Source organism: Burkholderia diffusa (assembly GCF_902499115.1).
Lineage (GTDB): Bacteria > Pseudomonadota > Gammaproteobacteria > Burkholderiales > Burkholderiaceae > Burkholderia > Burkholderia diffusa.
This window is the reverse complement of the sequence record NZ_CABVPN010000005.1, coordinates 1-56,152: the sequence shown is the minus strand read 5'-3', so window position 1 is coordinate 56,152 and position 56,152 is coordinate 1. Positions and strand designations below refer to the sequence as shown.

At 67.8% G+C, this 56,152-nt stretch carries 49 protein-coding genes and 2 pseudogenes (1 of these 51 cut by a window edge); 20 read left to right on the top strand and 31 right to left on the bottom strand.

The window, feature by feature from the left end:
* The 3 genes from BTE28158_RS06570 to BTE28158_RS06560 all read right to left on the bottom strand — a co-directional run.
* Positions 1–696 carry the 5' portion of an ABC transporter permease gene (locus BTE28158_RS06570; RefSeq protein WP_059601450.1) on the bottom strand. 18 nt of this gene lie to the left of the window's left edge, so 696 of the gene's 714 nt are visible here — the first part of the coding sequence; the start codon lies at positions 694–696; its stop codon lies off the left edge, out of view.
* A complete protein-coding gene (locus BTE28158_RS06565; protein WP_059601448.1) occupies positions 693–1,382 on the bottom strand; it encodes an ABC transporter permease in 690 nt (229 codons plus the stop codon). The genes BTE28158_RS06570 and BTE28158_RS06565 overlap by 4 nt, the downstream gene beginning before the upstream one ends.
* 178 nt (positions 1,383–1,560) lie before the next feature.
* A complete protein-coding gene (locus tag BTE28158_RS06560) occupies positions 1,561–2,334 on the bottom strand; it encodes an ABC transporter substrate-binding protein (protein ID WP_151051645.1) in 774 nt (257 codons plus the stop codon).
* A 495-nt stretch (positions 2,335–2,829) separates the two neighbouring features.
* Here BTE28158_RS06560 and hutC point away from each other — a divergent pair, with 495 nt between their 5' ends.
* Complete coding sequence (gene hutC, locus BTE28158_RS06555) at positions 2,830–3,525, top strand: histidine utilization transcriptional repressor HutC (RefSeq protein WP_059466626.1); 696 nt, start codon at positions 2,830–2,832, stop codon at positions 3,523–3,525.
* Positions 3,526–3,541: 16 nt separating this feature from the next.
* On the opposite strand, the gene BTE28158_RS06550 is transcribed toward hutC, so the two are convergent.
* Positions 3,542–4,783, bottom strand: a complete 1,242-nt coding sequence (locus BTE28158_RS06550; RefSeq protein WP_151051643.1) for a glycosyltransferase — start codon at positions 4,781–4,783, stop codon at positions 3,542–3,544.
* Between the two features lie 94 nt (positions 4,784–4,877).
* Here BTE28158_RS06550 and BTE28158_RS06545 point away from each other — a divergent pair, with 94 nt between their 5' ends.
* A complete protein-coding gene (locus BTE28158_RS06545) occupies positions 4,878–5,498 on the top strand; it encodes a TetR/AcrR family transcriptional regulator (protein ID WP_151051641.1) in 621 nt (206 codons plus the stop codon).
* Positions 5,499–5,874: 376 nt separating this feature from the next.
* On the top strand, positions 5,875–6,228 hold the full coding sequence (locus tag BTE28158_RS06540; protein ID WP_059601439.1) for a hypothetical protein: 354 nt from the start codon (positions 5,875–5,877) through the stop codon (positions 6,226–6,228).
* Positions 6,229–6,279: 51 nt separating this feature from the next.
* On the opposite strand, the gene BTE28158_RS06535 is transcribed toward BTE28158_RS06540, so the two are convergent.
* The 4 genes from BTE28158_RS06535 to BTE28158_RS06520 form a co-directional block, all read right to left on the bottom strand.
* The gene (locus tag BTE28158_RS06535) at positions 6,280–7,122 is read right to left on the bottom strand and encodes an alpha/beta fold hydrolase (RefSeq protein ID WP_151051639.1); all 843 of its coding nucleotides are present in this window, start codon (positions 7,120–7,122) and stop codon (positions 6,280–6,282) included.
* 112 nt (positions 7,123–7,234) lie between these two features.
* Complete coding sequence (locus BTE28158_RS06530) at positions 7,235–8,152, bottom strand: LysR family transcriptional regulator (protein ID WP_059601436.1); 918 nt, start codon at positions 8,150–8,152, stop codon at positions 7,235–7,237.
* A 240-nt stretch (positions 8,153–8,392) separates the two neighbouring features.
* Positions 8,393–8,638, bottom strand: coding sequence for a DUF3717 domain-containing protein (locus BTE28158_RS06525; RefSeq protein ID WP_006761486.1), 246 nt, complete (start codon positions 8,636–8,638; stop codon positions 8,393–8,395).
* A gap of 264 nt (positions 8,639–8,902) precedes the next feature.
* Positions 8,903–10,438 carry an amino acid permease gene (locus BTE28158_RS06520; RefSeq protein ID WP_151052481.1) on the bottom strand — a complete coding sequence of 512 codons (1,536 nt, stop codon included), beginning with the start codon at positions 10,436–10,438 and terminating at the stop codon, positions 8,903–8,905.
* Positions 10,439–11,035: 597 nt separating this feature from the next.
* On the opposite strand from BTE28158_RS06520, the gene BTE28158_RS06515 reads away from it, so the two are divergent.
* The 3 genes from BTE28158_RS06515 (at position 11,036) to argG (ending at position 15,455) form a co-directional block, all read left to right on the top strand.
* A complete protein-coding gene (locus BTE28158_RS06515; RefSeq protein WP_151052483.1) occupies positions 11,036–12,568 on the top strand; it encodes a GGDEF domain-containing protein in 1,533 nt (510 codons plus the stop codon).
* Positions 12,569–12,719: 151 nt separating this feature from the next.
* Complete coding sequence (locus BTE28158_RS06510; RefSeq protein WP_151048427.1) at positions 12,720–13,790, top strand: FUSC family protein; 1,071 nt, start codon at positions 12,720–12,722, stop codon at positions 13,788–13,790.
* A 327-nt stretch (positions 13,791–14,117) separates the two neighbouring features.
* Positions 14,118–15,455 carry an argininosuccinate synthase gene (gene argG / locus BTE28158_RS06505; protein ID WP_059601426.1) on the top strand — a complete coding sequence of 446 codons (1,338 nt, stop codon included), beginning with the start codon at positions 14,118–14,120 and terminating at the stop codon, positions 15,453–15,455.
* A gap of 131 nt (positions 15,456–15,586) precedes the next feature.
* On the opposite strand, the gene BTE28158_RS06500 is transcribed toward argG, so the two are convergent.
* Positions 15,587–16,393 (bottom strand): hypothetical protein, encoded by an 807-nt coding sequence (locus BTE28158_RS06500; RefSeq protein WP_151048426.1) that lies wholly within the window; start codon positions 16,391–16,393, stop codon positions 15,587–15,589.
* Positions 16,394–16,718: 325 nt separating this feature from the next.
* Between BTE28158_RS06500 and BTE28158_RS06495 the strand changes: the two genes are divergently transcribed.
* Positions 16,719–17,231: a nucleoside/nucleotide kinase family protein gene (locus BTE28158_RS06495; RefSeq protein ID WP_151048425.1), complete on the top strand. Its 513-nt coding sequence runs from the start codon at positions 16,719–16,721 to the stop codon at positions 17,229–17,231.
* A 36-nt stretch (positions 17,232–17,267) separates the two neighbouring features.
* Here BTE28158_RS06495 and BTE28158_RS06490 read toward each other — a convergent pair whose 3' ends face one another.
* From BTE28158_RS06490 to BTE28158_RS06480, 3 genes are all read right to left on the bottom strand, one after another.
* Complete coding sequence (locus tag BTE28158_RS06490) at positions 17,268–17,633, bottom strand: nuclear transport factor 2 family protein (RefSeq protein ID WP_059601423.1); 366 nt, start codon at positions 17,631–17,633, stop codon at positions 17,268–17,270.
* Between the two features lie 109 nt (positions 17,634–17,742).
* Positions 17,743–19,053, bottom strand: a complete 1,311-nt coding sequence (locus BTE28158_RS06485; RefSeq protein ID WP_151048424.1) for an MFS transporter — start codon at positions 19,051–19,053, stop codon at positions 17,743–17,745.
* Positions 19,054–19,248: 195 nt separating this feature from the next.
* Positions 19,249–20,331 carry a tartrate dehydrogenase gene (locus BTE28158_RS06480; protein WP_151048423.1) on the bottom strand — a complete coding sequence of 361 codons (1,083 nt, stop codon included), beginning with the start codon at positions 20,329–20,331 and terminating at the stop codon, positions 19,249–19,251.
* Positions 20,332–20,438: 107 nt separating this feature from the next.
* Here BTE28158_RS06480 and BTE28158_RS06475 point away from each other — a divergent pair, with 107 nt between their 5' ends.
* Both BTE28158_RS06475 and BTE28158_RS06470 read left to right on the top strand, forming a co-directional pair.
* Positions 20,439–21,347, top strand: a complete 909-nt coding sequence (locus BTE28158_RS06475) for a LysR family transcriptional regulator (protein WP_124620967.1) — start codon at positions 20,439–20,441, stop codon at positions 21,345–21,347.
* 128 nt (positions 21,348–21,475) lie between these two features.
* The gene (locus BTE28158_RS06470; RefSeq protein ID WP_059531846.1) at positions 21,476–22,102 is read left to right on the top strand and encodes a LysE family translocator; all 627 of its coding nucleotides are present in this window, start codon (positions 21,476–21,478) and stop codon (positions 22,100–22,102) included.
* A gap of 84 nt (positions 22,103–22,186) precedes the next feature.
* Here the strand turns inward: BTE28158_RS06470 and rtcR are convergent, their stop codons facing one another.
* Entirely contained in the window at positions 22,187–23,803 is a 1,617-nt protein-coding gene (gene rtcR / locus BTE28158_RS06465; protein WP_151048422.1) for an RNA repair transcriptional activator RtcR, read from the bottom strand.
* Between the two features lie 668 nt (positions 23,804–24,471).
* Here rtcR and BTE28158_RS06460 point away from each other — a divergent pair.
* The 3 genes from BTE28158_RS06460 to BTE28158_RS06450 all read left to right on the top strand — a co-directional run bounded on the left by BTE28158_RS06460 (position 24,472) and on the right by BTE28158_RS06450 (position 27,769).
* Positions 24,472–25,611, top strand: a complete 1,140-nt coding sequence (locus BTE28158_RS06460; RefSeq protein ID WP_151048421.1) for a slipin family protein — start codon at positions 24,472–24,474, stop codon at positions 25,609–25,611.
* A gap of 62 nt (positions 25,612–25,673) precedes the next feature.
* Positions 25,674–26,897, top strand: coding sequence for an RtcB family protein (locus tag BTE28158_RS06455; RefSeq protein WP_124620961.1), 1,224 nt, complete (start codon positions 25,674–25,676; stop codon positions 26,895–26,897).
* A gap of 56 nt (positions 26,898–26,953) precedes the next feature.
* Positions 26,954–27,769: a nucleotidyltransferase domain-containing protein gene (locus BTE28158_RS06450; protein WP_151048420.1), complete on the top strand. Its 816-nt coding sequence runs from the start codon at positions 26,954–26,956 to the stop codon at positions 27,767–27,769.
* Between the two features lie 108 nt (positions 27,770–27,877).
* On the opposite strand, the gene BTE28158_RS06445 is transcribed toward BTE28158_RS06450, so the two are convergent.
* Complete coding sequence (locus tag BTE28158_RS06445; protein ID WP_151048419.1) at positions 27,878–28,546, bottom strand: O-methyltransferase; 669 nt, start codon at positions 28,544–28,546, stop codon at positions 27,878–27,880.
* Between the two features lie 133 nt (positions 28,547–28,679).
* Between BTE28158_RS06445 and BTE28158_RS06440 the strand changes: the two genes are divergently transcribed.
* The gene (locus BTE28158_RS06440; RefSeq protein ID WP_059450495.1) at positions 28,680–29,975 is read left to right on the top strand and encodes an O-acetylhomoserine aminocarboxypropyltransferase/cysteine synthase family protein; all 1,296 of its coding nucleotides are present in this window, start codon (positions 28,680–28,682) and stop codon (positions 29,973–29,975) included.
* Between the two features lie 154 nt (positions 29,976–30,129).
* Positions 30,130–30,855 (top strand): ZIP family metal transporter, encoded by a 726-nt coding sequence (locus BTE28158_RS06435; RefSeq protein ID WP_151048418.1) that lies wholly within the window; start codon positions 30,130–30,132, stop codon positions 30,853–30,855.
* A gap of 10 nt (positions 30,856–30,865) precedes the next feature.
* On the opposite strand, the gene BTE28158_RS06430 is transcribed toward BTE28158_RS06435, so the two are convergent.
* Entirely contained in the window at positions 30,866–31,363 is a 498-nt protein-coding gene (locus BTE28158_RS06430) for a hypothetical protein (protein ID WP_236872889.1), read from the bottom strand.
* A 33-nt stretch (positions 31,364–31,396) separates the two neighbouring features.
* A complete protein-coding gene (locus BTE28158_RS06425) occupies positions 31,397–31,672 on the bottom strand; it encodes a DUF4148 domain-containing protein (RefSeq protein ID WP_059601405.1) in 276 nt (91 codons plus the stop codon).
* Positions 31,673–31,842: 170 nt separating this feature from the next.
* Between BTE28158_RS06425 and BTE28158_RS32400 the strand changes: the two are divergent.
* Positions 31,843–32,140, top strand: a pseudogene (locus tag BTE28158_RS32400) (porin); the annotation flags it as partial.
* A 204-nt stretch (positions 32,141–32,344) separates the two neighbouring features.
* Here the strand turns inward: BTE28158_RS32400 and BTE28158_RS32395 are convergent.
* Positions 32,345–32,503, bottom strand: a complete 159-nt coding sequence (locus BTE28158_RS32395; protein ID WP_226114784.1) for a hypothetical protein — start codon at positions 32,501–32,503, stop codon at positions 32,345–32,347.
* Between the two features lie 383 nt (positions 32,504–32,886).
* Between BTE28158_RS32395 and BTE28158_RS06415 the strand changes: the two genes are divergently transcribed.
* On the top strand, positions 32,887–33,171 hold the full coding sequence (locus BTE28158_RS06415) for a DUF4148 domain-containing protein (RefSeq protein WP_124620952.1): 285 nt from the start codon (positions 32,887–32,889) through the stop codon (positions 33,169–33,171).
* Positions 33,172–33,265: 94 nt separating this feature from the next.
* On the opposite strand, the gene BTE28158_RS06410 is transcribed toward BTE28158_RS06415, so the two are convergent.
* From BTE28158_RS06410 to BTE28158_RS06360, 11 genes are all read right to left on the bottom strand, one after another.
* A complete protein-coding gene (locus BTE28158_RS06410; protein WP_151048416.1) occupies positions 33,266–34,693 on the bottom strand; it encodes a heavy metal sensor histidine kinase in 1,428 nt (475 codons plus the stop codon).
* Positions 34,690–35,373 (bottom strand): heavy metal response regulator transcription factor IrlR, encoded by a 684-nt coding sequence (gene irlR / locus BTE28158_RS06405; protein WP_151048415.1) that lies wholly within the window; start codon positions 35,371–35,373, stop codon positions 34,690–34,692. Before irlR ends, BTE28158_RS06410 begins: the two co-directional genes overlap by 4 nt.
* Positions 35,373–38,585 carry an efflux RND transporter permease subunit gene (locus BTE28158_RS06400; protein ID WP_151048414.1) on the bottom strand — a complete coding sequence of 1,071 codons (3,213 nt, stop codon included), beginning with the start codon at positions 38,583–38,585 and terminating at the stop codon, positions 35,373–35,375. Before BTE28158_RS06400 ends, irlR begins: the two co-directional genes overlap by 1 nt.
* A gap of 56 nt (positions 38,586–38,641) precedes the next feature.
* A complete protein-coding gene (locus tag BTE28158_RS06395) occupies positions 38,642–40,111 on the bottom strand; it encodes an efflux RND transporter periplasmic adaptor subunit (protein WP_151048413.1) in 1,470 nt (489 codons plus the stop codon).
* 26 nt (positions 40,112–40,137) lie between these two features.
* A complete protein-coding gene (locus tag BTE28158_RS06390) occupies positions 40,138–41,448 on the bottom strand; it encodes a TolC family protein (RefSeq protein ID WP_151048412.1) in 1,311 nt (436 codons plus the stop codon).
* 243 nt (positions 41,449–41,691) lie between these two features.
* A complete protein-coding gene (locus tag BTE28158_RS06385) occupies positions 41,692–42,900 on the bottom strand; it encodes a phosphotransferase enzyme family protein (protein ID WP_151048411.1) in 1,209 nt (402 codons plus the stop codon).
* Positions 42,901–42,936: 36 nt separating this feature from the next.
* The gene (gene pnuC, locus BTE28158_RS06380) at positions 42,937–43,548 is read right to left on the bottom strand and encodes a nicotinamide riboside transporter PnuC (RefSeq protein ID WP_059531890.1); all 612 of its coding nucleotides are present in this window, start codon (positions 43,546–43,548) and stop codon (positions 42,937–42,939) included.
* Positions 43,549–43,607: 59 nt separating this feature from the next.
* On the bottom strand, positions 43,608–45,839 hold the full coding sequence (locus BTE28158_RS06375; protein WP_151048410.1) for a TonB-dependent siderophore receptor: 2,232 nt from the start codon (positions 45,837–45,839) through the stop codon (positions 43,608–43,610).
* Positions 45,840–46,458: 619 nt separating this feature from the next.
* Positions 46,459–46,662 carry a DUF2970 domain-containing protein gene (locus tag BTE28158_RS06370; protein ID WP_021164122.1) on the bottom strand — a complete coding sequence of 68 codons (204 nt, stop codon included), beginning with the start codon at positions 46,660–46,662 and terminating at the stop codon, positions 46,459–46,461.
* 124 nt (positions 46,663–46,786) lie between these two features.
* A complete protein-coding gene (locus BTE28158_RS06365) occupies positions 46,787–48,850 on the bottom strand; it encodes a pyridoxamine 5'-phosphate oxidase family protein (RefSeq protein ID WP_151048409.1) in 2,064 nt (687 codons plus the stop codon).
* 31 nt (positions 48,851–48,881) lie between these two features.
* Positions 48,882–49,526, bottom strand: coding sequence for a glutathione S-transferase family protein (locus BTE28158_RS06360; protein WP_151048408.1), 645 nt, complete (start codon positions 49,524–49,526; stop codon positions 48,882–48,884).
* A gap of 126 nt (positions 49,527–49,652) precedes the next feature.
* On the opposite strand from BTE28158_RS06360, the gene BTE28158_RS06355 reads away from it, so the two are divergent.
* Complete coding sequence (locus tag BTE28158_RS06355) at positions 49,653–50,597, top strand: LysR family transcriptional regulator (RefSeq protein ID WP_151048407.1); 945 nt, start codon at positions 49,653–49,655, stop codon at positions 50,595–50,597.
* A gap of 63 nt (positions 50,598–50,660) precedes the next feature.
* On the opposite strand, the gene BTE28158_RS06350 is transcribed toward BTE28158_RS06355, so the two are convergent.
* On the bottom strand, positions 50,661–51,317 hold the full coding sequence (locus BTE28158_RS06350) for a TetR/AcrR family transcriptional regulator (RefSeq protein ID WP_059601379.1): 657 nt from the start codon (positions 51,315–51,317) through the stop codon (positions 50,661–50,663).
* A gap of 88 nt (positions 51,318–51,405) precedes the next feature.
* On the opposite strand from BTE28158_RS06350, the gene BTE28158_RS06345 reads away from it, so the two are divergent.
* Genes BTE28158_RS06345 through BTE28158_RS06335 form a run of 3 tightly spaced genes read left to right on the top strand, consistent with a single transcriptional unit; the run spans position 51,406 to position 54,861 of the window.
* The gene (locus tag BTE28158_RS06345) at positions 51,406–52,308 is read left to right on the top strand and encodes an SDR family NAD(P)-dependent oxidoreductase (protein WP_124901400.1); all 903 of its coding nucleotides are present in this window, start codon (positions 51,406–51,408) and stop codon (positions 52,306–52,308) included.
* Complete coding sequence (locus tag BTE28158_RS06340) at positions 52,305–53,867, top strand: flavin-containing monooxygenase (RefSeq protein WP_151048406.1); 1,563 nt, start codon at positions 52,305–52,307, stop codon at positions 53,865–53,867. Before BTE28158_RS06345 ends, BTE28158_RS06340 begins: the two co-directional genes overlap by 4 nt.
* A 7-nt stretch (positions 53,868–53,874) precedes the next feature.
* The gene (locus BTE28158_RS06335; RefSeq protein WP_124901402.1) at positions 53,875–54,861 is read left to right on the top strand and encodes an alpha/beta fold hydrolase; all 987 of its coding nucleotides are present in this window, start codon (positions 53,875–53,877) and stop codon (positions 54,859–54,861) included.
* Between the two features lie 40 nt (positions 54,862–54,901).
* Here BTE28158_RS06335 and BTE28158_RS06330 read toward each other — a convergent pair whose 3' ends face one another.
* Positions 54,902–55,300 carry a carboxymuconolactone decarboxylase family protein gene (locus BTE28158_RS06330; RefSeq protein WP_151048405.1) on the bottom strand — a complete coding sequence of 133 codons (399 nt, stop codon included), beginning with the start codon at positions 55,298–55,300 and terminating at the stop codon, positions 54,902–54,904.
* 378 nt (positions 55,301–55,678) lie between these two features.
* A pseudogene (locus BTE28158_RS33070) lies at positions 55,679–56,152 on the bottom strand (highly repetitive protein); the annotation flags it as partial.

The window sequence follows — 56,152 nt, the reverse complement described above, 5'->3', positions numbered from 1 at the left end:
CAGGTACGCGAGCCAGCGCGTCTCGAGCTTGCGGAACGCCCAGATGAGCGCGAACACGACGATGGCGTACAGCACGGCCGCGATGCCATAGGCCTGGAACGACATGTACGTCGCGGAGTTGACATCGCGCGTGACCTTCAGGATGTCGGGCACGGTCGCGGTGAACGCGAGCGTCGTCGCGTGCAGCATCAGGATCACTTCGTTGCTGTAGCTCGGCAGCGAACGGCGCAGCGCGGACGGCAGGATGATGCGCGTATAGAGCTTGAAGCGCGACATCCCGTAGGCCATCCCGGCCTCGATCTCGCCGGCCGACGTCGCCTTGATCGCGCCCGCGAAGATCTCGGTCGCATACGCGCATTCGTTCAACACGAACGCGAGCAGCGTGCAGTTCATCGCGTTGCGGAAGAACGTGTCGAGCAGCACGTGGTTGTGCACGACCTGCAGGCTGTAGATGCCGGTGTAGCACATCAGCAGCTGCACGTAGAGCGGCGTGCCGCGAAACACGTACGTATAGAGCCACACCGGGCCGGAAATCCAGCGGTTCGACGACGCGCGCGCGATCGCGAGCGGCACGGCCAGCGCGAAGCCGAGCGCGATCGACACGACCAGCAGCCACAGCGTGATCGCCAGGCCGCTGAAGCGGTAGCCGTCGGTGTAGAGATAGCTTTGCCAGTACTGGCTGATGAGTTCGATCACAGTGCAAGCCTCCGGACGCCCACGGAATAACGCTTCTCGAGGTGGTGCAGCACGACGTTCGACACCGTCGTGATCGCGAGGTAGATCGCACCTGCCGCGAGCGTGAAGAAGAAGAAGTCGAGCGTGCTCTTGCCGGCGTCCTGCGACGCCTTCACGACATCGGCGAGGCCGATGATCGACACGAGCGCGGTGGCCTTCACGAGCACCTGCCAGTTGTTGCCGATGCCCGGCAGCGCGAAGCGCATCATTTGCGGGAACATGATCCGGTGGAACACGCGCCAGCCGCTCATCCCGTATGCGAAGCCGGCTTCGAGCTGGCCGCGCGGCACCGCGAGGAACGCGCCGCGGAACGTTTCGGTGAAGTACGCGCCGTAGATGAAGCCGAGCGTCACGACGCCGGCCACGAACGGATCGATGTCGATCTGGTCCCAGCCGAGCAGGTCGGTCGCGTCGTTCAGCAGGATCTGGATCCCGTAGAACAGCAGCAGCATCAGCACGAGATCGGGCACCGCACGGATCAGCGTCGTATAGAACGTGCCGACCGACCTGAGCACGCGGTTGGTCGACAGTTTCGCGCCCGCGCCCGCGAGGCCCAGTATGAGCGACGCGGCGAGCGACAGCACCGCGAGCTTCACGGTCTCGACCGTGCCGGCCCACAACAGCGGGCCAAATCCTTGGAAGATCATGTTTGGGATCCAGAACGATGTGGCTGGATTGTCAATAGCCATTACCCGCGCATCAAACGATATCTGCGCATTACCTGATGTCGTCCGCTCATCAAGCCGGACGCGTCATGCGAAGCAAGCGGCACCCGGGAACCGACACGACACGGCGCGCCGCAGCGGATGCGCGCCGCATCGACGGTCAGCCGCCGTAGACGTCGAATGCGAAGTACTTCTTCTCGAGCTTCTTGTACGTGCCGTCCTTGATCATGTCGGCGATCGCGTGGTCGATTTTCGCCTTCAGGTCGGCGTCGTCCTTGCGCAGCCCGATGCCGGCGCCGTTGCCGAGCGTCTTCGGATCGTCGATGTCCTTGCCGGCGAATTCGAAGTTCGCGCCGCGCGGCGTCTTCAGGAAGCCGAGGTCGGCCTGCACCGCGTCCTGCAGCGCGGCGTCGAGGCGGCCGGACATCAGGTCCTGGTACACGCCGTCCTGGTTCTGGTAAGGCACGACCTGCACGCCCTTCGGCGCCCAGTAGGCCTTCGCGTAGGTTTCCTGGATCGTGCCCTGCTCGACGCCGACCGTCTTGCCCTTCAGCGATTCGGCCGTCGGCTGCAGGTTCGCGCCTTTCTTCGCGACCAGGCGCGTCGGTGTGTTGAACAGCTTGTCGGAGAACGCGATCTGCTCGGCGCGCGCCGGCGTCATCGACATCGACGACAGCACGCCGTCGAACTTCTTCGCCTTCAGCGCCGGGATCATCCCGTCGAAGTCGTTCTCGATCCACACGCATTTCGCCTTCAGCCGTGCGCAGATCTCGTTGCCGAGATCGACGTCGAAGCCGACGACCTTGCCGCTTGCGTCCTTCGATTCGAACGGCGGATAGCTGGCGTCGACGCCAAACCGGATCGTCGACCAATCCTTGGCGTGGGCACCGACCGCGAGGCAGGCAAGGGCAATACTGAGCGCGAGTTTCTTCATGGCGTTCCTGTCATAGGCGAACTGGGCACGGGTCCGGTCGGGCGTCGCCGCCGCGAACCGTTCCAACCCGGAAGCCACCCGTCCGGTGACTTCCGAAGTTGTACATACAACTTTGCCTTTTTCAGGTCACCGCCAGCAATCCGTGTTTATCTCTAATTGTCGGCGGATTGTTTCCATGAGCGAATTTCCCTTATATTTCAATTCGCTACAGATTACATGCAGATGAAATCCAGCTTTCTGTGCGGCTTCGGCACGTCGTCGTCGCGTCTGCATTTGTCTATACTTTTCCGCCTGTCGCGCTCGCCGACGCGGTGGCCGCGGTCCGTGCGGCCCCGGCGGGCCCCCGATGGGCGCTCCGGATGCAGGCCGGAATAACCCGAATCCCGGGCCCACAGTCGGGCCCGCACCGCGTCGAACCCGGTACACTCCGCCCGAACACCGCACGAAGGCCGGCCCGCGACGGCACGCGGCCGCCGTCTCTTGAACAGCAATGCAATGACCACACCGATCTATCAGGAAATCAAGGACTTCATCCTCGCGCGCATTCATGCGGGCGAGTGGGCGGAAGGCGACCAGGTGCCGTCGGAGAACGAGCTCGCGCGCGAATTCAACGTCGCGCGGATGACGGTCAACCGCGCGCTGCGCGAGCTGACGGCCGAACAGGTGCTCACGCGCACGCGCGGCTCGGGCACGTATGTCGCGTCGCCGAAATACGAATCGACACTGGTCGCGATCCGCAGCATCTCGGATGAAGTCGCCGCGCGCGGCCATGCGTATCGTGCGCAGGTGCTGGAGGTCGGCGCGGCCGTCGCCGACGCGAAGCTCGCCGACGAGTTGCAGCTCGACACCGGCAGCCCGATCTTCCATTCGCGCGTGCTGCACTTCGAGAACGACACGCCCGTGCAGCTCGAGGAGCGCTGGGTCAACCCGGCCTGCGCACCCGAATACGCGCTGCAGGACTTCACGACGACGACGCCGAACCAGTACCTGACGCGCGTCGCGCCGCTGCAGCGGGTCGAATACCGGATCGAGGCTGCGATGCCCGATGCGGCAACGCGCCGGCACCTGACGACGGACGAACGCGAGCCGTGCCTGCTGCTGCATCGGCGCACGTGGTCGCAAGGGATGGTCGCGTCGGTGGCCAATCTGTGGCATCCGGGCAGTCGCTACCGGTTCACCGGGCATTTCTGACGCGGGGCGGACGCGTTCAGCGCACGCCGGGGCGCCCCCAGCGCTCGATCGCGCCAACCGCCAGCCCCACCCCGTCCTCCCGCGCGATCCGCGCACCGAGTTCGGCGGCACGCGCTTGCGTGTCGGCTCGTGCAGCGAACGCGATCGCGCGTGCAAGCGCCGCGGCGTCCACACGCCGCCCCGCCACCGGCGCATCGGCCACACCGGCGCGTTGCAGCCGGCTCGCCCAGAAGAACTGATCGCCCGCGAACGGCACGACGACCGACGGAATGCCCGCCCGCGCGGCCGAATGCGTGGTACCCGATCCGCCGTGATGGATCGCCATCGATACATGCGGAAACAACCGGTCGTGCGGCGTCTCGCCGATCACGCACACATGCGCCGGCAGCATCGACACATCGATGCCGCTCCAGCCCGGATAAAACAACGCGCGCCGGCCGTCGAGCGCCTGCAACAGCGCGTCGACCATCGCGGCCCGGTCGAACCCGGCCATGCTGCCGAAGCCGATATACACGGGCGGATCGCCCGCGTCGAGAAAGCTCGACAGCGCGGGCGGCGGCGTCCACGCCGGCGCGTCGACGCGCCACTGACCGCATGCCAGCACATGCGACGGCCAGTCGGCCGGATCGGCGAGCAGCGCGGGCGACAAGCCGTACAGCATCGGATGATCGGTCCATACGGCCCGGCGCGGCGGCAGTCCGCACACGCTGGCGCGCGCCGCATTGGTCGCCCGCCTGAACGCGTGCCACAGCAGCGCGTTCACGAACCGGTGGCTCGCGCGATTCAACCAGCGCGGCACCTTGCCGGGTGGCAGAAACGGCGACGCGAACGTCGCGGTCGGCGTGATCGGGATCATCCCCGTACCGATCGCCGGCACGCCGCGATACTCGGCAACCGATAGCCCGACGAACGACGCCAGCCCCGACACCAGGATCGCATCGCAACCGGCCGATGCGGCCGCGACTTCGCGCATCCATGCCGCCGTGTTCGCATTCGCGATCGCCGCGAGCGCCTTCGACGTGTCGTTGAAACCGCCGCGCCCGCGCACCGCTTCGGACAACGCACCATCCGGCGCGATCGCCGAGCGGATGTCGCCGGACAGCGGCTCGCAAGGCACGCCGAGCGCGGCGGCCGAACCGAGCGTCGCGACGTCGGCCAGCAACCGGACCTCATGGCCGGCATCCAGCAGCGCGCGGCCGAGCGCCGCGAGCGGGCGCGTGTCGCCTTCGGTGCCGTAAGTGGCGATGACGAGCTTCATGCGTGGCTCCTCCTGCATGATGCAGGCGAGTGGATTCATAAAAATGCACGTCGTATACTAATGCAATTCGTGCACTTTCAGTCGATACCGAACCATGCCAACGACGACCGACGATCCGGGGCGCCGCGCACGCAAGCGCATCCAGATGCTCGCGCATCTCGCCGACACCGGCGCACGCCTGTTCGATGCGCACGGCTACGACGCAGTGACGATGGAACAGATCGCCGCGCAGGCCGATGTCGCGAAACGTACGCTGTACAACCACTTTCCGACGAAGGAGGCCGTGCTCGCGCACTGGCTCGAAGGCGAACTCGCGCGCGACCTCGCGCACCTGCAGCGCGACGTCGCGCGACGGAAGACCTTCGCGTCGCGGATCGCCTGCGTGCTCGACGCGTCGGCCGCATGGTGCGAACAGCATCCGGTGTATCTGCTCGCATACCTGCGGCATCGGTTCCTGAGCATCGGCGTGGCGCAAGCGGAAAGCGGGGAGAATGGCGGCGGCGACATCGCGCTCGTGTGGCAGCAGCTGATCGCGGCCGGACAGCAGGCGGGCGAACTGAACCCGGCGCTAGCCGCCGACCAGCTCGCCACGTGGTTCCATCACCTGTATCTCGCGGCGATGCTGCGCTGGCTGACCGTGCCGGGGTTGTCGCTGAAGCGGGAATTCCGGTCGGTCGCGAAGCTGTTCGTCGAAGGCGCGCACGCGAAAGCGTGAGCGCCCGCGCAGGCGACGCACGGCCGGGAAGGTGCGTCCGCATCGGACGTGCACCGCGCTCACGCCATTCGCGCGCACGTCGAGCGCACCGCGCGCCGGCCGGCGATCCGGAACGCCATCGGGAACGGCAGGTGCCCGGCACTGCCGGCGACACGCAGCCGGCGGACACACCGCGCACCGCGAGCGGCGACCGTTGAAGGCATCGCGTGATGCGGAGGGATTTTTACAACGATCGCACGGACGGGATGCCAAATTTCCCGCGCAGCAGTATGCTGGTGCCGTACGACCGCGCACGATGCCTCGGGCAATCCCTTAGTCCGCACGTCGTCGCGCCGCCGTCGCGACCGCAATCATGCGTTGCAAGGAGGGCTTCCTGATGGCTACCACGCATCCGCACTTCCACCTCGAACTACGGCACGCCACCGCGCCGACGTATTTCATCAGCTACCTGTTTCCCGCCTTGCTGTTCGTCTACGAACTGCTGCGCGTCGGCCAATGGATCCGCGATCACGGGATGCAATTCGCCGTGTTCAAGCAGATGGGTTACGAGTATCTGCTGATGCTGCTGTTCGTCGGGCTGCAGATCGTCGTCGAGGCGGTCTTCCTGCTCGGTGCCGCGATGCGCCGTGACAATCGCGACTTCGAACACCGGCTGCCGAACGTGGTTCTCGGCATCGGCTGCTCGATCGCGATTCTCGCCGTCGACCTCGCAATCCAGCTGTCGTTCTGAGCACCGGCGGGCCGGGCCCGCCGGTTGCATCGCACGCCCGCGCCCGGGCGTTCAGGCGAGCGCGTCGCGCAGGAACGTCGCCACGGCCGCGAGTACGTCGTCGGTCCGCTCGCGATGCGGCATGTGTCCGCATCCGTCGAGCAGCAGGAACGACGACGGCCCCGCGACGCGCGCGGCGATCCGTTTCGGATGCACGTCCGACCCGTATTCGTCCTGCTCGCCGTGAATCGCGAGCGTCGCGCAATGCACGCGCGGCAGTTCGTCGTCGAGACTCCAGTCGCGAAACGCCGGCGACAACCACGTGTCGACCCACGCACGCAGCACCCATTCGGCCTTGTCGCCGTGATAACGCGCGAGCCGGTCGAGCTGGCCGGGCGCGTCGAACTGCTGCCCCGCCTCGCGAATGCCGTCGCGCGTGCGATCCTCGACGAACGCCTGCGCTGAGACCGTCACCAGTGCGCGGCAACGCGCCGGATACGCCGCCGCGCATCCGACCGCCATGCCGCCGCCGACGCTGTGCCCGAACGCCACGAACGCATCGATACCGAACCGCTCGAGCAGCGCATGGAATCCGTGATCGGCCTCGTCGCGCACGAACGTCATGCCGAGTTGCCCCGGATGACGATCGGACCGCCCGAAGCCCAGCCGGTCGTATGCGATCACGTCGCGCCGGGTGGCGCGCGCGAGTTGCGCGGGGAAGTCGCGCCATAGTTCGACGCAGCCGAGCGAATCGTGCAGCAGCACGATCGGTGCGACCGGCGCAGGTGCGGCCGGCTCAGGTGCGACGGGCGTAGGTGCGGCCGGTGCCCGCGCGGGCACGCCGCGCCAGCGCTTCGCGAAGAGACGCCCTTGCGGCGTCTCGACCCAGGTCTCCTCGGTCACGATTTCAGTCATGTGTGTCGTCGTCTGCATGAAGGCGGCCGCACGCGGGCGGGCCGCATCGAATGCCGACGATGGTGGCCCGGCGACCCGCGCGGCGTCAAGCAAGGCCCCACCGCCTGCACGCTCATTCGGGCTGCGGCGGCAGATACTCCATCTGCGCTTCGTCGTACAGCCGGTAGATCAGCGCCTGCATCGCGCGGATGTCCTCCGATTCGTCGAGCATCCGCATGCTCATGATGATCGGCGACACGAGGTTCGGGTCGTCGAGCGGCTTGTAGCTGATATCGTCGCGCTTCAGGCCGTACACGCTGTGCGGCACGACCGACACGCCCTCGCCCATCGCGACGAGTCCGAGCGCGATCTGCAGTTCGCGCGTCTCGTAGATCTTGCGCGGCTGCAACGCGCGATCGTGAAAGGCGGCGAGCACCTGGTCCGCATAGCTGGGCCGCGGCGCCTTCGGGAAGATGATCAGCGTGTCGTTCACGAGATCGTGCAGCGACAGCACGGGCTTCGCGCCGTCGAGCACGTGACCGACCGGCAGCGCGACGATCATCCGCTCCTCGCGCAGCACGACGCGCCGCACGCTCGGATCCTCGTGACGGATGCGCCCGAACCCGACGTCGATGCGCCCTTCCTTCAGCGCCTTGATCTGGTCCATCGTCGACATCTCGTGCAGGCTCAGCTCGACGGCCGGATACTCGCTGCGAAAGCGCCGGATGATCTTCGGCAGCATCCCGTACAGCGTCGAACCGACGAACCCGACCGACATGCTGCGCTCGATCTTGCCGACCCGCTTCGTCATCGATTCGAGCTCGGTCGTCTGCGCGAGCAGCTGCACCGCGTGCGAATAGAAGAACCGCCCCGCGTCGGTCAGCTTCAGCGGCCGCGCGTTGCGCTCGAACAGCGGCACGCCGAGCGCCTCCTCGAGCTGCTGGATCTGCCGGCTGAGCGGCGGCTGCGCGATGTGCAGGCGCTCGGCCGCACGCGTGAAATTCCGCTCCTCGGCAACCGCGACGAAGTAGCGGAGATGTCTCAACTCCATTTTTCGATCCCTCCCGGACCGGCAACGGACGTTCATTCGGCCGCGCGCAGACGCGTGCCGAGCCGGTCGTCCCGTGATCGCCCGATCCCGATGCCATGACGATACCTCAGCCCGCGCCGAAACCGGCGCGAGCAGCGTCGTGCCGCCCTCGCGTCCGGCACCGCGCAAAGCAAAACGGGAAGCCGCCAGGCTTCCCGTTTCTTCATCGACGCCGCGTCGCGGCAGCGTCTCGACCGCGCATCACGCCTCGGTCGCGTACAGCGCATCGCGCTGCGCGTCGCTCAACGAGTCGAGCGGCACGTCCGGCAGCCGATAGCAGATCATCGCGCCGTACAGCTCGGCCAGGCAGTTGCTGCCGGCGTCGAGCGCGTAGCCGTCCTCGCCGTCCGGCGCCGGCGGATACACTTCGCGCCACGCGTTGATCGCGGCTTCGATTCGCACGATGGAAACGGGTCCGGCCTTCCGCTCGGCGGGTGATGCACTCATGGATTCCTCTGGGTTGCGCGCTCCGCGGGCCGTGCCGGCGCGGCGGAACGATGGAAACGCCGGGCGCCGCCGGCCGCCGCGAGAGGCACGCGCCGGATGCCCGATCCGCGCCGCGCTCGTCGCGCCGGCCGGGCCGTGTGGCCCGGTAGGGTCGGGCAATATAACCGGCTTTGACCCCGTGCAGGGGAAAGCGGACAAAAAAAACGGGAAGCGTGCGGCTTCCCGTTTCGTTGCGCCATCGCGCGGCCGCGTGCCGCGCCGGCATCAGCCCGCGGTTTCGCGGTTCTCCACGCGCTGCAGCTGCGCGCCGCGGCTCGCGGCGACCCACGGTGCGATCTCCATGTCCTCGTAACGCACGAAGCGGCTCTTGTTCAGGAGCCGGTAGCCGAGCCACACGACGAGGAACAGCGGAATGCCGACGTAGGTCGCGGCCACACCCGCCCAGTCGATCCGGTTCGCGAGAAACGCCTGATAGTCCTGGCCGAGCGCGATCACGAGACACAGCACGAACGCGAACAGCGGGCCGAACGGGAACCACTTCGACTGGTACGGCAGCTGGTCGACCGCGTAGCCTTGCGTCACGTAGCCCTTGCGGAACCGGTAGTGGCTGATCGCGATGCCGAGCCACGCGATGAAACCCGTCATCCCCGACGTGTTCAGCAGCCACAGGTACACCGTCTTGTCGCCGTACAGCGACGTAAAGAAACACAGCGCGCCGACGGCGGTCGTCGCGTACAGCGCGTTGCGCGGCACGCCGCCCGGCGACAGCTTCGCGAACAGCTTCGGCGCGCGGCCTTCCGTCGCGAGGTTGTAGAGCATCCGCGTCGACGCGTACATGCCCGAGTTGCCGGCCGACAGCACGGCCGTCAGGATCACCGCGTTCATCACGCCGGCCGCGAACGCGAGGCCCGCGTGGCGGAACACGAGCGTAAACGGACTCACGCCGATGTCGGTCACGTCGCTCTTCAGCAGGTTCGGATCGGTATAGGGAATCAGCACGCCGATCACGAAGATCGCCAGCACGTAGAACAGCAGGATGCGCCAGAACACCTGACGCACGGCGCGCGGGATCGTCGTGCGCGGGTTCTCCGATTCGCCGGCCGCGACGCCGATCAGCTCGGTGCCCTGGAACGAGAAGCCCGCGATCATCGCGACGCCCATCAGCGCCGGCAGGCCGCCCGCGAACGGCGCGTCGCCGATCATCAGGTTGCCCCAGCCGTTGCCCGGCGCACCTTTCAGAATGCCGAAGATCATCAGCAGGCCGACGCCGATGAACGCAACCACGGTGACGACCTTGATCAGCGCGAACCAGTATTCGGCTTCTCCGAAGCCGCGCACGGTCAGCGCATTGAGCAGGAACATCACGCCGAGGAACGCGGCACTCCACCAGACGCCCGGCACGTCCGGGAACCAGTAGTGCATCACGAGCTGCGCGGCGACGAGTTCGACCGCGATCGTCACGGCCCAGTTGTACCAGTAGTTCCAGCCGAGCGCGAAGCCGAAGCCTTCGTCGACGTATTTCGCGCCGTAGGTCGCGAACGAGCCCGACACCGGCATGAACGCAGCCATTTCGCCGAGGCTCGTCATCAGGAAGTAGACCATCAGGCCGATCAGCATGTAAGCGACCATCGCGCCGCCAGGGCCGGCCTGCGAGATCGACGCGCCGGACGCGACGAACAGGCCCGTGCCGATCGAGCCGCCGATGGCGATCATCGTCAGATGGCGCGCCTTCAGCGCGCGATGAAGCTTGGGTGGGTTCGCGGACGAACCGGGTTGGTCGGAATTCGGAATTGCGGACATAAACGAGACGAACGTTGAGCGGGCCGGCATCCGGAGCCGGCGCATGCGGGATCGGGGCGCGGCGCGCCGCCTGCTGCGATGCATTCGATGCGGCCCCGATACGCGTTGCGCGCCGGGCGCCTGCGGCGAAGCGCGGATTCTACCTGATTCGCCGCGGGGGCAGCTGAGCGCCGAACGCCCCGCCGCCGCATGCAGACGCAGCAGAATCAACAAGTTGGACACGGCGGGGCGACGAGACGGCGGCACGGCTGCGGGTTGCGCGGTACAGGTCATGCCATTCGAGTGGTCATCCGCGATGGCGAACCGTGCAAGGCGTAATCGTTCCGGCGCAATCGCCCGATCCTGTATTAAAACGACAAATCGATCCGCAAGCGCCGCCAATAATCAGACAAAATACCGGCCACTCGCAATTGATTCAAATCAAACTGACACCCGGCTCACAGTAATGGTGTGTAATCGTTCCGAATCGCGATCGGCGCATGCATGTTTTGCATCACGCGGCGAAATTCCGGGATTCGCGAGATAATGCCGATTAATGCGAATTAATCACTGCGCGGAATCGTCTACGACGCAAATTCCCGCCGCCCACCCCCGAGGATGAAGCCACACACGCCGCTCGCCACGGCGCGCCGTCATACCGCGTCGGCCGTGGCACGCATTCTGTCGCCCCGCGGCGTACTCGTCGCGGGCATCATGCTGCTCCTGTTCAGCTGGGGACTCTCGACGTCGCTTTTAATCGAGGCACGCCACGACGCATACGATCATGCGGTCGAAAATGCGCGCAACCTGATGCTGCTGATCGAGCGCGATATTTCCCGCAATATCGAACTGTATGATCTGTCGCTGCAAAACGTCGTCGACGGCCTCGCCGATCCGGAACTGATGGCTTTGCCGCCGCACCAGCGTCACCGGCTGCTGTTCGACCGCGCCGCGAGCGGCGCGTATCTCGGCGCCATTTTCGTGATGGATCCGCACGGCAATATCGTGATCGATTCGGCCGAATCGCCGCCGCGACAGGGCAATTTCGCCGACCGCGAATATTTCGCCGTGCATCGCGACCGGCTCGCGCAGGGCCTCTTCATCAGCCGGCCCTATGCGTCCCGCCTGCGCGGCGGCGCATTGACGATCGCGCTGAGCCGACGGATCACGCTGGCCGATGGCCGCTTCGGAGGGATCGTCGTCGGCACGCTCAGCATCGACTACTTCCGCGCGCTGCTCGACGGTCTCGCGGTCGGCAAGCACGGCAGCGCGGCGATCGTCGAGGACAACGGCGCGCTCGTGTCCCGCCTGCCGTTCGATGCGCGCGTGGTCGGCCTCGACCTTCACAACGCCCCGCTCTTCATCGAGGCGCAGCGCAGCAGCGAAGGCGCGTTGACGGGCGTCGGCGCGATCGACGGCGTGCGGCGCATCTATGTTTACAAGCATCTCGCGAATCTGCCGCTGGTCGTCGACGTCGCGCCCGCCGAGATCGACATCTACGCGTCGTGGCGCCATCGCACGATCTGGACCGCCGTGCTGATGGCCCTGTTTACCGTGTTCATCGCGTGGGGCTCGCTCGCGCTGTCGCGCGAACTCAAGCGCCGGCAGATCGCCGAGTCGAAGCTGTACCGGCTCGCGCACACCGATTCACTGACCGGGCTCGACAACCGCGGCACGTTCGACACGGTGCTCGCGAAGGAAGCGCTGCGCGCGTCGCGCAGCGGCCGCCCGCTGTCGGTGCTGTTCGTCGACGTCGATCATTTCAAGGCGTTCAACGACTACTACGGCCACCTCGCCGGCGACGATGTGCTGCGCCGCGTCGCGCAATCGGCGTCGCGCTGCCTGCGCCGCAACAGCGACCACGTCGCGCGCTACGGCGGCGAGGAATTCGTCGTCACGCTGCCGGACACCGATGCGCGAGGCGCGGCGACCGTCGCCGAAGGGATCCGCCGCGCGATCGCCGGGCTCGACATCGCGCACGGCCGCAGCCCGTACGGGCACGTGACAGCGAGCATCGGCGCCGCGACCGCCGCCGGCGGGCGCATCGACGCCGCGACGCTGCTGCGGCAGGCCGACGAGGCGCTGTACCGCGCGAAGTCCGGCGGACGCAATCGCGTATCGAACGCCGAGGCGAACACCGCCGACGCGTGATGCGACGGCCGGCGGCGCCCGCACCGCGTCGCCGTGGACAGCCCGCGCGCGTTCGGCTAGCGTTACGTCAGCTGCGCGTGCGGCGCGGCGCCGGCCCGCGCGGGCCGCCCGCGCGTATTCCGGCCACCCCGCCGGCCATCTCCGCTCCGTCATGAACGCCCAGCTTCCTGCCCGACTGCCGCCGCTCCTGCGCCACGCCCTCCGTCCCCTGCTGGACCCTTACCGCCGCTACCGGCACGCGAAGCTGATCCATGCGGCGCGCGTCGCGCTTGCGATCCTCGTGTCGATCGCCTTGTCCACCGGGCTGCGCGTGCCGCACGGCGAATGGTCGACGATCACCGTGCTGATCGTCGTCGGCGGGCTGCAGCACCACGGGAACATCCGCAAGAAGGCGGCCGAGCGCGCGCTCGGCACGTCGATCGGCGCGCTCGCGGGGCTCGGCCTGATCCTGCTCTACTCCGTGCTGCACGCGCCGTTCGCGATCTACTTGCTGATGGCGATCGCGTGCGGATTCTGCGCGTATCACGCGATCGGCAAGGCCGGCTACATCGCGCTGCTGTCGGCGATCACGATGGTGATCGTCGCCGGACATGGCGACAACGAGATCGTCGACGGCCTGTGGCGCGCGGTAAACGTCCTGGCCGGCATCGCGATCGCGCTGGCGTTCTCGTTCGCGCTGCCGCTCTACGCGACCTACTCGTGGCGCTACAAGCTCGCCGATGCGCTGCGCGCGTGCGCGGCCGTGCATACGCGGCTCGCGGGCGACCGCCGCGTGAGCGATGACGCGCACCTGAAGGAAATGGCCGCGCTGAGCGCGCTGCTGGTGCAGTTGCGTTCGCTAATGCCGTCGGTGTCGAAGGAATGCGAGATCTCGGTCACGCACCTCGAAGCGATCCAGCGCAGCCTGCGCCTGTGCATCGGCTACCTGGAGATCCTGTCGAGCACGGTGCCGGCCCGCGACGACGTGACTGCCCGCGAATACATGCGCTACGAAATGAAGGCCGTGAACCGGCGCATCCGCGACACGCTCGTCGGCGCGAGCCGCGCGCTCAAGGTCGGCACGCCGAGCCGGCTCGCGGCGCGCCGCCGGCCGGCCGAGCCGCCGCACGACGTGCCTCCGCCGCAGTTGTCGGGCTACGTGTCGATCACGGCCAAGCTGGCCGGCGAAGTGGATCAGTTGCGTGAGAAACTGCTCGATACCGCGCAGGCGTGGAATATCTGAAGGTCGCGGGCTCCGGGCCTTGCGCGTCAATCTTTCATAATCCTTTCGTCGCAACGGGCTCGCATCCGACGGCGGCTGCCCCGCCCTTCAGCCGATCCGGCCCCGGAAGCACGGCCCGCGACGGCGCTCGGCCGCGACCGTTTCGGCCGCCGCTCGGCGCCGGTTTGCGCGGCGTTCTCCGCCTGATTCGCCGCCCGCCGGGCCCGCCGCGACAGGCTCGACGAGGTATTGGCGCGAAAATCAGGTCTTGCCCCAACTTCCCGGACAGCCGATACTCGCATATTCCGCGAAATACGATCCCACCGGCTTCAATCCACGGTAATTCCTATGAGCACGATTCTCGAAAGCCTCCCGACCGGCCAGAAGGTCGGTATCGCCTTCTCCGGCGGCCTGGACACCAGCGCCGCGCTGCACTGGATGAAACTGAAGGGCGCCGTCCCGTACGCATATACGGCGAACCTCGGCCAGCCCGACGAAGACGATTACGACGCGATCCCGAAACGCGCGATCGAATACGGCGCAGCCGGCGCCCGCCTGATCGACTGCCGTGCGCAGCTCGTCGCCGAAGGCATCGCCGCGCTGCAAAGCGGCGCGTTCCACATCACGACGGCCGGCGTCACGTACTTCAACACGACGCCGATCGGCCGCGCCGTGACGGGCACGATGCTCGTCGCCGCGATGAAGGAAGACGGCGTCAACATCTGGGGTGACGGCAGCACGTACAAGGGCAACGACATCGAGCGTTTCTACCGCTACGGCCTGCTCGTGAACCCGGATCTGAAGATCTACAAGCCGTGGCTCGACCAGACGTTCATCGACGAACTCGGCGGCCGCGCCGAAATGTCCGAATTCATGAACCAGGCCGGCTTCGCGTACAAGATGTCGGCCGAGAAGGCGTATTCGACCGACTCGAACCTGCTCGGCGCGACGCACGAGGCGAAGGATCTGGAAAGCCTCGAGAGCGGCATCAAGATCGTGAACCCGATCATGGGTGTCGCGTTCTGGCGCGACGACGTGAAGATCGCCGCCGAGGAAGTGACGGTGCGCTTCGAAGCAGGCCAGCCGGTCGCGCTGAACGGCGTCGAGTTCAAGGACCCGGTCGAACTGCTGCTGGAAGCGAACCGCATCGGCGGCCGCCACGGCCTCGGCATGAGCGACCAGATCGAGAACCGCATCATCGAGGCGAAGAGCCGCGGCATCTATGAAGCCCCGGGCCTCGCGCTGCTGTACATCGCGTACGAGCGTCTCGTCACCGGCATCCACAACGAAGACACGATCGAGCAGTATCGCGAGAACGGCCGCCGTCTCGGCCGCCTGCTGTACCAGGGCCGCTGGTTCGACCCGCAGGCGATCATGCTGCGCGAAACGGCGCAGCGCTGGGTCGCGCGCGCGATCACCGGCGAAGTGAAGATCGAACTGCGCCGCGGCAACGACTACTCGATCCTGAGCACGAAGTCGCCGAACCTCACGTATCAGCCGGAACGCCTGTCGATGGAGAAGGTGGCGTCGACGTTCTCGCCGCGCGACCGGATCGGCCAGCTGACGATGCGCAACCTCGACATCACCGATACGCGCGACAAGCTGCGCGTTTATACGCAGGTCGGTTTGCTCACGCCGGGTGAATCGTCGGCGTTGCCGCAGATCAAGGGCGATAGCGGCGAGTAAGCAAGCCGTTTTCGCGAGCGGCCGGGCGGCGTAAGAACCGCCCGGCCGCATGCAGCACTCCCCTCCCGCCTTTCTTCAAGCACTGCCGGATTCGGAACGCGCGTCACGACGATCCTGCAGTCGCATCAGGATCATTTCGATGCCGTGGCCGTCCCGGTCGCAGTCGCAGTCGTCGCAACCGCAGTCGTCGTCGCAGCCGCAGCCGCAGCCGCCGGCGTGCGTGCCAGATCCTGACCGATCGTATCCGCGACCGACTTCTCGCACGACTTGATCCCTTCCACCGACTTGTCGAAATTCTTCTCGAGATCGCTGAAGCTGCCGTACGTATAGGCGAAATCGCTGTCGATGTGGACGCTGTTCGACTTGATGTCGTAGCCGCACGCGAACGTCTTGAAATAGATGTCCTGCTTCGTCTTCGCGTCGAGAATGCGCGCGCGGACGACCACCCACGGAATGTAATCGGGCTGGTTGGGCGGCGAGATATAGCCGAACGACGTGAACCATACGTTCATGATGGCATCCGCGTCGGTCTGGATCGCGGAGTAGTCGTCCGACTTGCCGTCGTCGGCGAGCTTCGCTTTCTGACCGTCCAGCTTCACGACCTGATAGCCGTTGCTGGTAAGGCGGCCCGTGACGCCGTCCACGATGTCCGGCGCGAACACGATCTTGCCGGCCGCCACGTGATCCGTATAGGTGCTCGTATGGCTCGCGTTGACGGCGCTTTGCGCGAGCGCGCCGATCAGGCCGAACCCGCCCGCCGCGCCGCCGATATTGACGACCGCGACACGCTTCGGCTCGTTGACTTCGAGGATCGCGATCGAATGCAGCTTCTGACGTGCTTCGGGCTTCATGTCGGTGTTCGGCAACGTGACGCAGCCGGACAGCAGCGTCACGAGCAGGCCGCAACCGAACAGGGTGGCTTTGGATGAGTTCTTCATGCAGTGAGTGGCTTTTTGTTGTTGACGGAACGTTTTCGCCGAGCCGTCGCACGTGGCGCGTGAAGGTGCTGCGCGCGAGTCGGCCGTATGCTTGTTGTTTGATGACCTGACCGTAGGCGTCGAAGCTGTAATCGGACGCGCGCAGCGCCGCCCGGCAATTGTCGTGCGGCTCGAGTGATACTTTGGTGAGCTACCGAGAAAGGGTAACGGCGGGGGTCAAGGTTTCTTTAGGGCGCTTCGTCGAATAATTTTTCTAATCGCTTCGGCATTACAAACAGATTGCATGTCGAGGCACAATGCAGGCGTTCCGATCCAGCACGCCTTCATGATTCCTCCAGCAAACCCGCCTCTCACCGTCATTCACCTGAACGGCCCGATCAACAGCGGGAAGACGACGATCGGTCGCGCGCTCGCCCGCGTGCTGCCGGATGCGCGCTTCATCGACGGCGACGATCACGCTGCCCCCGAAGACGCACCGTTCGACGTGCAGTGGGCGATCGCGCTGGAGCGCCTCGTCACGCAGATCGCGCAGGCCGGAGAACGTCATCTGGTGATCGCCTATCCGATCGGCGAAGCCGAATTCGCACGGCTGCGCGCGGCCTGCGATGCGCGTGATGCACGGTTGATCGTCGTCACGCTCGCGCCGCCCGAGGCGATCGCGGCGTCGGATCGCGGCACGCGGGTGCTGACGGAATGGGAGCGGCAACGTATCGCCGAGATGTATCGGGAAGGGTATGCGGCGCGCGCATTCAGCGATTGCGTGATCGATACGTCGAAGGCATCGGTAGATGCATGCGCGCGAGAAATTGCGCAACGCGTCCGCGCGTCGCACGCATAGCGGCAACGCCCCGGCGAACGATTCGCGACCACCGCCTCACGCCGCGTAGTGGGCGAATGCCTCGTTCACGCGATTGCCGGCTCCGAAGCGGAACACCTCGACCGCGCCGCGTCCGTTTGCGCCGCGATAGTGAATGGCGACGCTGTCTACGCCCGCCAGCACCGCAATGAACTCGAAACGCAGGTCCGGAATGAGTTGCAGCGCCTTCGCCCAGTACGCGCGCACCGCCGCCTTGCCATGCAGGCATCCGCTCGGCTCGCCCGCGATCCGCACGATCATCGGCGAATGCATGACGAAGGCGTCATCGTAGTGCGACAGGATGCGGTCGAGATCGTGCGCGTTCCATGCGTCGATCCATTCCTGCGCGAAGTGCCGCGCGAATGCGTCGGTGATGGGTTCCATGCGGCTCGTCGTCTCCATATCGGGCGCGGCGTGAATGCCGGCCCGTGTGCCCGAGTGTATCAGCGGCCGCACGGCTTTCGCGCACTCGCCGCGGCTCGCATGCGCGCGCTCAATGATGCTGCCGCACCCCCGACACAACCTGCTCGCGCGCCCCCTTGCGACTCAGCAGCAGCGTGACGACCGCCGACACCGCGAGCGTGCCCGCCACCAGGTACAGCCCGGCCGCATACCCGCCCGTCAACTGCTTGAGCCAGCCGATCGCGAATGGCCCGACGAACCCGCCGAGGTTGCCGATCGAGTTGATCATCGCGATCCCCGCGGCCGCGCCGGCGCCTGACAGGAACGCGCTCGGCATCGCCCACAGCGGCGCCTTCGCGGCGCTGATCCCGATGTTGACGACGACCAGCGCGAGCACGGTCAGGAGCGCGGTGTTCGCCTGACCCGCGAACACGAAGCCGATACAGGCAAGCACGCACGGAATCACGACGTGCCAGGTGCGCTCGCCGGTGCGATCCGAATGTCGTGCCCATCCGATCATCGCGACCACCGCGGCAATGCTCGGGATGCCGGTCAGCAAGCCCGTCTGCAACGCGGTGAAGCCGAACTGCTTGACCATCAGCGGCGCCCACAGGCCGAGCGTATAGAGGCCCGCCGACGTGCCGAAGTAGATCAGCGCGAGCGCCAGCACGCGCGGGTCGCGCAGCGCCTGCAACGCGCCGGCCGTGTGTCCGGCATGCGTGTGCCGCGCGTCGGCCTCGGACTTCAGCTTCGCGATCAGCCAGTCGCGCTCGTCCGGCTGCAGCCACGCGGCCTTCGACGGCGCATCGGTCAGGCACTTCAGCACGACGAAGCCGAGCGCGACCGCGGGCAGCGCCTCGACGATGTAGAGCATCTGCCAGTCGGCGAGGCCGAACATCGGTGGCATCTGCATGATCGCGCCCGACAGCGGCGAGCCGATCGCGGTCGAGATCGGCGCGGCCGCCATGAACCACGCGGCGGCCACTGCGCGCTGCTTCGCGGGAAACCACAGGCTCAGGTACAGGATGATGCCGGGAAAGAAACCGGCTTCCGCAACGCCGAGCAGGAAGCGCAGCACGTAGAAGCTCGTCGGCCCGGCCGCGAACGCGGACACCGCCGACACGATGCCCCACGTGATCATCACGCGCGCGATCCAGATGCGGGCGCCGACACGATGGAGAATCAGGTTGCTCGGCACTTCGAAGAGAAAGTAGCCGATGAAGAACAGGCCGCCGCCGAGTCCGAACGCGGTGGGCGACAGGCCGATCGCCTTGTTCATCGTCATCGCCGCGAAGCCGACGTTGACGCGATCGAGAAAGCTGACGAAGTAAAGCAGCATCACGAACGGAATGATGCGCCACATCAGTTTCCGCGCGACGCGGGTTTCCAGATCCGCTTGCATGTGTCTCCTCCTTCGAGGTCGGGCCGCGCGCTGTCCGCACGAGCCCCGTGGGTGCTTGCCGGCGTCACGACGAATCGTGTGCGCCGGCGCCCGGCTCACGTCGAATGCGCGAGTCGCGGGCAGGAAAATCCGGTGAGCGGTGAACGGAAGGCGGCCGGCTGCGCACGCGCGCTGCCGGCGCAGTCCGTGCTGCCGTCAGGCTGCGACCGCCGCGTGCGCGACGCGCTCGCAGACGGCCGCCGTCACCTGCGCGGTCGTCGCGCTGCCGCCGAGATCGCGCGTATGCAGCGACGGATCGGCCGTCACCGCCTCGATCGCCTGCATCACGCGCGCCGCGGCTTCCGTTTCACCGAGATGCTCGAGCAGCATCACGACCGACCAGAACGTGCCGACCGGATTCGCGAGGCCCTTGCCCATGATGTCGAACGCGGAGCCGTGGATCGGCTCGAACATCGACGGATAGCGACGCTCGGGATCGATGTTGCCGGTCGGCGCGATGCCGAGGCTCCCGGCCAGCGCGGCGGCGAGATCGCTGAGGATGTCCGCGTGCAGGTTGGTCGCGACGATCGTGTCGAGCGACGCCGGGCGGTTCACCATGCGCGCGGTCGCGGCATCGACGAGTTCCTTGTCCCACGTGACGTCGGGGAATTCCTGCGCGACCTGCTTCGCGATCTCGTCCCACATCACCATCGCATGACGCTGCGCGTTGCTCTTCGTGATGACGGTCAGCAGCTTGCGCGGACGCGACTGCGCAAGCCGGAATGCGAAGCGCATGATGCGTTCGACGCCGGCACGCGTGAGGATCGACACGTCGGTCGCGGCCTCGATCGGATGCCCCTGATGCACGCGGCCGCCAACGCCCGCGTATTCGCCCTCCGAGTTCTCGCGCACGATCACCCAGTTCAGGTCGTCCGGCCCGCAGCGCTTCAGCGGCGCATCGATGCCGGGCAGGATGCGCGTCGGGCGCACGTTCGCGTACTGGTCGAAGCCCTGGCAGATCTTCAGGCGCAGGCCCCACAGCGTCACGTGATCGGGCACGTCGGGATCGCCCGCCGAGCCGAACAGGATCGCGTCCTTGCCGCGCAGCGCATCGAGGCCGTCGGCCGGCATCATCACGCCGTGCCGGCGGTAGTAATCGGCGCCCCAGTCGAAATCCTCGAACTCGAACGCAAAGCGGTCGCTGCCGCGAGCCAGCGCTTCCAGCACCTGCTTGCCGGCCGGCACCACTTCCTTGCCGATGCCGTCGCCGGGAATGGTCGCGATACGGTAGGTCTTCATGCCACATCCTCGATTGATCGTGAGCTTGAACGCACTTTACCCAACTGGAAGTGCGGGAACCGGTGCTAGACTCAAAGCATCTTTAACTTCAATTCACGAATCCCGTCATGACGGATACCGTCCAGCCGGCCGATCTCGCCTTCTTCTCGACGCTGGCCGCGTCGGGCAGCCTGAGCGCGGCCGCGCGCGAACTCGGATTGACGGCGGCCGCCGTCAGCAAGCGGCTCACGCAGATGGAACGGCGCGCGGGCGTGACGCTCGTCAACCGCACGACGCGGCGCATGATGCTGACCCCCGAGGGCGACGTGTATCTCGACTACGCGCGCCGGATCCTCGATCAGATGGACGAGCTGGGCGAACTGCTCGGCAGCGCGAAGCAGCGGCCGAAGGGGCTGCTGCGCGTGAACGCGACGCTCGGCTTCGGACGCAGCCACGTCGGCCCGGCGATCTCGCGCTTCGTCGCGCGCTATCCGGAGGTGTCGGTGCAGCTGCAGTTGTCGGTGATGCCGCCGCCGCTCACCGACGACGCGTTCGACGTGTGCATCCGGTTCGGCGAGCCGCCCGATACGCGCGTCGTCGCGCGGCGGCTCGCGCCGAACCGGCGGCTGCTGTGCGCGGCGCCCGCGTACATCGCGCGACACGGGACACCGGGCACGCCGCACGAGCTGACGCGGCACAACTGCATCGGCATCCGGCAGGGCGACGAAGGCTACGGGGTCTGGCGGCTGACGAGCGGACGCGGCGCGGCGCGCAACACGGAAGCCGTGCGGATCAACGGCAACCTGACGACGAACGACGGCGAGATCGCGGTGAAGTGGGCGCTCGACGGGCACGGGATCCTGATGCGCGCCGAGTGGGATATCCGCGACTATCTGGCCGACGGGCGTCTCGTCGTCGTGCTGCCGGACTACGAGACCCCGAGCGCGGATATCTATGCGGTGTATGCGCAGCGGCATCAGATGTCCGCGCGGATACGGGCCTTTGTGGATTTTCTGGCGGAGGAGCTTGGCGGGTGACGGGCGGCGGGCGGAGCGGGCATGGGTGCCGGAAACGCTGATATTCTGGCGAATCGACCACTGAATGATCGGGAAATTTGCGCCGCCGCATCATCCCTCGCCGCTGCGCCAACCTTGCAGGAGCCGCCATGTTCGACCTGACCACGCTGACCACCTTCACCGCCGTCGTACTGGGTCTGTTCCTGATTCCCGGCCCCGCCGTGCTGCTCGTGCTGAGCCGCACCGTGCAGGGCGGCCGCAAGACCGGCATCCTGACCGGGCTCGGCGTCGCGAGCGGCGACTTCGTGCATACGCTGTTCGCGGCCGTCGGGCTGTCGGCGCTGCTGATGACGTCGGCGCTCGCGTTCAACGTCGTGAAGCTGGTCGGCGCCGCGTACCTGATCTACCTCGGCGTGCGCGCGCTGCTCGACAGGCCGTCCGATCCGTCGCTGCCGAAGGTGTCGCCCGTCACGCCGCTGAAGGCGTACCTGCAGGCGATTCCCGCCGAAGTCCTGAACCCGAAGACTGCGCTGTTCTTCCTCGCGTTCATGCCGCAGTTCGTGCATCCGGAACGCGGCTCGACGTTCGTGCAGTTCGCGGTGCTCGGGCTGATCTTCGTCGTGCTCAGCTCGCTCTACACGACGCTGATCGCGTGTTCGATCCGCCCGCTCGGTCGCCTCGTGAAGCGGCTTGCGTGGCTCACGCGCTGGCAGGGGAAGATCATCGGCTCGATCTTCATCGCGCTCGGGCTGCGCGTCGCGGTCCAGCAGCGCTGACGCGCGCGCCGGCGCGGCCGGCTGGCTCGCGTGCGATCTCGACGGCCTGCCGCGGATGAGCGGTTGAATGCGCCGCCCGCCTGACTACCTCGCGCCCAGCGCGTCCCGCACGCCGTCCCAATCGAGCCCGAACCGCGCCAGATACTTGCGCAACCGGTCCGCGTCGTTCGGCTGCTTCTTGTTCTGCCGCGACACCGCGAACAGCGCGCGGCCGGCCTCCGACAAGCTCGCCGATGCACGGCACACGTCGAGCACGCGTTCGAGCTGCGCGCGGTCGAACAGGTCGAGTTCCGCCGCACGCGCGCCGAATACCGCGTCGACGCATCCGTCCGACGCACTTGCGCCGCCCGGCTGCGACCACGTGCGCGTCAGTCGCTCGACCTCCTGCTCGGCAATCGTCTCGGTAATCCGCCCCGCATCGGCGAGCGTCGCCATCCGCGTGACCGATGCGGACAACTCGCGGAAGTTGCCGGCCCATGCCGCGCGCGGCGATGCCGCGAACGCGAGATAGCGCCGCTTCGCTTCCACGTTGAACCGCACCTGCTCGCCCTGCTCGCGGCCGAAGCGATCGAGCTCGAATTCGAGGTTCGGCTCGATGTCCTCGCGCCGTTGCGCCAACCCCGGCAAGTCGTACGTCCACAGATTGATCCGCGCATACAGATCCTCGCGGAACGTGCCGGCCGCCACCATCTGCCGCAAATCGCGGTGCGTGCCGGCGATCAGCTCGAAATCGCTGGCCACCTCGACGTCCGCGCCGACCGGCAGGAAGCGCTTCTCCTCGATCGCCTTCAGCAGCATCGCCTGCTCGTCGAGCCCGAGTTCGCCGATTTCGTCGAGAAACAGCAGGCCGCCGTCCGCCGCGCGCAGCAAGCCCGCACGTGCGGACTGCGCGCCGGTGAACGCGCCCTTCACGTGACCGAACAGCGTCGACATCGCCGCGTCGCCGCGCAGCGTCGCGCAGTTGATCTCGATGAACGGCCCCGCGAGCCGATGGCGGCCGCGCTTCAGTTCGTACACGCGTTTCGCGAGAAACGACTTGCCGGCACCCGTCGGACCGACGAGCAGCATCGGCGCGCGTGAGCGCACGGCCACGCGCTCCAGTTGCTCGATCAACTCGTTGAAGCGCGCGTTGCGCGTCGCGATGCCCGCTTTCAGGAACGACACCGTCTCGTCGCGCTCGCGCGTGAAGCGCTGTGCGATGCGGTTGTAGCGCGACAGGTCGAGATCGATCACCGACACCGTGCCCGGCCCGCTCGGCCCCTCGTCGGTCTGCTTCGGCGGCCCCGTCTGCACGAGGCGCGCGGGCAGGTAGCGCGCCTCCGCCAGCAGGAACCAGCAGATCTGCGCGACGTGCGTGCCGGTCGTGATGTGGACCAGGTAGTCCTCGCGGTCGAGGTCGAACGGATAGGCGCGCGCAAAGTCGTGCAGCGTCGCGTAGACCTCCTCGAAATCCCACGGGTCGTGGATCGTGACCGGCGTGAGCCGCACCTCGGTATGCGGCGACAGGTTCGCAAGATCGTCGCGCACCTGATTGGCGAGGCGCGCGTAGCCAGGCGGATGCAGCAACTCGAGCCGGTCGATCGCGAAGTCCGGCTGCATGCAGAGCGACACCGTCGGCCGCCACTTGCGGTAGCGGCGCGGCGCACGGCCGCCCTGGTCGAGCACGGTGCCGAGAAAGCCGATGGCGACGGTCTTGCGCATGTTTATCTCATGGGATAAAAAACGATCCGATTGTATCGGAACTCAGCGACGACGCGATACGGCGGCCTTCCCTCCGCAATCATCGGAAATCATGAATTGTCCTTTCTCTTCAAAGGCTTGATCGCCTTCCCCGCAGCCTGCCCCGCCCGCTGGCACGCTCCTCGCTAAATAGAAGACGCCGGATGTCCCGCTGGCCCGCGAGCCAGGGTTCACAAAGCCCTGCTGGTGCGCCGCCGCCGAACCTGGTTCGTCGCGGCAGCGCATGCCGCCATGGACAGACGAAGGCAAAGGGGCGCGCGAGGCAGCCTTGTCCGGGTTCGAATCCCGGAGCGCCCACTGTTCGGAAGCTCATTCAGGTGGAGCAGCCGGCGCGAGCCGGTGTGTGGCGGGTTCGAATCCCGTCCGAACCCCGTCCGCAAGGACGGTCTGTCGATAGAAGCAGTACCCGCCGGTGCGGGCCGACAGGCCCGCCGCGCGTCGGACCGGTTGCGGTTCCGCGCGATCGGCCGGGCGGCCGGACGGCCCGCGCGAATGCGCTCGACGACGCGATGCAGGATGCGTCGCCGCGTGCAGCCGCGCCGGACCCACGCGCCGCCCGCCCGATCGCGTCGCACCCCGATCCGTGCGATGCGTGTCGCCCGGCGGCCATTGAAGAAAAGGACAAGAATATGTGGAAGCGTCATGTGGTGAAAAAGAACGAACGCGCGCTGCTGATGAATGAGGGCGATTTCGTGAAGGTGCTGGAACCGGGCGTGTTCAAGGCCTTCGATCCGTTCAAGCGTCTGTCGGTGCAGACCGCGCGTCTCGACGCGCCGCTCGCCGACGCGGCATTGGCCGATTACCTGCGTCACGACGCACAGGACGTGCTCGCGCAACACTTCGTCGCGATGGATCTGGCCGACGACGAAGCGGGCCTGCGTTACGAAGACGACGTGCTCGTCGAGATCCTGCCGCCCGGCACGCGCCGGCTGTACTGGCGCGGCCTCATCGCCCATCGGCTGGAGCGCGTCGACCTCGCGCAGGACAGCATGCTGCCGGCCGCGCTCGCGAAGCGCATCGCGCAACCGGCGCTGCGTGCTCGCGGCGTGGCGGGCCTGACGGGCGTGCTGCTCGCGCAGGTGCCGGCGTATCACGTCGGTGTGCTGAAGATCGACGGCAAGATCGAACGGCTGCTGGATGCGGGTGTCGCAGCGTTCTGGCGCTTCAATCGCGATGTCGCGGTCGAGCTCGTCGACCTGCGCCTGCAGGCGCTCGAAGTCGCCGGCCAGGAAATCCTGACGCGCGACAAGGTCGCGCTGCGGCTGAACCTGTCGGCAACGTGGCGCTATGCGGACGTGCTGCATGCGTTCGGCCAGTTGCAGAAGCCGGTCGAACATCTGTATCGCGAACTGCAGTTCGCGCTGCGCGCGGCGGTCGGCACGCGCTCGCTCGACGAGCTGCTGGAGGACAAGCAGGTGATCGACGACATCGTGATTGCCCAGGTGCGCCCGCGACTCGAGCAATCGGGCGTGGACGTGCGCAGCGTCGGCGTGAAGGATATCGTGCTGCCGGGCGACATGAAGACGATCCTCGCGCAGGTGGTCGAGGCCGAAAAGGCCGCGCAGGCGAACGTGATCCGACGCCGTGAGGAAACGGCGGCGACGCGTTCGCTGCTGAACACCGCGAAGGTGATGGAAGAGAACCCGACCGCGCTGCGGCTCAAGGAGCTGGAAACGCTCGAGCGCGTCGCGGAACGGATCGACCGCATCTCGGTGTTCGGCGGCCTCGACCAGGTGCTGAACGGACTCGTCAGCATCAAGGGCGCGTGATGCTCGAAGCAAACGGCGCGGCGCATGGGTGCCGCGCCGCACGAATGAATCAGGTGAAGCAAATGACTGACATGGATTATCAGGTGATGGAACTGGCGAACGGCAAGCCGGTGAAGATGTGGACGCAAGGCGTCGCGGTCGAGGACGACGCGCGCGCGCAATTGCGCAACACCGCGCAGATGCCGTTCATCTTCAGGCACGTCGCGGTGATGCCGGACGTCCACCTCGGCAAGGGCTCGACGATCGGCAGCGTGATCCCGACGAAAGGCGCGATCATTCCGGCCGCGGTCGGCGTCGACATCGGCTGCGGGATGATGGCCGCGCGCACGACGCTCACGGCGTCCGACCTGCCGGACTCGCTCGGCGGGCTGCGCAGCGCGATCGAACGCGCGGTGCCGCACGGCCGCGTGCCGGGGCGCCGCGATCCGGGTGCATGGGGCGATCGCACGCCGGCCGCCGTGACCGAGTCGTGGAAGTCGCTGCTGCCGGGCTTTCAGCGGATCGTCGACAAGTATCCGAAGCTGGAGAAGACGAACCACTATGCGCATCTGGGCACGCTCGGCACGGGCAATCACTTCATCGAGGTGTGCATCGACGAAGCCGATCGCGTGTGGTTCATGCTGCACAGCGGCTCGCGCGGCGTCGGCAACGCGATCGGCAGCCTGTTCATCGAGCTCGCGCAGGCCGACATGCGGCAGCACATCGCGAACCTGCCGGATCGCAACCTCGCGTATTTCACCGAGGGCAGCCGCCACTTCGACGATTACGTCGAAGCGGTCGGCTGGGCGCAGGACTACGCGCGCCGCAACCGGCAGGCGATGATGGACGCGGTGATCGGTGCGGCGCGCGGCGTGATCGCGAAACCGTTCGCGGTCGACGCGCACGCGGTGAACTGCCACCACAACTACGTGCAGCGCGAACGCCACTTCGGCGAGGACGTGCTCGTGACCCGCAAGGGCGCGGTGTCCGCGCAGAAGGGGCAGCTCGGGATCATTCCGGGCTCGATGGGCGCGAAGAGCTTCATCGTGCGCGGGCTCGGCAATCCGGAGAGCTTCTGTTCGTGCAGCCACGGCGCCGGACGCTCGATGAGCCGGACCGAGGCGAAGCGCCGCTTCACGGTCGACGACCAGGTGAGAGCGACGCGCGGCGTCGAATGCCGGAAGGACGCGGGTGTCGTCGACGAGATTCCGATGGCCTACAAGGACATCGATGCGGTGATGGCGGCACAGCGCAGCCTCGTCGAAGTGGTGCACACGCTGCGCCAGGTAGTGTGCGTGAAAGGATAGCGCGGCGCGCGGCCGAAGGCCGGGCGGCCGCGCGCAATGAAAGGGAAACGACAAGAATGAAAACGGAAAAGGCAATGACAACCGTGCGCAGCGCACATCCGGTCGACCCGGCCGTGCGTGCGCGCGTGATGGCGGAACTCGCGGAAGTCGAGCGCCGCCACGACGTGAGCGTGCTGTTCGCATGCGAATCGGGCAGCCGCGGCTGGGGCTTCGCATCGCCGGACAGCGATTACGACGTGCGCTTCGTGTACGTGCACCGGCGCGACTGGTACCTGAGTGTCGAACCGCAACGCGACGTGATCGAGCGGCCACTCGACGACGAGCTCGACGTAAGCGGCTGGGAGTTGCGCAAGGCGCTGCAACTGCTGCGCCGGTCGAACCCGACGCTGCTCGAATGGCTCGACTCGCCTGTCGTGTATCGCGAAGACGCGCGCTGGGCGCCGCGGCTCAGGTCGCTGGCGTCGGCGTTCTTCTCGCCGGTGCGCGGGCGCCATCACTACCTCGCGATGGCGAAGAAGAACTTTCGCGGCTACCTGCAAGGCGACACGGTGCGTTACAAGAAGTACCTGTACGTGCTTCGGCCGCTGCTCGCGGTGCGCTGGATCGACATGGGGCTCGGCATGCCGCCGATGCGCTTCGCGGCGCTCGTCGAAGGCACCGTGCACGAACCAGCGGTGCGCGCGGAACTCGATGCGTTGCTCGCGTTGAAGATGAGCGCGAACGAAAGTGAATACGGGCCATGCCGACCCGCGATCCACGCGCTCGTCGAGACGATGCTCGCGGATGCCGAACACGATCGCGAATACAAGCGACCGTGGGGCGACGTCGCGATGCTCGACAGCTTCCTGCGCGACGTGGTCGACGGTCGGTGAAAAACGAACGGCGCGATGCCTGAGGGCATCGCGCCGTTTCCGCATCGGGACGCGCCCGGCCGTGGCCGGTGAGCAGTGTGCGCGCCGCACACGCGCGCCGCCGTCACCTCACTCGCCGACGATCGAAATCGAGAACCCGTCCCAGCCCTTCTGCCCGACCGTCTGCACGGCCGTCGTCGTGAGCTTCGGCTCGGCCACGAGACGTGCGAACCCTTCCCTCACGCCGACCGCATCGGGCTCGCGATTGTCCGGATCGGCCACGCGCCCGCCACGCACCACATTGTCGACGACGATCACCGTGCCCGGCCGCGACAGCTTCAACGCCGCGTCGAGATACACGGCGTTGTTGTCCTTGTCCGCATCGATGAAGATGAAATCGAACGGCGCCTCGCCCGCATCGACGAGCCGCGCGAGGCTGTCTTTCGCGCTGCCGACGATCACCGACACCACGTCCGCGAACCCGGCGCGCGCGATGTTCCGCGTCGCGACCTTCGCGTGCTCGGGGTTCAGTTCGAGCGTCACGAGCGTGCCGCCCGGCGGCAACGCTCGCGCGAGCCAGATCGTGCTGTAGCCGCCGAGCGTGCCGACTTCGAGGATGCGCCGCGCGCCCCGAATCGTCGCGAGCAGTTGCAGCAGCTTGCCCTGGTTCGGCGCGACGTTGATCGCGGGCAGCCCGGCCGCGTCGCTGGCCGCAAGCGCGGCGTCGAGCACGTCGTCGGACGGCACGAGCGTCGCGGAGAAATACGCATCCACCCTGTTCCACTGATCCTGATCCATCGCGCACCCTTCGTCCGCGGAAAAATGCATTCTATGCGCGACGGCCCCATAAGCAACCAACCATTCGTTCTAAGGGCAGCCGCGCACCTGCTCCTATAATCGCTCGACCACGACAACAACAGACGGAGCACCCATGACCGATCAGGCCTCTTCGAACTGGCGCCTCGAAACCATCGCCGTGCACGGCGGCTATCGCCCCGACCCGACCACGCGCGCGGTCGCGGTGCCGATCTACCAGACCGTTGCGTACGCATTCGACGACACGCAGCACGGCGCGGACCTGTTCGACCTGAAGGTCCAGGGCAACATCTACACGCGAATCATGAACCCGACGACGGACGTACTCGAGCAGCGGATCGCCGCGCTCGAGGGCGGCATCGGCGCGCTCGCGCTGGCGTCGGGCCAGGCTGCCGTCACGTACGCGATCCAGACGATCGCCGAAGCCGGCGACAACATCGTGTCCGCCAGTTCGCTGTACGGCGGCACCTACAACCTGTTCGCGCATACGCTGCCGCAATACGGCATCACGACGCGCTTCGCCGATCCGCGCGACCCGGCGTCGTTCGAGCCGCTGATCGACGCGCGCACGAAGGCGATCTTCGCGGAATCGGTCGGCAACCCGCTCGGCAACGTGACCGATATCGCCGCGCTCGCGGAAGTCGCGCATCGCCACGGGATCCCGCTGATCGTCGACAACACGGTGCCGTCGCCGTACCTGCTGCGCCCGTTCGAACACGGTGCGGACATCGTCGTGCACTCGTTGACGAAGTATCTCGGCGGCCACGGCACGAGCCTCGGCGGCGCGATCGTCGATTCGGGCAAGTTCCCGTGGGCGCAGCACGCGGACCGCTTCAAGCGGCTCAACGAGCCCGACGTCAGCTATCACGGCGTCGTGTACACGGAAGCGTTCGGGCCTGCCGCCTATATCGGGCGCGCGCGGGTCGTGCCGCTGCGCAACATGGGCGCGGCGATCTCGCCGTTCAACGCGTTCCAGATCCTGCAGGGCATCGAGACGCTCGCGCTGCGCGTCGAGCGCATCAGCGACAACGCGCTGAAGATCGCGCAGCATCTCGCGCGCCACGAACACGTCGAGTGGGTGAACTACGCGGGGCTGCCCGATCACCCGGATCATCCGCTCGTCGCGCGCTACCTGTCGGGCCGCGCGCCCGGCATCCTGACGTTCGGCGTGAAGGGCGGCCGCGACGGCGGCGCGAAGTTCCAGGACGCGCTGAAGCTGTTCACGCGGCTCGTCAACATCGGCGACACGAAATCGCTCGCCACGCATCCGGCCTCGACGACGCACCGCCAGCTGTCGCCGGCCGAACTCGCGAAGGCCGGCGTGAAGGAGGAAACGGTGCGGCTGTCGATCGGCATCGAGCACATCGACGACCTGCTCGCCGATCTCGACCAGGCGCTCGCGCAGCTGTGACCCGACGCGGGCGTGCCGACACGCCCGCTTCAAATGCCTTGACCTTGAAGCGGCTTCAAGGTGTTCAATACCCGGTTGATGCCGGGGCGACGCCCGGCACGAAACCGCCGTGCGCTGCAGCGCCCGCTGCGGCGCGCTCCACTGCCGAGGCCCCATGACACCGACCGCGAAGCTCGCGCTGCTCACGTTACCGCCGCTGCTGGCGGCCTGCTTCGGCGCCCTCGCCGCCGCATGGCGCGCACCGGGCCCGAAAACGTCGAGCGTCATCCAGCATTTCACCGGCGGCATCGTGTTCGCGGCGGCGGCGCTCGAGTTGCTGCCGCAGGATCGCGCGCACGCGCTGTTTCCGGTCGTCGTCGGCTTCGTGTTCGGCCTCGCGCTGATGCTCGCGATCCGTGCGCTGTCCGGCGCGGTCGAAACGCGCTTCGAGGACGCGCGGCTACCGGTCAGCCTGATCATCGTCACCGCGATCGATCTCGTCGTCGACGGCCTCGTGCTCGGCATCGCGTTCTCCGCGAGCGACGAAAGCGGCATCATCCTGACCATCGCGCTGACGCTCGAAGTGCTGTTCCTCGCGCTGTCGGTCAGTGCGGCGCTGGCGTCGGCAGGCGTCGGCCGCTTGCTCGCGATCGTCGTGCCCGTTGCGCTGGCCGCGCTGCTGAGTGTCGCGGCCGTCGCCGGCAATGCGGTGTTCGCGGGGCTGCCGGCGAATCTCTACGCGGCGCTGCTCGGGCTCGGCACGGTCGCGCTGCTCTACCTCGTCACCGAGGAACTGCTGGTCGAAGCGCACGAAGTGCCGGAGACGCCATTTGCAACCGCCGCATTCTTCATCGGCTTCATCGTGTTCTTCCTGATCGAAGGTTCGGTGAAGGCCGGCTGAAGCGCGAGCGTCACCACGTCGTCGCGGCCGTCGGATACGTATCGACGATGCGCGTGCCGTTGACGGGCGTCACGCCCTCGTTGCGCAATGCGGCCCACAGGTCGATCGCATGTTCGCGCGACTTGCGGCTGCCGTCGTCGGTCAGCACATTCAGCGCGATCACTTCGTCACGCGTGGTCAGTTGCAGTTGCTCCTTCAGTTTGCGCGACTGATGCGACGCGGTACGGACCTCGCGAAGCACGATCCGCTGCTCGGTGAGCGGAGCCGGCGCAGCGCCCGCAGCGGCGGGCAGCAAAGTCAGCTGCCCGTTCCCGACTTCGCATTGCCCGCGCGTGAACGTCGCGCTCCACTCGCCCGCCGGCACGGTCGCGAACTCGCAGCGCATCCGTTCGCTGGCGCGGCGGCCGATGTCGTGCTCCGGCGCATGCGACAGCGCGCGTTCCGGCCAGCCGGCCGCCATCGCGCCCGTCGTCGTCAGGCACGCGGCCAGTAGGATCGCTTTCATCATGTTGCGCATCGTCCACTCCTCCTCGCAAAAATATCAACGCACCGCGAAGCTGTCGTCATGCGCATCGACGACCGGCGCCGATTCGCCGCGATGCACCGTCGAGCGATGGATTTCCTGATTGCGGGCGATGGTGGCCGGGCTCGGCGGATAGTCGTGCTTCGGACTCGGGATCACGCCGTCGTGGCGGGCGCGCAGCATTTCCTGGCGCACTTCCTGCCGGGTCCTGGACTGCGCGGTGACCGACTGCGAGAAAGCGGCGATCGACAGCGTGGCAATGGCGATCGAAATCAGGGGTCGTCGCATGTTCATGAAATTGGCTCCTTGTCCGGAATGGGTAACGTGAGTTCCAAGATTGATCCGGCGTCGGTGCGCGATTATGAACACGGGATGACGATTTCGTCATCGCACGCCTCTCCGTTGATCGTAGTGCGAAGCAAATCAACGGAATGCTTCGGCACACATGACGCGCGGACGACAGCGGCTCCTTCAACTATCCGGCGAGCGCGAGCCTGCTCATCGGCGTCGGCTACCGCTACACGAAAGCCCGTGGCGATACGAGCGCTACCTATCATCAGGTGTCGGCTGGCGCGGACTACGTGCTGTCGACACGCGCCACTCTCTATGCGGTCGGCGCGTGGCAACGCGCGAACGTCGAGCAACGCACGTTCGACGACGGCACGCAGACGGCGCAGGCGTCGATCGGCTCCTACGGCTACGACGGCACGCGCACGGCGCACGCAAGGGATCGTCAATCTCGGGCTGCGCCATCGCTTCTGATCGAGGCAGCGGCAACGCGCGGGCACGCGCATGACGAAAATTTCATCTTCGGATCAGGTTCGCGATGGATCGTGTCGCTACGATCGGATGCGCGACGGGCGATGCCCGTTGCAATCCACGCAAGCGGATCGCTGTCACACGGCACGATTACGCGTTCGGCCCGGACACAGCGTGTGCCGGGCCATTTTTCGTACGTGTGACGGATCAACGCGTGACGTTGCGTTTCGGGAACAGGCACGGATGGGTCTTCACGTAGAAGTTCGGATTGCCGCAGCGATGCCCCGCATAGTCGATCTGCTCGCCAGGCATCAGGCCGGTCGGCACTGAATTGCGCGCGGCCTTCGGTGCGGACGATCCGGCCATTCCGGTATCGGGACGGGATGAGGCGCAACCGGCGACCAACGGGGCAATCAGCAGGGCAAACAACGACAGGCGAATGGCGAGGCGATCCACGATCTGGTCCGGAACGAAAGTCGAAACGAGACCGCCCGCCTTCCATGCCGGCGCGGCGAACGGTGCGCATGCCGTCGACACCATCGGCCGTCGGCAAGCGCCATGCTCCGCTCTCCGCTCATCGCACGCATGACCCGAACATGACGATTGCGTCATGTCGGCGCGGCCCGCACGTTGCACACGCCGCCACGCAATCTGACGGATTTTTCATCTGCCGATCACGGTCACGCTCGGCTGTTTTCGCATACTGGGTCCATGGATCGCCACCCGGCGGCCCCACCAAGGAGAACTCAATGAAAACGGTAAAACTCGCTGCCCTGTTCGTCACCGCGACGCTGTCGCTCGGCATCGCCTCGCAAGCCGCGTTCGCGCAAACTCAAACGCAGGGCAAGACCCGCGCGGAAGTCATCAACGAACTGAAGCAGGCGCAGCACGACGGCGTGGTGCCGACGAGCAAGACGCAGTACCCGCCGGCCAGCGAGATCGTCGCGCGCAACAAGGAGCTTCACGGGCTTTCGGTACATGCCGGCGAGAAGGCGCCGCAGGCCGACAATCACGACAGCCTCGCGACCCGCTGATGGCGGTCAGGCGCGGACGCTGCCGCGCGATCGCAGGCAGCGTGCCGCGCACCGCCGTATCGCAGCGAACGCGCGGCCGTGCCGGCGTGCGATCTCAAGCATGGGCCGCCGGCACCGTGTTCGGCGCGACCTGCGGCCGCTGCGGAAAGCGCAGCCAGAATGTCGTGCGCCGGCCGGGATCGCTGTCGACGCCGCATTCGCCGCCATGATTGTTCATGATCGACCGGACGATCGCGAGGCCGAGGCCCGTCCCCGACGCCGAGTTGTGCCGCGACGGATCGACGCGATAGAAGCGCTCGAAAATCCGCGCGACATGCTGCGCATCGATGCCCGGCCCCGTATCCGATACGGCGATCGTCGTCGCGCCGGCCTGTTCCGAACAATCGATCGTCACGACGCTGCCGCGCGGCGCGTACGCCAGCGCATTGGACAGCAGGTTGCTCAACGCGCGCTGGTACAGCGTGAGATCCGCATCGACCCATGCGTAACCGTCGACCTTCACCGACACGCCCGCATCCTCCGCAAGCGGCTCGTAATAGCCGGCGACACGCGAGGCTTCCTCGGCCGCATCGAGCCGCCGCACGTCGATCGACGTGCCGGCCTGCTCCGAGCGCGCGAGGAACAGCATGTCTTCGATCATCCTCGACAGCCGCTGATACTCGTCAATGCTCGACTCGATCACGCTCCGGTATTCGTCCGCGCTACGCGGCTGCGACAGCACGACCTGCGCGGCCGCCTGCAGGTTCGTGAGCGGCGTGCGCATGTCGTGCGCGAGATTCGACGAGAACTGGCTCAACCGCGTAAACGATTCGTCCAGGCGAGCAAGCATCCCGTTGAACGCATGCTCCAGCTCCTTCAGTTCGCCTGACGTATCGAGTTCCGGCAGCGGATGAGCCAGGCGGCTCGTCGACATCTGCTCGGCCCGCGCCGCGAAGCGCCGGAGCGGGCTCAGCCCGAGCGCCGCGATGCCGTATGCGATCGCGGCCGCCAGCACGACGCCGAACACCTCGATCACGACGATCGTATAGGCATGCGTGCGCAGCAGCAGCACGTCGGCGCTGCGGTCGTACTGCACCGCGACGCGCACGACGGGCGCGCCCGCGCCGGCGAGCGGCACGGTCATCACCAGATACTGGTGCCGCACGCCGGGCGGCGCGACGAATACCGGGAGGCGGCCCGCATCCGTCGACAGCAGCGGCGCGTAGGTCCGGAATCCCGGCGTGCCGACGATGCGCGTGCCGGCCGCATCGTAGATCGCCAGATCCATGTTCGGATGCCCATGCAACTGGTCGACCCACATATCGGGGTTGCGCGCGACGTCGGCCGTCGAGCGCGCCTCCGCCAGGTGCGTGCCCAGCGCGGCCGAAATACCGGCCATCTGCTCGGCCGCCGTCGTCTCGATGCGATTGCTCAACGCCTCGTACAGCGCGACGCCGCTCGATGCGAGGATCACCGACGTCGACAGGATGATCAGCGCGGTCAGGCGTCCGCGCAGCGTGCGCGGCAGCAGGCGCGCGATCATTTCGCCGCGCCGTCGCGCACTTCGAGCACGTAGCCCATCCCGCGCACGGTGTGGATCAGCTTCGGTTCATAGGCGTCGTCAATCTTCGAGCGCAGTCGCCGGATCGCGGAATCGACGACGTTCGTATCGCTGTTGAAGTTCATGTCCCACACCTGCGACGCGATCGTCGCGCGCGGCAGGATCTCGCCTTCGCGACGCATCAGCAGCCACAGCAGCGCGAATTCCTTCGCGGTCAGCAGGACCGTGTCGCGCTGCCGCATGGCCTTGCGGCGCGTCAGGTCGAGTTCGAGATCGGCCACGCGCAGCGTGTTCGAATCGCGCGGCTGGCCGCGCCGCAAGATCGACTTGATGCGCGCGGTGAGTTCGACGAAGTCGAAAGGCTTGGCCAGGTAATCATCAGCGCCGAGTTCGAGCCCCTTCACGCGATCGCCGACGTCGTCGCGCGCGGTGAGGAACAACACGGGCGTCGACTTGCTGCGGCGCAGGTTCTGCAGCAGCGTCCAGCCGTCCTGCCCCGGCAGCATTACGTCGAGCACGAGCAGGTCGTACTCCTCGGTCTCGGCCTGGTGCTGGCCCGTGATGCCGTCCTCCACCCAGTCGACGACATAGCCGGCTTCGGTCAGGCCCTTGCGCAGATAGGCGCCCGTTTTCGGTTCATCCTCGACAATCAGAATTCGCATCACGCATTACCCTTGAAGAAACCCAGCCGCCGCAGCACGCCCGCGCCGAACCCGCCGCGCAAGATCGCGCGCCACGACACCGCGTGGCTCACGCGGTACAGCACCGGCAGCACCAGCAGCGTCAGCGCCGTGGACGACAGGATACCGCCGATCACGACCGTCGCGAGCGGGCGCTGCACCTCGGCGCCGGTGCCGCTCGCGAACGCCATCGGCAGGAAGCCGAGCGACGCGACGAGCGCGGTCATCAGCACGGGCCGCAGCCGCGTGAGCGCGCCTTCGCGCACGGCCGCGTCGAGCGGCATCCCTTCGTCGCGCAGGTTGCGGATGAACGAGATCATCACGAGCCCGTTGAGCACCGCGACGCCCGACAGCGCGATGAAGCCGACCGCCGCCGTGATCGACAGCGGAATCCCGCGCAGCCACAGCGACACCACGCCGCCGCTCAGCGCGAACGGAATGCCGGTGAACACCAGCAGCCCGTCCTTCACGTTGTTGAACATCACGAACAGCAGCAAGAACACCATGAACAGCGCGAGCGGCACGACGAGCTTCAGCCGCTCGCTCGCACTCTGCAACTGCTCGAACTGGCCGCCCCACGACACCCAGTAGCCGGCCGGCACGCGCACGTCCTGCTGCAGCTGCTCGCGCGCGTCGGCGACGAACGAGCCGACGTCGCGGCCACGCACGTTCGCGCTGACGACGACGCGCCGCTTGCCGTCCTCGCGGCTGATCTGGTTCGGGCCCGGCGCGACCTCGATCGTCGCGAGTTCGGCCAGCGGCACGTACGGCGCCTGCGCGAGCGGCGCGCTGGCGCCCGCGGCCGGCGCGGGCAGCGCGATCGGCAGCCGCTTGATCGCCTCGATGTCGGAGCGCAGCTCGTCCGGCAGCCGCACGACGATGTCGAAGCGCCGGTCGCCCTGGAACAGCGTCCCCGCCTTCTGCCCGCCGACGGCCGCGGCCACCGTATCCTGCAGGTCGGCGACCGTCACGCCGTAGCGCGCGAGCTTGTCGCGGTCGAGGTTGACGGTCAGCACGGGCAGGCCGGTGGTCTGCTCGACTTTCACTTCGGAAGCGCCCGGCACCTTCTGCAGCGCGGCCGCGATCTGCTCGCCGGTCTGGTTCAGCACCGCCATGTCGTCGCCGAAGATCTTCACCGCGACGTCGCTGCGCACGCCCGAGATCAGCTCGTTGAAGCGCAGCTGGATCGGCTGCGAGAACTCGTACGCGTTGCCCGGCAGTTCCGCGAGCGCCGCCTCGATCTCGCGCACGAGCCGATCGCGCGGCTTCTTCGGGTCGGGCCACCGGTCGGCCGGTTTCAGCATGATGTAGCCGTCAGACAGGTTCGGCGGCATCGGATCTGCCGCGATCTCGGCCGTGCCGGTGCGCGCGAACACGCGCTCGATTTCCGGGAAGCGCGCCTTCAACGTCTTCTCGATCGCCTTCTGCATCTCGACCGACTGCGACAGGCTCGTCCCGGGAATCCGCAGCGCGGCGACCGCGAGATCGCCCTCGTTCAGGCTCGGGATGAACTCGCTGCCGAGCCGCGTCGCGAGCCCGAGCGTTGCCAGCACGATCGCACCGGCGCCGAGCATCACGCGCGCGGGGCGGGTCATGAACGCGGCGAGCACCGGCTCGTACGCGCGCCGCGCCCAGCCCATCAGCCGGTTCTCCTTCTCCTCGACCCGCTCGCCGATGAACAACGCGACGGCCGCCGGAATGAACGTGACGGTCAGCACCATCGCACCCGCGAGCGCCATCACGACGGTCACGGCCATCGGATGGAACATCTTGCCTTCGACGCCGGTCAGCGCAAAGATCGGCAGGTACACCACCATGATGATCAGTTGCCCGAAGATCAACGCGCGCCGCGCTTCCTGCGACGCGCCGAACACTTCCGCAAAGCGCTCGTCGCGCGTGAGCGGCCGCCCGGCCGCCGACTGAGCATGCGCGAGCCGCCGCACGCAGTTCTCGACGATCACCACCGCGCCGTCGACGATGATCCCGAAATCGAGCGCACCGAGACTCATCAGGTTCGCGCTCACCTTCGCGTTGACCATGCCGGTGAAAGTCATCAGCATCGACAGCGGAATCACGAGCGCGGTGATCAGCGCCGCGCGGATGTTGCCGAGGAACAGGAACAGCACGGCAATCACCAGCACCGCGCCTTCGAGCAGGTTCTTCTTCACCGTCGCGACGGCTTTCTCGACGAGCACCGTGCGGTCGTACACGGGAATCGCCTTCACGCCGGCCGGCAGCGTGCGGTTCACGTCCTCCATCTTCGCGGCGACGGCCTTCGCAACGGAGCGGCTGTTCTCGCCCATCAGCATGAACACCGTGCCGAGCACGACCTCCTCGCCGTTCGACGTCGCGGCGCCAGTACGCAGCTCGCGGCCGATGTCGACCTGCCCGACCTCCTTCATCCGCACCGGCACGCCGCCGACGTTGGTCAGCACGATGTTCGCGATGTCGTCGACGGTGCGCGCCTGGCCCGGCACGCGCACGAGATACTGTTCGCCGCGCTTTTCGATGTAGCCGGCGCCGACGTTGTCGTTGTTGCGCTCCAGCGCGCGCACGACGTCGGCGAGCGTCAGCCCGTACGACATCAGCTTCGCCGGATTGGGCGCGACGCGGTATTCCTTCACGTAGCCGCCGATCGAGTTCACCTCGGTCACGCCGCGCACGTTGCGCAGCTGCGGCCGGATGACCCAGTCCTGCAGCTCGCGCAGGTCGGCCGCCGTATAGCGCGTGCCGTCGGGCTTGCGTGCGTTGGCGTCGGCCTCGACCGTCCACAGGTAGATCTCGCCGAGGCCGGTCGACGTCGGTCCCATCGCGGGTGCGATGCCGGCCGGCAGCTTGTCCTTCGCTTCCTGGATGCGCTCGTTGACGAGCTGCCGCGCGAAATAGATGTCGGTGCCGTCCTTGAAGATCACCGTGACCTGCGACAGCCCGTAGCGCGAAATCGAGCGCGTCTGTTCGAGGCCCGGCAGCCCGGCCATCACCGTCTCGACCGGGTAGGTGATGCGCTGCTCGGCCTCGAGCGGCGAGTAGCCGGGCGCGGCCGTGTTGATCTGCACCTGCACGTTGGTGATGTCGGGCACCGCATCGATCGGCAGCTTCTGGTAGCTGAACACGCCCAGCGCGGCCACGGCCGCGATCGCCAGCATCACGAGCCAGCGGTGCGCAATCGCAAAGCGGATCAGGCGTTCAAACATGGCAGGATTCCTTGAGGCGGGGACCGGCCACTGCGTGGGCCGTCGGTGCGTGACGTTCATTCATGTTCCGCACTCCCCTTGCCGAGCTCGGCCTTCAGCACGAAGCTGTTCGAGGCCACATATTCCTGGCCCGGCTTGAGCCCCTTCAGCACTTCGGTCGCGCGTTCGTCGCGCCGCCCCGTCTCGACGGCCTGTGCGACGAAGCCCTTCGGCGAGCGCACGAATACCGACGGCACGCCGTCGACGTCTTGCAGCGCGTCGCTCGTGATCGCGAGCGCAACGGCCTGCTTGCCCGCGTCGACCGACACGTTCACGAACATCCCCGGCCGCCACACGCCGTCCGGGTTCGGCAGCACGACGCGCGCGGGCGCGGTGCGCGTCTGTTCGCCGAGCAGCGAGCCCACGTAAGCGATCGGGCCGCTCGAGCGCGATTCGAATGCGGTCGCGCTGACGGTCGCGTCGCGGCCGACACGCACGTCGTTCAGCCGCTGCGCGGGCACGGCCATCTCGGCCCACACCGTCGACAGGTCGGAGATCACGAACATGCTCGCGTCGGCCGCGATCGCTTCGCCGGGCGTCGCATGCTTCTCGACGATCGTGCCCGCAAACGGCGCGCGCAACTCGTAGCGATTCAGCGCGCCCGCGCCCGCCGGCGCGTTCAGTGCGGCCAGTTTCTGCCGCGCGTTCTGCACGGCGATCTCGGCCTCGCGCAACTGAACCTGCGCCTGCTGATAGTCCTGTTCCGCCGAGATGCGCTCCTGCCACAGCGTGCGTTCGCGTTCATAGGTCGCGCGCGCACCCGACAACCGGCGTTCGGCGGTCAGTAGTTCGCTGCGACGGTCCGCGAGATCGGTGCTCGCGATCACGGCCAGCACCTGCCCCTTCGCGATGTTCTGCCCGAGCGACACCGACACCTGTTCGACGATGCCGGCCACGCGCGGCACGACGTGCGCGGTGCGATCCTCGTTGAATTTGATCTCGCCCGGGAGCTGGAACGGCGTGGCGATCTGCGCGGGGCCGGCCTTCGCGAGCGCGATCTTCGACGTCCGCAATTGCGCGTTGGTCAGCGCGATCGCGCCGTCCGCGCGGGCGAACGGGAACGACGCGGCCTGGTTGCCCGCCTTGATGTCGATCGTCGCGTCGAACACGTGCGGCTTCGCGATCGACTGCGCCGAAACGAACTTCTGGCCTGCCGCGTCGAAACGCATGGGTTCGTGTGAGCGGTCGTACCGCACCAGCGTGCCGGACACCGCAACGCCCTTATCGACCGGCTTGCCGTCGACGAACGGATAGACGACGAGCCGCGCGTCGCCGGGCTTTTCCGTCATCACGATCTCGACGGACAGTTTGCCGCGCGTGAGCACGACGCCACCGTGCGAGCCGGTGCCAACGCCGTCGGCCGCCTGTGCGGCTTCGGTGCCCGCGGGGGCGGACACACTGCCTCGCGTGACGGCGAGCGCGCCGAGCACGATCCCGACGCCGCCGAGCACGGCCGCCGCAATGATGAAGATTCTGCTGCGTGACATGATGATCCTTCAGGTAAGAAGCGCGGCTATTGCGCGACGGCCGCGAGCGGCGTCCCGACGAGCCGGCCGATGTCGGCGCGGGCCGCATGCGCGTCGGCGAGCGCGCGCACGTATTGCGATTGCCCCTGGAACAGCGTGCGCTGCGCGTCGAGCACGTCGAGGAAGCTGAACTTGCCGAGCTCGTAGCCACGCGACATCGCGTCGAGCGCGCGCCGCGCGCCGGGCAGGATGTCGGTCTTCAGCCGCCGCGCTTCCTGCGCCGCCGCGTCGAAATTCGCATACGCCTGTGCAAGTTCGAGCCGCAGCCGCGTACGTTCGCGGTCGAGATCGGCATTCGCGCGCTCGGCCTTGTGCGTCGCTTCGAGCAGCGCGCCACGGTTCGTGTCGAACAGCGGAATCGGAATCGACACGCCGACGACCGCCTGGTTGTCGGGCACGCCGCCGGTCGTCACCCGCTTCACGCCCGCGCTGACCGTCACGTCGGGAATACGCCGCGCGCGTTCGAGCGACACGGCCGCGTTCGAGCGCAGCATCTCCGCACGCGCGACGCGGGCGAGCGGCGCGTCTTCGAGCTGCGCGGTCAGCGCCGACAGCGGCTCGACCGCAGGCACCGTTTCCAGATCGCCGAGCGCGACGCGCCGGTCGCCGCGCGCTTCACCCATCGCCGCATTCAGCTTCTCGCGCGCGACGTCGACACGGCCGCGCGCGGTCGTCACCTCGATCTGCACGCCGGCCGCCGCCACCTGCGCCTTGGTCGCCTCGACCGGCGACACCTTGCCGGCCTGCGCGCGGCGCCCCGCGAGGTCCGCCGAGCGCGCGGCGATCGCGGCCGACTCTTCGGTAACCTGAAGTTGCCGCTGCGCGGCAAGCAATCCGTAGAACGCCGCGATCACATCGGCGCGCACAGCGGCAACCTGCTCGTCGAGCGACGCGTTCGCGGCCTCCCGGCTGTACGATGCGACGTCGAGCCGCGCGCGACGCTTGCCCCCGAGCTCGAGGGTCTGGTTGATCAGCGCGGTCGACGTGCGTTCCGCGCGGCTGAAGCCTTCCTGCAGGAACGACACTTCCGGATTGGGACGTGCGCCGGCCTGCATCAGCGCGCCGGCCGATGCATCGACGTCCGCACGCGCGCCGCGCAGTGCCGGGTTGTTGCTGGCTGCCGCCGCGAGCGCGTCGGACAGCGTCAGCGACGGGGAAGAAGATATGTCGGACGGCGACGCGGCACCGGAAGCCGTCGGGGCCAAGGCCTGGGCCGGTGCCGTGACCTGCAGCGACTGCGCATGGGCCGTCGCGGCCGTCGCGAAGACGACGGCCACGGCGAGGGTGAGCTTGAGCATGTTCGGTTCTGCGATAACGGTTCGCACCGATGCTACGGATCGGGTGCAGTGCGAACATGAGCCGAAGATGACAATTCCGTCATGTTGAATGCGACGGAGTGCGGACGTGCGGCGTCCTGCGGCAGCAGGATCCGCTTCGTAGATCAGAGGATTTCAGTGAATGTGCGGTGCGATTGCCGCGCGGAAGAAAAATGAGGCCCGGCCAGCCGACACTGCCGGCTCGTCAATGTCCGGCACGCAGCGTTACACGCTGCCCCGCTTCGCGCGCCGGCGTTGCACCAGCCAGTCGAGCAGGTCTCGTCCGTCGCGTTCGCCGAACCAGCGCGCGTGCCCGAGCAGGTAGCCGTCGTACGCGATGTCGACGATCGCCGGGGCGTCGATGATGCACCCGAAATACGCGACCTCCGACAGCGCGAACTCCACATGCACGATCGGCAGCATCGCGACCAGCGCCGCGTACGCATCGTCGCTCAGCGGTTCGAGCGATTCGTAGCCGTCGAGCAGCGCATCGATGTGCGCGTATTCGATGCGGCGCGCATCGGCCGGCGCCATCCAGTCGATCGCATTGCGCTCGATCGCCAGCGCGACGTCCATCACCGCGCACGTGCGATCGGACAGGCCGAAGTCGAGCACCGTGCGCACCCGCGCGCCGGGGCCGGCATCGGTCCACAGCAGGTTCGACGCATGCCAGTCGCCGTGCGTCCACAGCGGTGGCAGCGCGGGCAGCAGCGGCACGAGGCGCGCATGATACGGGCCGATCGCATCCGCCACAGCGCCACGCCAGTCGCGCGTGCCGAGCGCGCGCACCAGCAGCGGCTGCGCATCGACCCAGCGTTCGAGCGCGCCCGCCAGATCGGTGGACGACAGCACCCGGAAACTCGACAACAGCGTGCGCACGGGTCGCGCCGGCGCATCGTAGCCGGCCGACGCGCGATGCAGTTCGGCCAGTGCGCGGCCGGCCGCGTACGCATGCGAAGCATGGGTGAACGGCTGCCACGACATCACGCCGCGATACGCGTCGACACCGGGCGCGACCGCGTGCACTTCGTAGGTCCAGTCGCCGGATGCAAACGCGGTCGCACCGTCGCGACCGGCGAGCACGTCGGCAACCGGAATGCCGCGTTCACGCAGATGCGCGATGAAGCGATGCTCTTCCTCGAGCCCGGCGACATCACGCAGGCTCACGTGATGACGCTTGACGAACAGCGTGCGCTCGTCTGTCGTGCGCACCAGCACGGCCGCCGAGAACGGCCGCGGGCTGTGCCACGCAAGCCGCGCCGGCGCGCCGACGCCATCGATCCGCGCGAGCACGCCCGCGACTTCGTCGTGCGTCATCAGCGGCCAGTCGCGTTCGGCCTGCTCGCCGTCGACGCCGAATTGCGGCGGGGCGACGTCCCGCGCGTCGGCAGCGTCACGCGACGCAGGCGCGTTCGGCTCGAGAGGAAATGTCATGGACGACGCAGCTCCGTAGTTGAATCGGCCCGTGAATCAGCCCGCCGGGCTCGCCGTTGCACGCAGCGCGTCGGCCGTCCGGCTCCAGTCGCGCCAGCCGATGACGGCGAGCGCGATGAACAGCGCATAGAGTCCGGCCGTCAGATACAGTTCCTTGAACACGAACATCCCGACATACACGACGTTCACGACGATCCACAACCCCCACGACGCGATGTAGCGCCGCGCGGTCCAGTATTGCGCGACGAGGCTGAACGCGGTCAGCGACGCATCGACGAACGGCAGCGCCGCATCGGTCCAGCGCGCCATCATTCCGCCGAGCAGCGCGCTGCCGACAACGGCCGCGATCAGGTCGGGCAACATCTGCCGGGGCCGCACGCCGGTGACGGGCGCGACGTCGCCTGCCGGCGCCGCGCCGCCGCTCGCCTCGAGCGTACGCTGCGCGATCCAGCGGCGCCAGCCGTACACCTGCAGCACCGCGAACGCGCCCTGCAGCAGCATGTCGGAATACAGCTTCGCGTCGAAGAAGATCCAGCCGTACAGCGCGACCGACGCGAGCCCGACCGGCCAGCACAGCATGCGCCGCTTCGCGGTCAGCCAGATCGCGAGCGCGCTGACGATCACGCCGGCGATTTCGAGTGGGGACATCGTCTGTACTCTCCTGGTTGGCTGCCGGGGCCGCGCATCACGCGGCCGGGTCCGGACGATCAGAAATCATAGGTCAACGATACGCGGGCGGTGCGCGGCGCGCCCGGGAACAGGTACGCGTCGCCCTGCTGCTCGCCCGCGTCGCGCCAGTAGAACTTGTTGAACAGGTTGTCCACCGACACGCGCAGCACCGTGCGATGGCCCGCGATCTTCGTCGTGTAGCGCGCGCCGAGATTGAACACGAACCACGACGGCACGCGCGCGGTGCCCTCTTCGTTCGCGTTGCGGCCCGCGCTGTATTCGACGCCGCCGAGCATGTTCAGTCCCGCGACGCCCGGTACCGCGTAGTCCGCATACAGCGACGCGCGCAGCGCCGGCACGTTGATGATCTGGTGCCCTTCGTACGCCGGCGAACCCGAATCGTACGCGCGCGCGCGAATCGCCGCGACGCTCGCCGTCAGCGACAGCCGCTCGGTGAGCCGTCCGGCCGCGCCGAGCTCGATCCCCTGGTGGCGCTGCGTGCCGCGCTGCACGAAGGTATAGCTCGTGCCGGACGCATCGGGATCGGCGAACTGGAACGGCTTGCTGATCGAGAACACGGCGGCCGTCAGACTCAGCCGGTCGAGCCAGTCGTATTTCGCGCCGAGCTCGAACTGGTGCGATTCGACCGGCGGCAGGAACGCATACGCGTTGGTCGCGCGCACCGGCGCCTGGTCGCCGAGCGACAGCGCCTTGCTGTACGACGCGTACAGCGACAGCACGTTCACCGGCTTGTAGACGAGCGCGACCTGCGGCAGGAACACCGAGCGATCGGTGTGCGTCGCCTCGCCGTCGAGGCTGCTCCAGCTGCGCTGGCGCAGCAGCACTTCCTTGCCGCCGGCGAGCACCTGCCAGTGTTCGCCGATGCTGATGCGGTCGAGTCCGAACACGCCGTACTGCCATGAATCGAGCTGCGGATACGACGGCCCGGCCGTATTCGGCGACGGCGCGAACGCGACGTCGGGTCCATAGATGTTCTCGCTGCCCACATAGTCGTACACGGCGTTCGCCATGTGCACGACGCGGCGCTGCACGCTCACGCCGAGCGTCAGTTCATGGCGCAGCGGGCCCGTTGCGAACTTGCCCGTCGTCACCGCACGCAGGTCGTCGTTGCGACGGTATTCGCCGGGGCTGCGGAAGTCGTAGACGTCGTAGTCGCCGTTCGCGCCGAAGAAGAACGGCGACGTCGTGCCGGCCGCGCAGCTCGCCGCGTAATAGCAGCCGTACGCGAACGCGCTGTTGTCGTCGATCATCGTGCGGCTGCGACCCGCCGCGACATACGCCTTCCAGTCGTCGTTGAACTGGTAGTCGAAGCGCGCGTTCAGGTTCAGCGCATCGGTCGTCACCGGCTTCGCCCACGGCTGCGTGCCGAGCGCCTTCGACGTCGTCTTGACCGACGGCACGACGGTTCCGCCGAGCAACTGGTAGCCGGGCGCGGAACGCTGGATCCACTGCTGGAATTCGGCGTTGAGCTGCAGGCTCGCGCGTGGGCTGATGTCCCAGTCGGCGGCGATCGAGCCGAACGTGCGCCGTCCGTTCGTGCCGTCGATGTACGAGTGCATGTTCTCCTTCGCGGCATTGATCCGGAACCCGAACTGATGGTCGGGGCCGAAGCGGCGGCCGAGATCGACGGCCGCCGACGTCGAGCCGCGGCTGTCGACACCGCCCGTCACGCTCGCGACGTTCGCCGAGCGCTTCGTCACGAAGTTGATCACGCCGCCCGGCGCGACCACGCCGCTGTCGATGCCGGCCAGCCCTTTCAGGATCTCGACGCGCTCCTTGTTCTCGAGCGGCACGTTCTGCTCGCCGGACACCGTCAGACCGTCGATCCGGATCGCACTCGCGAGATCGACCGGGAAGCCGCGGATCGCGAAGCCTTCGAAATAGCCGACCGGCGCGTAGTCGTTGACGACCGATGCGTCGTTGCGCACCACGTCGCTCAGGCGCTTCGCCTGCTGGTCGTCGATCTGCGCGCGCGTGACGACGTTGACGGACGCCGGCGTGTCGCGCAGCGGCGCATCGTCGAGCCCCGTGACCGATGCTTCGCGCGCACGAAACGTGTTCTCGCGCGCGCCGGTAACCGTGATCGTCGGTAGCGCTGCGCTGCCGGAAGCGTCGGCGTCCGGCGCCAGTGCGTCGCCCTGTGCCGCAGCGGCCTGCGCCGCGAAAAGCGTGATGCCGAGACCGACGCCAAGCCCGGCCTTCGTGCGCCGCCGCCGTGCGGGCGCCGCTGTTGTTCTATTCACCGTCATTGTTCTGGATGGAAAACTCGCCACTCGACCCTGTCGAAACACTCGAAACTCGTTATGCAACCGCGAAGCGCGACCTCGCGCAAGAATCCGCAACGGTCCCTGCGGCCGCCGGGCACGAACGTCGACACGACATTCGCCAGACGAGTCGGACGATCGGGCCGCATGCGTGCCGATCGATCGGGAAAGCGCAGGATGGGACATCGGATGACGATGAAGCGCCGGGCAACGACGCAGCCGTCGACCGCTTCGTCGGGGGCGTGTCGGGCGGACGGCGGCATCGCGCGGTCTTGTCATGCGGGGGGACGCTTCGAACGCCCCGTCACGGGCGCGACGTACTTGCGCGCGCCATTCGCTGGAACGGCGGCGTGCCCGTCGCGCACGACATCGCGGCGCGGCGCGCATTTTACCCCGGGCGGGGCCGACCGCCCTGGAATCGGGCAAATCGGAGGCGTGGAAGGCGGGAACGGAAACCGCGCGACTCACGCGGCACGGCGACGGTGCCGATGTGCGCGTGACTGGCGTTGTGCGCGGCCACGTCGATGACCGGCACAGTCACGTGCCGGTCACGCGGCGGGAAACCGGAGCGGGAACGTTCGCCCGCCCGCGATTCGGCGGTCGGTCAGAACCCCTGCATCGTCGCGGTCGGATCGACGACCAGATGCACGACACCGTAGATGACCGCGCCGACGAGCAGCGCGAGCACGATCGCCACGAACGGCAACAACGTGTAGTTGACGTTCGCGAGATCGGCGGCGTGCGCCTTGCTGTTGCGTACGCCGAAGAAACTCCACAGGACCAGCTTGATCATGCCGAGCAGTTTCATGGTTATGCTCCTTTCATCGAATCGGTTGACGCTATCGTCGATCCGACAGGTCTCCGGAAAAAGAAGCAGATGCGCGCGCTTTTCACGCAGCAGGCCGCCTGCGGCGGCATGTCGCATGGGTTGTTCAGCGGTCGAGCACGAGCGGCTCCGTGGCACCTTCCGCCGGCCGCGCGACGCACAGCAGCGCGCAGCCGGGTTCGACCGTCGCATCGGGCGGCTGCACGTAATCGACCGCACCGGACAGCACGCGCGTCGCGCACGTACCGCACGCCCCCGACCGGCATTCGGACGGCACCGCCACCCCCTGGTCTTCGGCGAATTCGAGCAGCGTACCGTCCTCGGGCGTCCAGGCGGCGGCGTCGCGCGCCGAGCGGCGGAACACGACGGGCATGCTTGCCACGGCCGCCGCCGCTGCCGTGCGGGCCACGCCGCGCACGACGCTCGACGGTCCGAACGCCTCGAAGCGGATCCGCTCGTCCGGCACGTTCAGCGCGCGCAATCCGTCGTACAAATCGCGCATGAACGCGGACGGCCCGCACAAGTAGAAGTCGTAGTCGTCGAACGGCAGGATGCGCTTCAGTTGCGCGACGTCGATGCGGCCCGGTCGCGCCGCGCCGTCGCGCTGCGGCCGGCTGTCGAACCAGTGCAGCGATACGCGGGCGTCGGCGTCCGCGATGCGCGTCAGTTCCGTCGCGAACGGCCGGTCGGCCGTATCACGCGCGCCGTGCACGAACACCACGCGGCGCGACGGTGCGTCGTCGGCCAGCGCGCGGCGCAATATCGCGATCATCGGCGTGATGCCGATGCCGGCCGACACCAGCACGGCCGGACGCGGGCTCGCGACGTCGAACGTGAAGCGGCCGCGCGGCATCTGCGCGTCGAGCGTCATCCCGGCGCGCGCATGGTCGTGCAACCAGGCCGATACACGTCCTTCGCGCTTCACGGTGATCCGGTAATGCGACGCGCCGGGCGCATCGGACAGCGTGTAGCTGCGGATCGTCGGTACATCGCCGTCCGGCAGCGCGACGCGCAGCGTCAGATGCTGACCGGCTTCGTAGGCCGGCAACGCGCCGCCATCCGCCGGTTCGAAATGAAACGAGCGGATCGCGCGCGCTTCGTCGACGATCTTCGCGACGCGCAGCGGGCGCCAGGTGGAGGGCGATGCCGATGCCGACGATGAGACAGACGCCGCCACCGCCCCGCCCGCGCTCGCCGCCCCCGCCATCCCCGCAAACTGCGGCGCCCGCTCGACCGCCGACCACCGGAACGGCAGCACGCCGCGCGTGCGCCGCACTTCCCGCACATGAAACCGCACGACCCGTTGCGCGCCGTCGAACGACGCAACGAGCGGCCCGTCCCACACGATCTCCGCCCGCGCGGCGACATACAGCAGGTCGCCGCTGTCGAAGTCGACGAACAGCAGCCCCGCGCGCGGATCGTGCTGCAGGTTGCCAAGCGTGTTGAAGAAGCGATTGCCGCTGAAATCGGGCGTCGTCAGCGTCTGCGCGTCGTCGACGCGCACGAAGCCCGGCATGCCGCCGCGATGCGACACGTCCGCGCCGCGCGCGGCGCCCGCACCGGCCGACGTGTTCGCACTCGCGACGAAGAACGTATCGGCCTGCGCGAGCAGCGCCCGGTCGGCATCGGTCAACCGGTCCGACACGTCGGCCTCGCCGAGCGCATCGCCTTCGCGCGCCACGAACGTCGGCTTGCGCCCCTGGATGTACTTCGCACAGTTGCCGAAGCTCTGCTCGACCGCGATCGTCAGCGCACCGCCGTCTACCGCGCGCACGATGCCGTTCACGCGATTGCGCCGGCGCGTGTCGAACTCGATCCCGAGCCCGCCGAGCGGCGCGCCCGGCTGCCACGCGCCCGCCAGCGGATCGCCGGGCAGCGCATCGCCGTCGATGCGCAGCGTGCGCGCGTCCGGCGCCGTCACGAAGCCGGGCATCCCGACCCGCAGTGTCGCCCACGGCTGCCCGCCCGCATCGACGCCGCCGAGCACGAAGAACGGCAACTGCGCAAAGAACGCCCGGTGCTGGTCCGGCATGAAGCGGCGAATTCCGCGCCGGCCGGCCGTGCCCGCGGCCTCCGTCACGCCCGCGCGCTGCTGCACGGCAAGTTCGCCCGCATGAAACGGCGCAACGTCGAGTTCCCAGCCCGGTACGGCGGCGGTCGGCGTGGTCATCGCGTTCTCCCGGTAAAGGCGCGGCTTCGCGTCAGGCGGCAAGCAGGCCGGCGCGGGTCGGCGGCATCGCGACGAAACCCGGCAGGGCCTCGACGCGGGCGAGCCACGCGCGCACGTGCGGATACGGTTCCAGCGACACGCCGCCTTCCGGCGCGTGCGCGATGTACGTGTAGGCGGCAATGTCGGCGATCGTCGGCTGCGCGCCAGCGGCGAACGGCTTGCCGGCGAGTTCGCCGTCGATCACCGCGAGTACCTTCGCGGCCGTGCGCATGGCGGCGTCGTGATCGAGCGGCGCGCTGAACACGGTGACGAGCCGCGCTGCGGCCGGCCCGGACGCGATCGGCCCGGCCGCGTACGACAGCCAGCGCTGCACGGTCGCCGCGCCGGCGGCATCGTCGGGCAGCCAGTGCGCGTCGCCGTAGCGCTTCGCGAGATAGACGAGGATCGCGTTCGAATCGGCGAGCACGGTGCCGTCGTCGTCGATCACCGGCACCTGGCCGAGCGGATTGAGCGCGAGGAACGCGGGTTCGCGCTGCGCGCCGGCCGCGAGGTCGACGTCGATCGTCTCGAACGGCAACCCGAGCAGCGACAGGAACAGCCGGACGCGATGCGCGTGCCCCGACAACGGAAACGAATAGACACGAGCCGGACGGGCGGGCTTGCTGGCGGCGGGCATGGAAAGGCTCCTGGATCTCGCGCCGCCGGGAATCGGCGACGAACGGCCCCAGCGTAGCGCTCGCCGTTCACGTCCAGAAGACGGATAATCGCTGAAACATTATCCTCTCCCATAGGACAATCGACGATGGCCGATCTGCGCGACGTGAACCTGAACCGGCTGGCGATCTTCGTCGCGGTGGTCGATGCCGGCTCGCTGACGGCCGCGGCCGAACGGCTCGGCCTCGCGAAAACGGTCGTCAGCACGCACATGCAGCGGCTCGAATCCGAGGTCGGCGCGAACCTGCTGGTGCGCACCACGCGGCGGCTGAGCGTGACCGATGCGGGGCGCGCGTTCTACGATGCGTGCCGCGACATCGTGCGCGCGACCGAAAGCGCGCTCGACGCGGTGTCGTCCGACACGGGGCCGCTGCGCGGCACGCTGCGGGTGAGCGTGCCGATCGACTATGGCTCGCTGGTCGTCGCGCCGGCCATCGTCGCGCTGCGCGACGTGCATCCGGGTCTCGACGTCGAGCTGATCGCGAACGACCGCATCGTCGATCTGGTCGCGGACAATCTCGACGTCGCGATCCGCATCGGCCGCCTCGCGGATTCGAACTATCGCGCGGTGCAGCTCGGCGAGTACGAGAAGTGGCTGGTCGCGAGCCCCGCGTTCGTCGCGCGGCACGGGCTGCCGCGCGATCCGGACGCGCTCGCCGCGCTGCCGTTCGTGATGCTGTCGACGCTGTCGCGCCCGCATACGCTCGAACTTCACGACCCGAGCGGCGGCCACACGTCGGTGCGCTGCATCGCGCCGGTCGTGTCGAACACGGCGACGGCCTGCCGTGCAATCGCGCTCGCGGGCGGTGGCTTCGGCCTCCTGACGGATTTCTCGATCGCGGAGGATGTCGCGGCCGGCCGGCTCGTCCGGCTGCTGCCCGCATGGCGCTCGGCGCGGGCCGGGATTCACGCGGTGTATCCGTCGACGCGGTTGCCTTCGCCGAAGGTGCGTGCGTTCATCGATGCGATGAAGGCGAGGATCGGGGACGCGCGGTCAGCGATGGCGGCACGATCGAAACGCTCGAGGGGGTGAAGCGTCGGATGGCTTTGCGACGCAACCGGATGCGAATCGCGCAAGTCCGTTCGTCACCGCATCCTAGCCCGCTTCCCGCAACGTCCCCAGCAGCACCTTCCTGCAACTCGCGACCATCTGCGCCTCCGGGTCGCGATAGCCGGTGAGCAGCCACGCCGCGCCGACGTTCGTCATCGCGCCGACCAGCGCGAGCCCGACCAGCCGCTGCTCGGTGCGCTCGGCGGGCGTCACGGCCTCGCCCGTCGCGCCGATCGCCATGATCAGCTTGCCGAAGTCGATCAGCATCCGCTGATACGTCATGTCGGTGTCGGCGCTCACGCCCATCACCTCGAGCAGCAGCACGCGCGCCGCGCACGGGTCGCGCAGGAATCCGAAGAATGCGGCGAGCCCCGCATCGATGCGCTCGCGCAAATCGCCGCCGCGCTCGGCCACTGCCCGCTCGACCGCGTCGTGCAACTGCTGCGCGTGATGCAGGTAGGTGCAGCGCAGCAGATCCTCGGTGCTGTCGAACGCCGCATAGAAATAGCGGTCGTTGAGCTTCGCTTCCTGGCAGATCGACCGCACGGTCGCCTTGCGGAAACCGACCGTGCCGAACACGCGCGTCGCCGCGCGGATCAGCGCATCGCGCCGCTCGGCCGCCCGCACCTCGGGCGCCACGCCACCGTATGCCCGGCCCCGTTTTTCCGTTTCGAGTGCTTTCTCCATTTCGCTATTTGACATCAGGACACCCGAAAACTAAAGTGGTGACGAACAACACCACAATAAGCGCGCCGCCGACGCAGCGCAAGCGGAACGGGAGGAACGACGGATGAAGGGTTTTTCCGGCAAGGTCGCCGCGATCACGGGCGCCGGTTCGGGCATGGGCCGCAGCCTCGCGGTCGAGCTTGCGCGGCGCGGCTGCGACGTCGCGCTCGCCGACGTCAACGAGGTCGGGCTCGCCGGCACGGCGGCCGCGTGCGCGACGCACGGCGTGCGCACGAGCACGCGTCGGCTCGACGTCGCCGATCGCGATGCGGTGTTCGCGTGGGCCGATTTCGTGCGCGCCGAACACGGCAAGGTCAACCTGATCTTCAACAACGCGGGCGTGTCGCTGGCCGCGAGCGCGGAGACCGCGCGCATCGCCGATCTCGAATGGATCGTCGGCATCAACTTCTGGGGTGTCGTGCACGGCACGCAGGCGTTCCTGCCGCATCTGCGCGCGTCGGGCGACGGGCACGTGATCAACACGTCGAGCCTGTTCGGGCTCGTCGCGATGCCGACGCAGAGCGCGTACAACGCGACCAAGTTCGCCGTGCGCGGCTTCACCGAGGCGCTGCGGATGGAGCTCGAACTCGACGGCGCGCCGGTCAGCGCGACCTGCGTGCATCCGGGCGGCGTCGCGACCAACATCGTCGACGCGAGCCGTGTCGACACCAGCATCCGCGCGCTCACGGGGCAGGACGAAGCAACCCACCGCCGTCAGGCGAATCGCCTGATCAACGCGACGACGGCCGACGATGCCGCTCGGCAGATCCTCGCCGGCGTCGAGCGCAACGCGCGCCGCGTGCTGGTCGGCGCCGATGCCCGCCGCCTCGACAAGCTCGCGCGCCTGCTCGGCGCCGGCTACCAGCGGCTGGTGCTGCGCCACGTGCGCCGTGCCCGCGCACGCAATCTCGAGCGCACCCATGCACCGGCCGCGCTCCCGACCACGCCGACCAAGGACGCCGCATGACCTCGACGACGACCGACCGGCGCGATGCGCCGTCCGCCTGCGGCGACAGCCGCGACCTCGACGTGCTGATCGTCGGCGCCGGCCTGTCCGGCATCGGTGCCGCCTATCACCTGAAGCAGCGCTGCCCGTATGCGAGCGTGGCGATCATCGAGGCGCGCGACGCGATCGGCGGCACCTGGGATCTGTTCCGCTATCCCGGCGTCCGTTCGGATTCCGACATGTTCACGCTCGGCTACAGCTTCCGCCCGTGGCACAGCGACAAGGCGATCTCGGACGGCCAGACGATCCTCGACTACGTCCGCGACACCGCGCGCGCGTATGGCATCGACAAGATGATCCGCTACGGCCAGAAGGTGGTCGCGGCCGACTGGGATTCGAATCGCGCACGCTGGACGGTACGCATCGAGCGCACGCGCGACGGCACGGTCGACACGCTCGCCTACACGTGCCGCTTCCTCTACATGTGCAGCGGCTATTACGACTACAACGGCGGCTACCTGCCCGACTGGGCCGGCATGGACTCGTTCGAAGGCCGAATCGTGCATCCGCAGCAATGGCCGAAGGACCTGTCGTATGCAAACCGGCGCGTCGTCGTGATCGGCAGCGGCGCGACGGCCGTCACGCTCGTGCCGTCGATGGCGGCCGATGCGAAGCACGTGACGATGCTGCAGCGCTCGCCGACCTACATCGTGTCGCTGCCTGCGCGCGACAAGATCGCGAACGCGTTGCGCCGCGTGCTGCCGTCCAGGCTCGCGCACCGGATCGTGCGCATGAAGAACGTACTGCTGACGATGTACCTGTACAACGTGTCGCGCCGCAAGCCCGAGCAGACCAAACGGTTCATCATCCGCGCGGCCGGCAAGCAGCTCGGCCCCGACTTCGACGTCGCGAAGCATCTGACGCCGCGCTACATGCCGTGGGACCAGCGCGTGTGCCTCGTGCCGAACGGCGACCTGTTCAAGTCGATCCGTGCGGGCCGCGCCTCGATCGTCACCGACGAGATCGAGCGCTTCACGCCGACCGGCCTGAAGCTGAAGAGCGGCCAGCAGCTCGACGCGGACGTGATCGTCACCGCGACCGGGCTGAAGGTGAAGATGCTCGGCGGCGCGCGCGTCACGGTCGACGGCCGCGCGGTCGATCTGCCACAGACCGTGTCGTATAAGGGAATGATGTACAGCGACGTGCCGAACCTCGCGTCGTCGTTCGGCTACACGAACGCGTCGTGGACGCTGAAGGCCGAGCTGATCGCGCGCTATGTGTGCCGGCTGCTGAACCACATGCGCGCGAACGGCTACGACACCTGCGTGCCGCGGCTCGGCGCCGGCGACCTCGGCGACGTGCCGGCCGTGAACCTGAGCTCGGGCTACATCCAGCGCGCGGCCGGCATCCTGCCGAAGCAGGGGCATCGCAAGCCCTGGAAATTCCATCAGAACTACGTGCTCGATCTCGCGTCGCTGAAATTCAGCGGGCTCGCCGATTCGGCGATGCAGTTCGAACGCCGCGCGAAAGCCGGCCCGGCCGCCGCGCCGGTTGCCGAACCCGTACTCGAATCCCGTTGAGGCCGACATGACCCATACGCTCCACCTGATCCAGAACGTGCTGCTCGGCGTCGTCGCGGTGCTCGCCGCGCTTGCGCTGTTTTCCGGCTACGTCGCGCGCCGCGTGACGCGCGCGTTTCCGCCCGAAGGCCGCTTCGTCGACATCGGCGGCGACCACATCCATTACGTCGAATACGGCAGCGGCCCGCCGCTCGTGTTCGTGCACGGGCTCGCCGGGCAGTGGCGCAACTTCGCGTACCTGCCGCTCACGCGGCTCGCGCAGCACCATCGCGTGATCCTCGTCGACCGGCCCGGCGCCGGCCGCTCGCTGCGCGGCGCCAGTTCGCAGGCGAACGTGTTCGCGCAGGCCCGCACGGTCGCCGCGTTCATCGACGCGCTGAAGCTCGACCGGCCCGTGCTCGTCGGCCACTCGCTCGGCGGCGCGATCGCGCTCGCGGTCGGGCTCAACCATCCGGAGCGCGTCAGCCGGCTCGCGCTGATCGCGCCGCTGTCGCACGAGCAGACCGAGCCGCCGGCGCCGTTCAAGCCGCTGATGCTGCCGTCGCCGCTGGTGCGCCGCTTCGTGTCGTGGACCTTCGCGATCCCGCTGACGATCCTGACCGGCCGCAAGGCCGTGAGCCAGGTGTTCGCGCCGGAAGCCGTGCCGCGCGACTTCCCGGTGAAGGGCGGCGGATTGCTCGGGCTGCGGCCGCACGTGTTCTACGCGACGGCAACGGACCTGCTGTCGGCGCCCGTCGACCTCCCTGCGATGGAGCGCCGCTACGCGGACCTCTCGTTGCCGGTCGACGTGCTGTATGGCCGCGCCGATCCGATCCTGAACTGGCGTACGCACGGCGAAGCGCTGGCGCGGAAGTCGGCGCGCGTGCGGCTGAAGGTCGTCGAGGGCGGGCACATGCTGCCGGTCACGATTCCGGACGCGACGGCCGACTGGCTGCTCGAAGTCGCCGCCGCGCCGGTCGAAGCGCCGACGCAGGGCGCACACGTCGAGCATTGATCGTCGGCGGGCCTGACGGCTGGCATGCGCCGTGTGCCGGTCAGGCTTCGTCGTCGGGCAGCGACAGCCCGAGCTCCGTCATGACCTCACGCGCGCTGCGGAACGCCTCGACCGCCGCCGGCGCGCCCGCGTACAGCGCGCTATGCAGCAGCACCTCGCGAATCTCGACGAGGCTCGCGCCGTTGTTGAGGGCGCCACGCACGTGGCCCTTCAGCTCCGCGCTGCGGCCGAGCGCGGCCAGCATCGCGCAGGTACAGAGGCTGCGCGTCTTCAGGTCGATCCCGCCGCGCTGCCACGTACTGCCCCACGCGTGCTCGTTCAGCCAGTTCTGCAACGGACGCGAAAAACCGTCGAGGTCGCGCATCGCGCGCTCGACGAACGCCTCGCCCATCACCTCGGTGCGGCGCGCCTTGCCCTGCTCCATGTCCTGTTCGCTCATGTCGTGTCCCTGTCTTGAGTCGTGGCCGCTTCGGCGTCGCCCGCGGCCGGGTTGGTTCACGTCATGTTCCCGGCGCACGGGCGTTTCGTCAAAGACGCCGGCCTCGGGTCGCGGCCGGCCACGTCACACACGGAACGTCGGGTCGAACGCTACGTAACATCCGGCCCGGCGTTACGGTTCCTTACGGGAACATCACGGCGAGCGCGTCGGCGCGTCTGGCGTCTCCGTCGCGCGAAACCGCCATTCCTCCGTTTAAATCGCGCCGATATTCCCGATTCCCACAACAATGCGCTGACGCATTTCGCGAAAGGTGTCATGGCGCGGAATTTGCAGTGATGGCCCGGACACAACTTCCAATGTCGAGGCCACCATGCACCATTACTTGAAAAAGACGGCGGTATCGCTGGCCGTCCTGTCGCTGCTCACACTGTACGGCTGCGGCTCGGTCGACGGACCGGTCACACCGTCGATCAAGCCGAGCTCGTCGGGTACGTCCGGCGGTGGTACCTCGGGCACCTCCGGTACGTCGGGTAGCTCCGGTACGTCGGGCACCTCCGGTACGTCGGGCACTTCCGGTACGTCGGGCACTTCCGGCACGTCGGGCACTTCCGGCACGTCGGGCACTTCCGGCACGTCGGGCACTTCCGGTACGTCGGGCACCTCCGGTACGTCGGGCACTTCCGGCACGTCGGGCACTTCCGGTACGTCGGGCACTTCCGGTACGTCGGGCACCTCCGGTACGTCGGGCACTTCCGGCACGTCGGGCACTTCCGGTACGTCAGGCACTTCCGGCACGTCGGGCACTTCCGGTACGTCGGGCACTTCCGGCACGTCGGGCACCTCCGGTACGTC

What these genes read in the sequence shown, in the direction of transcription:
- hutC (WP_059466626.1), top strand. Translation starts at nt 2,830, where the DNA reads ATGACCACACCGATCTATCAGGAAATCAAGGACTTCATCCTCGCGCGC.
- BTE28158_RS06475 (WP_124620967.1), top strand. Translation starts at nt 20,439, where the DNA reads ATGACGGATACCGTCCAGCCGGCCGATCTCGCCTTCTTCTCGACGCTG.
- argG (WP_059601426.1), top strand. Translation starts at nt 14,118, where the DNA reads ATGAGCACGATTCTCGAAAGCCTCCCGACCGGCCAGAAGGTCGGTATC.
- BTE28158_RS06400 (WP_151048414.1), bottom strand. Translation starts at nt 38,585, where the DNA reads ATGTTTGAACGCCTGATCCGCTTTGCGATTGCGCACCGCTGGCTCGTG.
- BTE28158_RS06355 (WP_151048407.1), top strand. Translation starts at nt 49,653, where the DNA reads ATGGCCGATCTGCGCGACGTGAACCTGAACCGGCTGGCGATCTTCGTC.
- BTE28158_RS06450 (WP_151048420.1), top strand. Translation starts at nt 26,954, where the DNA reads ATGAAAACGGAAAAGGCAATGACAACCGTGCGCAGCGCACATCCGGTC.
- BTE28158_RS06545 (WP_151051641.1), top strand. Translation starts at nt 4,878, where the DNA reads ATGCCAACGACGACCGACGATCCGGGGCGCCGCGCACGCAAGCGCATC.
- BTE28158_RS06460 (WP_151048421.1), top strand. Translation starts at nt 24,472, where the DNA reads ATGTGGAAGCGTCATGTGGTGAAAAAGAACGAACGCGCGCTGCTGATG.
- BTE28158_RS06425 (WP_059601405.1), bottom strand. Translation starts at nt 31,672, where the DNA reads ATGAACATGCGACGACCCCTGATTTCGATCGCCATTGCCACGCTGTCG.
- BTE28158_RS06520 (WP_151052481.1), bottom strand. Translation starts at nt 10,438, where the DNA reads ATGTCCGCAATTCCGAATTCCGACCAACCCGGTTCGTCCGCGAACCCA.
- BTE28158_RS06540 (WP_059601439.1), top strand. Translation starts at nt 5,875, where the DNA reads ATGGCTACCACGCATCCGCACTTCCACCTCGAACTACGGCACGCCACC.
- BTE28158_RS06510 (WP_151048427.1), top strand. Translation starts at nt 12,720, where the DNA reads ATGAACGCCCAGCTTCCTGCCCGACTGCCGCCGCTCCTGCGCCACGCC.
- BTE28158_RS06370 (WP_021164122.1), bottom strand. Translation starts at nt 46,662, where the DNA reads ATGAAACTGCTCGGCATGATCAAGCTGGTCCTGTGGAGTTTCTTCGGC.
- BTE28158_RS06365 (WP_151048409.1), bottom strand. Translation starts at nt 48,850, where the DNA reads ATGACCACGCCGACCGCCGCCGTACCGGGCTGGGAACTCGACGTTGCG.
- BTE28158_RS06385 (WP_151048411.1), bottom strand. Translation starts at nt 42,900, where the DNA reads ATGACATTTCCTCTCGAGCCGAACGCGCCTGCGTCGCGTGACGCTGCC.
- BTE28158_RS06445 (WP_151048419.1), bottom strand. Translation starts at nt 28,546, where the DNA reads ATGGATCAGGATCAGTGGAACAGGGTGGATGCGTATTTCTCCGCGACG.
- BTE28158_RS06560 (WP_151051645.1), bottom strand. Translation starts at nt 2,334, where the DNA reads ATGAAGAAACTCGCGCTCAGTATTGCCCTTGCCTGCCTCGCGGTCGGT.
- BTE28158_RS06335 (WP_124901402.1), top strand. Translation starts at nt 53,875, where the DNA reads ATGACCCATACGCTCCACCTGATCCAGAACGTGCTGCTCGGCGTCGTC.
- BTE28158_RS06490 (WP_059601423.1), bottom strand. Translation starts at nt 17,633, where the DNA reads ATGGAACCCATCACCGACGCATTCGCGCGGCACTTCGCGCAGGAATGG.
- BTE28158_RS06470 (WP_059531846.1), top strand. Translation starts at nt 21,476, where the DNA reads ATGTTCGACCTGACCACGCTGACCACCTTCACCGCCGTCGTACTGGGT.
- BTE28158_RS06340 (WP_151048406.1), top strand. Translation starts at nt 52,305, where the DNA reads ATGACCTCGACGACGACCGACCGGCGCGATGCGCCGTCCGCCTGCGGC.
- BTE28158_RS32395 (WP_226114784.1), bottom strand. Translation starts at nt 32,503, where the DNA reads ATGGCCGGATCGTCCGCACCGAAGGCCGCGCGCAATTCAGTGCCGACC.
- BTE28158_RS06435 (WP_151048418.1), top strand. Translation starts at nt 30,130, where the DNA reads ATGACACCGACCGCGAAGCTCGCGCTGCTCACGTTACCGCCGCTGCTG.
- BTE28158_RS06390 (WP_151048412.1), bottom strand. Translation starts at nt 41,448, where the DNA reads ATGCTCAAGCTCACCCTCGCCGTGGCCGTCGTCTTCGCGACGGCCGCG.
- BTE28158_RS06525 (WP_006761486.1), bottom strand. Translation starts at nt 8,638, where the DNA reads ATGAGTGCATCACCCGCCGAGCGGAAGGCCGGACCCGTTTCCATCGTG.
- BTE28158_RS06415 (WP_124620952.1), top strand. Translation starts at nt 32,887, where the DNA reads ATGAAAACGGTAAAACTCGCTGCCCTGTTCGTCACCGCGACGCTGTCG.
- BTE28158_RS06485 (WP_151048424.1), bottom strand. Translation starts at nt 19,053, where the DNA reads ATGCAAGCGGATCTGGAAACCCGCGTCGCGCGGAAACTGATGTGGCGC.
- BTE28158_RS06350 (WP_059601379.1), bottom strand. Translation starts at nt 51,317, where the DNA reads ATGTCAAATAGCGAAATGGAGAAAGCACTCGAAACGGAAAAACGGGGC.
- BTE28158_RS06495 (WP_151048425.1), top strand. Translation starts at nt 16,719, where the DNA reads ATGATTCCTCCAGCAAACCCGCCTCTCACCGTCATTCACCTGAACGGC.
- BTE28158_RS06440 (WP_059450495.1), top strand. Translation starts at nt 28,680, where the DNA reads ATGACCGATCAGGCCTCTTCGAACTGGCGCCTCGAAACCATCGCCGTG.
- BTE28158_RS06410 (WP_151048416.1), bottom strand. Translation starts at nt 34,693, where the DNA reads ATGATCGCGCGCCTGCTGCCGCGCACGCTGCGCGGACGCCTGACCGCG.
- BTE28158_RS06565 (WP_059601448.1), bottom strand. Translation starts at nt 1,382, where the DNA reads ATGATCTTCCAAGGATTTGGCCCGCTGTTGTGGGCCGGCACGGTCGAG.
- BTE28158_RS06500 (WP_151048426.1), bottom strand. Translation starts at nt 16,393, where the DNA reads ATGAAGAACTCATCCAAAGCCACCCTGTTCGGTTGCGGCCTGCTCGTG.
- BTE28158_RS06535 (WP_151051639.1), bottom strand. Translation starts at nt 7,122, where the DNA reads ATGACTGAAATCGTGACCGAGGAGACCTGGGTCGAGACGCCGCAAGGG.
- BTE28158_RS06375 (WP_151048410.1), bottom strand. Translation starts at nt 45,839, where the DNA reads ATGACGGTGAATAGAACAACAGCGGCGCCCGCACGGCGGCGGCGCACG.
- pnuC (WP_059531890.1), bottom strand. Translation starts at nt 43,548, where the DNA reads ATGTCCCCACTCGAAATCGCCGGCGTGATCGTCAGCGCGCTCGCGATC.
- BTE28158_RS06480 (WP_151048423.1), bottom strand. Translation starts at nt 20,331, where the DNA reads ATGAAGACCTACCGTATCGCGACCATTCCCGGCGACGGCATCGGCAAG.
- BTE28158_RS06530 (WP_059601436.1), bottom strand. Translation starts at nt 8,152, where the DNA reads ATGGAGTTGAGACATCTCCGCTACTTCGTCGCGGTTGCCGAGGAGCGG.
- irlR (WP_151048415.1), bottom strand. Translation starts at nt 35,373, where the DNA reads ATGCGAATTCTGATTGTCGAGGATGAACCGAAAACGGGCGCCTATCTG.
- BTE28158_RS06550 (WP_151051643.1), bottom strand. Translation starts at nt 4,783, where the DNA reads ATGAAGCTCGTCATCGCCACTTACGGCACCGAAGGCGACACGCGCCCG.
- BTE28158_RS06515 (WP_151052483.1), top strand. Translation starts at nt 11,036, where the DNA reads ATGAAGCCACACACGCCGCTCGCCACGGCGCGCCGTCATACCGCGTCG.
- BTE28158_RS06455 (WP_124620961.1), top strand. Translation starts at nt 25,674, where the DNA reads ATGACTGACATGGATTATCAGGTGATGGAACTGGCGAACGGCAAGCCG.
- BTE28158_RS06360 (WP_151048408.1), bottom strand. Translation starts at nt 49,526, where the DNA reads ATGCCCGCCGCCAGCAAGCCCGCCCGTCCGGCTCGTGTCTATTCGTTT.
- BTE28158_RS06430 (WP_236872889.1), bottom strand. Translation starts at nt 31,363, where the DNA reads ATGATGAAAGCGATCCTACTGGCCGCGTGCCTGACGACGACGGGCGCG.
- BTE28158_RS06345 (WP_124901400.1), top strand. Translation starts at nt 51,406, where the DNA reads ATGAAGGGTTTTTCCGGCAAGGTCGCCGCGATCACGGGCGCCGGTTCG.
- rtcR (WP_151048422.1), bottom strand. Translation starts at nt 23,803, where the DNA reads ATGCGCAAGACCGTCGCCATCGGCTTTCTCGGCACCGTGCTCGACCAG.
- BTE28158_RS06330 (WP_151048405.1), bottom strand. Translation starts at nt 55,300, where the DNA reads ATGAGCGAACAGGACATGGAGCAGGGCAAGGCGCGCCGCACCGAGGTG.
- BTE28158_RS06395 (WP_151048413.1), bottom strand. Translation starts at nt 40,111, where the DNA reads ATGTCACGCAGCAGAATCTTCATCATTGCGGCGGCCGTGCTCGGCGGC.